51 protein-coding genes (1 of these 51 cut by a window edge) are annotated in these 44,724 nt (G+C 66.3%); 12 read left to right on the top strand and 39 right to left on the bottom strand.

The features are described 5' to 3' along the window. Nucleotides 1–586: 586 nt before the first annotated feature. Nucleotides 587–1,507, bottom strand: a complete 921-nt coding sequence (locus ACFOLC_RS14150) for a LysR family transcriptional regulator (RefSeq protein WP_386759901.1) — start codon at nt 1,505–1,507, stop codon at nt 587–589. A gap of 97 nt (nt 1,508–1,604) precedes the next feature. On the opposite strand from ACFOLC_RS14150, the gene ACFOLC_RS14145 reads away from it, so the two are divergent. From ACFOLC_RS14145 to ACFOLC_RS14130, 4 genes are all read left to right on the top strand, one after another. Next, nucleotides 1,605–2,837 (top strand): MFS transporter, encoded by a 1,233-nt coding sequence (locus ACFOLC_RS14145; RefSeq protein WP_386759900.1) that lies wholly within the window; start codon nt 1,605–1,607, stop codon nt 2,835–2,837. A 66-nt stretch (nt 2,838–2,903) separates the two neighbouring features. Next, the gene (locus ACFOLC_RS14140; protein WP_386759899.1) at nt 2,904–4,166 is read left to right on the top strand and encodes an SGNH/GDSL hydrolase family protein; all 1,263 of its coding nucleotides are present in this window, start codon (nt 2,904–2,906) and stop codon (nt 4,164–4,166) included. Between the two features lie 44 nt (nt 4,167–4,210). After that, on the top strand, nt 4,211–5,242 hold the full coding sequence (locus ACFOLC_RS14135) for an aldo/keto reductase (RefSeq protein WP_386759898.1): 1,032 nt from the start codon (nt 4,211–4,213) through the stop codon (nt 5,240–5,242). A 165-nt stretch (nt 5,243–5,407) separates the two neighbouring features. Further along, nucleotides 5,408–6,430, top strand: a complete 1,023-nt coding sequence (locus ACFOLC_RS14130) for a zinc-binding alcohol dehydrogenase family protein (protein ID WP_386759897.1) — start codon at nt 5,408–5,410, stop codon at nt 6,428–6,430. A 54-nt stretch (nt 6,431–6,484) separates the two neighbouring features. Here the strand turns inward: ACFOLC_RS14130 and ACFOLC_RS14125 are convergent, their stop codons facing one another. Genes ACFOLC_RS14125 through ACFOLC_RS14115 form a run of 3 tightly spaced genes read right to left on the bottom strand, consistent with a single transcriptional unit; the run spans nt 6,485 to nt 11,470 of the window. Next, nucleotides 6,485–9,292, bottom strand: coding sequence for an AAA family ATPase (locus ACFOLC_RS14125; RefSeq protein WP_386759896.1), 2,808 nt, complete (start codon nt 9,290–9,292; stop codon nt 6,485–6,487). Further along, nucleotides 9,285–10,028: a hypothetical protein gene (locus ACFOLC_RS14120; protein WP_386759895.1), complete on the bottom strand. Its 744-nt coding sequence runs from the start codon at nt 10,026–10,028 to the stop codon at nt 9,285–9,287. The genes ACFOLC_RS14125 and ACFOLC_RS14120 overlap by 8 nt, the downstream gene beginning before the upstream one ends. After that, nucleotides 10,025–11,470, bottom strand: a complete 1,446-nt coding sequence (locus tag ACFOLC_RS14115; protein ID WP_386759894.1) for a hypothetical protein — start codon at nt 11,468–11,470, stop codon at nt 10,025–10,027. The genes ACFOLC_RS14120 and ACFOLC_RS14115 overlap by 4 nt, the downstream gene beginning before the upstream one ends. A gap of 183 nt (nt 11,471–11,653) precedes the next feature. Here ACFOLC_RS14115 and ACFOLC_RS14110 point away from each other — a divergent pair, with 183 nt between their 5' ends. The 4 genes from ACFOLC_RS14110 (at nt 11,654) to ACFOLC_RS14095 (ending at nt 16,033) form a co-directional block, all read left to right on the top strand. Beyond that, on the top strand, nt 11,654–12,025 hold the full coding sequence (locus ACFOLC_RS14110) for a hypothetical protein (RefSeq protein ID WP_386759893.1): 372 nt from the start codon (nt 11,654–11,656) through the stop codon (nt 12,023–12,025). A 294-nt stretch (nt 12,026–12,319) separates the two neighbouring features. Further along, nucleotides 12,320–14,434 (top strand): oxidoreductase, encoded by a 2,115-nt coding sequence (locus ACFOLC_RS14105; RefSeq protein ID WP_386759892.1) that lies wholly within the window; start codon nt 12,320–12,322, stop codon nt 14,432–14,434. A 409-nt stretch (nt 14,435–14,843) separates the two neighbouring features. Beyond that, nucleotides 14,844–15,302, top strand: coding sequence for a cell wall hydrolase (locus tag ACFOLC_RS14100; protein WP_386759891.1), 459 nt, complete (start codon nt 14,844–14,846; stop codon nt 15,300–15,302). A 119-nt stretch (nt 15,303–15,421) separates the two neighbouring features. Further along, nucleotides 15,422–16,033 (top strand): glutathione S-transferase N-terminal domain-containing protein, encoded by a 612-nt coding sequence (locus ACFOLC_RS14095; RefSeq protein WP_386759890.1) that lies wholly within the window; start codon nt 15,422–15,424, stop codon nt 16,031–16,033. A gap of 67 nt (nt 16,034–16,100) precedes the next feature. On the opposite strand, the gene ACFOLC_RS14090 is transcribed toward ACFOLC_RS14095, so the two are convergent. From ACFOLC_RS14090 to ACFOLC_RS14060, 7 genes are all read right to left on the bottom strand, one after another. Further along, nucleotides 16,101–16,613, bottom strand: a complete 513-nt coding sequence (locus ACFOLC_RS14090; protein WP_386759889.1) for a hypothetical protein — start codon at nt 16,611–16,613, stop codon at nt 16,101–16,103. A gap of 171 nt (nt 16,614–16,784) precedes the next feature. Then, nucleotides 16,785–17,936: a bifunctional 2-methylcitrate synthase/citrate synthase gene (gene prpC / locus ACFOLC_RS14085; protein WP_386759888.1), complete on the bottom strand. Its 1,152-nt coding sequence runs from the start codon at nt 17,934–17,936 to the stop codon at nt 16,785–16,787. A gap of 259 nt (nt 17,937–18,195) precedes the next feature. Further along, nucleotides 18,196–19,083, bottom strand: a complete 888-nt coding sequence (prpB, locus tag ACFOLC_RS14080; RefSeq protein ID WP_386759887.1) for a methylisocitrate lyase — start codon at nt 19,081–19,083, stop codon at nt 18,196–18,198. A gap of 83 nt (nt 19,084–19,166) precedes the next feature. After that, complete coding sequence (gene prpE, locus ACFOLC_RS14075; RefSeq protein ID WP_386759886.1) at nt 19,167–21,065, bottom strand: propionate--CoA ligase; 1,899 nt, start codon at nt 21,063–21,065, stop codon at nt 19,167–19,169. A gap of 288 nt (nt 21,066–21,353) precedes the next feature. Continuing rightward, the gene (locus ACFOLC_RS14070; protein ID WP_386759885.1) at nt 21,354–22,340 is read right to left on the bottom strand and encodes a malate dehydrogenase; all 987 of its coding nucleotides are present in this window, start codon (nt 22,338–22,340) and stop codon (nt 21,354–21,356) included. A 97-nt stretch (nt 22,341–22,437) separates the two neighbouring features. After that, complete coding sequence (locus ACFOLC_RS14065) at nt 22,438–23,643, bottom strand: pyridoxal phosphate-dependent aminotransferase (RefSeq protein ID WP_386759884.1); 1,206 nt, start codon at nt 23,641–23,643, stop codon at nt 22,438–22,440. Between the two features lie 291 nt (nt 23,644–23,934). Then, entirely contained in the window at nt 23,935–24,432 is a 498-nt protein-coding gene (locus tag ACFOLC_RS14060) for a peptidylprolyl isomerase (RefSeq protein ID WP_386759883.1), read from the bottom strand. A 193-nt stretch (nt 24,433–24,625) separates the two neighbouring features. Here ACFOLC_RS14060 and typA point away from each other — a divergent pair, with 193 nt between their 5' ends. The 4 genes from typA to ACFOLC_RS14040 all read left to right on the top strand — a co-directional run bounded on the left by typA (nt 24,626) and on the right by ACFOLC_RS14040 (nt 29,247). Further along, entirely contained in the window at nt 24,626–26,455 is a 1,830-nt protein-coding gene (gene typA / locus ACFOLC_RS14055) for a translational GTPase TypA (RefSeq protein ID WP_386759882.1), read from the top strand. Between the two features lie 65 nt (nt 26,456–26,520). Further along, on the top strand, nt 26,521–27,072 hold the full coding sequence (locus ACFOLC_RS14050; RefSeq protein WP_386759881.1) for a hypothetical protein: 552 nt from the start codon (nt 26,521–26,523) through the stop codon (nt 27,070–27,072). Nucleotides 27,073–27,074: 2 nt separating this feature from the next. Then, on the top strand, nt 27,075–27,545 hold the full coding sequence (locus ACFOLC_RS14045) for a DUF2127 domain-containing protein (protein ID WP_386759880.1): 471 nt from the start codon (nt 27,075–27,077) through the stop codon (nt 27,543–27,545). A 40-nt stretch (nt 27,546–27,585) separates the two neighbouring features. Beyond that, the gene (locus tag ACFOLC_RS14040) at nt 27,586–29,247 is read left to right on the top strand and encodes an amidase (RefSeq protein WP_386759879.1); all 1,662 of its coding nucleotides are present in this window, start codon (nt 27,586–27,588) and stop codon (nt 29,245–29,247) included. Between the two features lie 61 nt (nt 29,248–29,308). On the opposite strand, the gene ACFOLC_RS14035 is transcribed toward ACFOLC_RS14040, so the two are convergent. The 28 genes from ACFOLC_RS14035 to rplC form a co-directional block, all read right to left on the bottom strand. After that, nucleotides 29,309–30,697, bottom strand: a complete 1,389-nt coding sequence (locus tag ACFOLC_RS14035; protein ID WP_386759878.1) for a class II 3-deoxy-7-phosphoheptulonate synthase — start codon at nt 30,695–30,697, stop codon at nt 29,309–29,311. Nucleotides 30,698–30,786: 89 nt separating this feature from the next. Further along, the gene (locus ACFOLC_RS14030) at nt 30,787–31,287 is read right to left on the bottom strand and encodes a disulfide bond formation protein B (RefSeq protein WP_386759904.1); all 501 of its coding nucleotides are present in this window, start codon (nt 31,285–31,287) and stop codon (nt 30,787–30,789) included. 184 nt (nt 31,288–31,471) lie between these two features. Then, nucleotides 31,472–31,846 carry a 50S ribosomal protein L17 gene (gene rplQ / locus ACFOLC_RS14025; RefSeq protein ID WP_386759877.1) on the bottom strand — a complete coding sequence of 125 codons (375 nt, stop codon included), beginning with the start codon at nt 31,844–31,846 and terminating at the stop codon, nt 31,472–31,474. Between the two features lie 197 nt (nt 31,847–32,043). Further along, the gene (locus ACFOLC_RS14020) at nt 32,044–33,042 is read right to left on the bottom strand and encodes a DNA-directed RNA polymerase subunit alpha (RefSeq protein WP_386759876.1); all 999 of its coding nucleotides are present in this window, start codon (nt 33,040–33,042) and stop codon (nt 32,044–32,046) included. An 18-nt stretch (nt 33,043–33,060) separates the two neighbouring features. After that, the gene (rpsD, locus tag ACFOLC_RS14015; RefSeq protein WP_386759875.1) at nt 33,061–33,690 is read right to left on the bottom strand and encodes a 30S ribosomal protein S4; all 630 of its coding nucleotides are present in this window, start codon (nt 33,688–33,690) and stop codon (nt 33,061–33,063) included. Nucleotides 33,691–33,704: 14 nt separating this feature from the next. Next, entirely contained in the window at nt 33,705–34,097 is a 393-nt protein-coding gene (gene rpsK, locus ACFOLC_RS14010; protein WP_055902370.1) for a 30S ribosomal protein S11, read from the bottom strand. Nucleotides 34,098–34,107: 10 nt separating this feature from the next. Continuing rightward, nucleotides 34,108–34,464 (bottom strand): 30S ribosomal protein S13, encoded by a 357-nt coding sequence (rpsM, locus tag ACFOLC_RS14005; RefSeq protein ID WP_386759874.1) that lies wholly within the window; start codon nt 34,462–34,464, stop codon nt 34,108–34,110. Between the two features lie 317 nt (nt 34,465–34,781). Further along, entirely contained in the window at nt 34,782–36,143 is a 1,362-nt protein-coding gene (gene secY, locus ACFOLC_RS14000) for a preprotein translocase subunit SecY (protein WP_386759873.1), read from the bottom strand. A gap of 7 nt (nt 36,144–36,150) precedes the next feature. Beyond that, nucleotides 36,151–36,588, bottom strand: coding sequence for a 50S ribosomal protein L15 (gene rplO, locus ACFOLC_RS13995; RefSeq protein WP_386759872.1), 438 nt, complete (start codon nt 36,586–36,588; stop codon nt 36,151–36,153). A gap of 6 nt (nt 36,589–36,594) precedes the next feature. Beyond that, nucleotides 36,595–36,795 carry a 50S ribosomal protein L30 gene (gene rpmD / locus ACFOLC_RS13990; protein WP_386759871.1) on the bottom strand — a complete coding sequence of 67 codons (201 nt, stop codon included), beginning with the start codon at nt 36,793–36,795 and terminating at the stop codon, nt 36,595–36,597. Next, nucleotides 36,788–37,324: a 30S ribosomal protein S5 gene (rpsE, locus tag ACFOLC_RS13985; protein ID WP_386759870.1), complete on the bottom strand. Its 537-nt coding sequence runs from the start codon at nt 37,322–37,324 to the stop codon at nt 36,788–36,790. Before rpsE ends, rpmD begins: the two co-directional genes overlap by 8 nt. A 168-nt stretch (nt 37,325–37,492) precedes the next feature. Continuing rightward, a complete protein-coding gene (gene rplR / locus ACFOLC_RS13980) occupies nt 37,493–37,846 on the bottom strand; it encodes a 50S ribosomal protein L18 (RefSeq protein WP_386759869.1) in 354 nt (117 codons plus the stop codon). Between the two features lie 29 nt (nt 37,847–37,875). Then, nucleotides 37,876–38,403, bottom strand: a complete 528-nt coding sequence (gene rplF / locus ACFOLC_RS13975) for a 50S ribosomal protein L6 (protein WP_386759868.1) — start codon at nt 38,401–38,403, stop codon at nt 37,876–37,878. A gap of 13 nt (nt 38,404–38,416) precedes the next feature. Then, nucleotides 38,417–38,815 (bottom strand): 30S ribosomal protein S8, encoded by a 399-nt coding sequence (rpsH, locus tag ACFOLC_RS13970; protein WP_386759867.1) that lies wholly within the window; start codon nt 38,813–38,815, stop codon nt 38,417–38,419. A gap of 127 nt (nt 38,816–38,942) precedes the next feature. Beyond that, nucleotides 38,943–39,248, bottom strand: a complete 306-nt coding sequence (rpsN, locus tag ACFOLC_RS13965; protein ID WP_386759866.1) for a 30S ribosomal protein S14 — start codon at nt 39,246–39,248, stop codon at nt 38,943–38,945. Nucleotides 39,249–39,265: 17 nt separating this feature from the next. Continuing rightward, nucleotides 39,266–39,808, bottom strand: coding sequence for a 50S ribosomal protein L5 (gene rplE, locus ACFOLC_RS13960; protein ID WP_386759865.1), 543 nt, complete (start codon nt 39,806–39,808; stop codon nt 39,266–39,268). 11 nt (nt 39,809–39,819) lie between these two features. Further along, nucleotides 39,820–40,134: a 50S ribosomal protein L24 gene (rplX, locus tag ACFOLC_RS13955; RefSeq protein WP_386759864.1), complete on the bottom strand. Its 315-nt coding sequence runs from the start codon at nt 40,132–40,134 to the stop codon at nt 39,820–39,822. 13 nt (nt 40,135–40,147) lie between these two features. Continuing rightward, nucleotides 40,148–40,516 (bottom strand): 50S ribosomal protein L14, encoded by a 369-nt coding sequence (gene rplN / locus ACFOLC_RS13950; RefSeq protein WP_056136003.1) that lies wholly within the window; start codon nt 40,514–40,516, stop codon nt 40,148–40,150. Between the two features lie 14 nt (nt 40,517–40,530). Continuing rightward, entirely contained in the window at nt 40,531–40,800 is a 270-nt protein-coding gene (rpsQ, locus tag ACFOLC_RS13945) for a 30S ribosomal protein S17 (protein WP_386759863.1), read from the bottom strand. 9 nt (nt 40,801–40,809) lie between these two features. After that, a complete protein-coding gene (gene rpmC / locus ACFOLC_RS13940) occupies nt 40,810–41,010 on the bottom strand; it encodes a 50S ribosomal protein L29 (RefSeq protein ID WP_386759862.1) in 201 nt (66 codons plus the stop codon). Further along, the gene (gene rplP / locus ACFOLC_RS13935; protein ID WP_055902334.1) at nt 41,010–41,423 is read right to left on the bottom strand and encodes a 50S ribosomal protein L16; all 414 of its coding nucleotides are present in this window, start codon (nt 41,421–41,423) and stop codon (nt 41,010–41,012) included. The genes rpmC and rplP overlap by 1 nt, the downstream gene beginning before the upstream one ends. Before the next feature lie 6 nt (nt 41,424–41,429). Beyond that, nucleotides 41,430–42,173 (bottom strand): 30S ribosomal protein S3, encoded by a 744-nt coding sequence (gene rpsC / locus ACFOLC_RS13930; protein WP_386759861.1) that lies wholly within the window; start codon nt 42,171–42,173, stop codon nt 41,430–41,432. A 14-nt stretch (nt 42,174–42,187) separates the two neighbouring features. Further along, entirely contained in the window at nt 42,188–42,523 is a 336-nt protein-coding gene (gene rplV / locus ACFOLC_RS13925; RefSeq protein ID WP_187711365.1) for a 50S ribosomal protein L22, read from the bottom strand. A gap of 10 nt (nt 42,524–42,533) precedes the next feature. Further along, on the bottom strand, nt 42,534–42,803 hold the full coding sequence (gene rpsS, locus ACFOLC_RS13920; RefSeq protein WP_386759860.1) for a 30S ribosomal protein S19: 270 nt from the start codon (nt 42,801–42,803) through the stop codon (nt 42,534–42,536). Nucleotides 42,804–42,809: 6 nt separating this feature from the next. Next, the gene (rplB, locus tag ACFOLC_RS13915; RefSeq protein ID WP_386759859.1) at nt 42,810–43,637 is read right to left on the bottom strand and encodes a 50S ribosomal protein L2; all 828 of its coding nucleotides are present in this window, start codon (nt 43,635–43,637) and stop codon (nt 42,810–42,812) included. Between the two features lie 10 nt (nt 43,638–43,647). Next, nucleotides 43,648–43,944 (bottom strand): 50S ribosomal protein L23, encoded by a 297-nt coding sequence (gene rplW, locus ACFOLC_RS13910; protein WP_386759858.1) that lies wholly within the window; start codon nt 43,942–43,944, stop codon nt 43,648–43,650. Further along, nucleotides 43,941–44,546 (bottom strand): 50S ribosomal protein L4, encoded by a 606-nt coding sequence (gene rplD / locus ACFOLC_RS13905; protein ID WP_386759857.1) that lies wholly within the window; start codon nt 44,544–44,546, stop codon nt 43,941–43,943. Before rplD ends, rplW begins: the two co-directional genes overlap by 4 nt. Nucleotides 44,547–44,558: 12 nt before the next feature. Then, a protein-coding gene (rplC, locus tag ACFOLC_RS13900) for a 50S ribosomal protein L3 (RefSeq protein WP_386759856.1) crosses the window boundary here: on the bottom strand, nt 44,559–44,724 show its 3' portion. It continues 488 nt past the right edge of the window; 166 of the gene's 654 nt are visible here — the last part of the coding sequence; its start codon lies beyond the right edge, outside the window; it ends in the stop codon at nt 44,559–44,561.

The following is a 44,724-nucleotide window of genomic DNA, read 5'->3' as shown; positions in this document are numbered from 1 at the left end:
TGCAGTACGTCGGCACCACGCATCGAAGGTCTCGGGGCAAGCAGAACGGTAATGGGACAAGTCTATGCGGGTGGGAGGTATTTCAGCAGCCTGCTAAGGACGGCGCACATGGGTGAAGACGCGTGCTTGCGAGCCACTGGCTCGCGCGCGTCTGAACGCCCACGCGTCTAGCGTGGGCCGGTCTTTGGCTGCGTAAACAGCCAAAGTGCGCCGTCCCGCAAAAGGGGACTTCCTTCGGTCGCTTTCCGACCGAGCCATGGATGGCGAGTCGGAAAATCCCCGTAGCAGTGAAACCTTAGGCTTGCCTTGTCGAGGACGGCCGTTTCTTTTGGTTACTTTCGACCGAAGGGAGTCCTCTTCGGATCTTTGGGCCAGCAAACAAAAAGTGACCCTACCGCGACAGCGGACGGAAGCATTGGTGGTTGCTCCAATAGCCGCAGAGCCCCGGGTGCTGCGCTTACTCGGGCTACGGGCTTTTGCTTGCTCCCGAACAGCAGCAACCGCAACGTCCCTGGATCCCCGCCTGCGCGGGGATGACGATCAAAGGCAACCGCAACGTCCCTGGATCTTCGACACGACCAAGCAATCACCCGCCGCGCAAACACCGCTCCCACGGCGGATCGGCAAACCGTTCGGCGAGAAAGTCGCTGAAGGCTCGCACCCGCGGCGGCACCAGCCGGCGCTGCGGCATCACCGCGTAGATGCCGCTGTCGGCGATCGGATAGTCCGTCAGCACCTGCTGCAGGCGCCCCTCGCGCAGGTCGTCGCAGACATGCCAGGTCGAATGCATGGCGATGCCGAGCCCGCCGACGGCACTGTCGCGCACCAGCTCGCCGTAGTTGGTTTCCACGCGCCCACGCACGCGCACCGCGATCTCGCCACCATGGCCGTCGCCGAAACGCCACACGTCCTGCCGCCCCTGGCTGCCGACCAGCAGCACGCATTCGTGATCGGCCAGCTCCTGCGGCGTGCGCGGCATGCCGTGGCGACGCAGGTAGTCGGGCGAGGCGCACAGCACGCGGCGATTGGTGGTCAGCTTGCGCGCGACCAGCGACGAGTCGTCGAGCGCGCCGATGCGGATCGCCAGGTCGAAGCCGGAGCTGACCAGGTCCAGCATCTGGTCAGTCAGGTTGATGCTGAGCTTGATGCGCGGATGCAGGGCGAGGAACTCCGGCAGCAGCGGCGACAGGTATTGCCGGCCGAACGAGGCCGAGGCGGTCACCCGCAGCGTGCCGGCGGGGTCGGCGCCGGCCTGGCGCAGGCCGCCGGTCAGCGCCTCCAGGTCCTCGATCAGCACGCGCCCCTGCTCGGCCAGCGCGGCGCCCTCCGGCGTGGCGTGCAGGCGGCGCGTGGTCCGGTGCAACAAACGCACGCCGAGGTCGCGCTCCAACCGCTTCAGGCGCTGGCTGGCGACGGCGACGGACAGGTCGAGGCTGCGCGCGGCGGCGCTGATCGAGCCCAGGTCGAGCACGCGCAGGAACAGGGTGAGGTCACCGATGTGGTCCACGATTATCAACACATCATTGAAACTTATTAGTCATCCTGCCGGTTTTTGAAGAATATGCAACGACCTAGGCTGCGCCCTTCCCCTCACGGAAGCGTTCATGGCCGCCCCCACCCTTTCCGTAACGCCCTCCCGGATGCCCGTCGCGCTGTACGCGCTGACGGCCGGCTCCTTCGGCATCGGCTGCGCCGAGTTCGTGATCATGGGCCTGCTGCTGCAGGTCGCCGCCGACCTGCAGGTGTCGATCGCCGCCGCCGGCATGCTGGTCTCCGGCTACGCGCTGGGGGTGTTCGCCGGCGCACCGGTGCTGACCCTGCTCACCCGGCACATGCCGCGCAAGGCCGTGCTGCTGGCGCTGATGGCGATCTACACCGTCGGCAACGCCGCCTGTGCGCTGGCGCCGGACTACACGACGCTGATGATCGCGCGCGTACTGACCTCGCTGACCCACGGCACGTTCTTCGGCGTCGGCGCCGTGGTCGCCACCGGCCTGGTGGCGGAAGACCGCAAGGCCTCGGCGATCTCGATCATGTTCGCCGGCCTGACCCTGGCGACGCTGCTGGGCATGCCGGCCGGCGCCTGGCTCGGCCTGCACCTGGGCTGGCGTTCGACCTTCTGGGCGATGAGCGTGGTCGGCGTGGTGGCATTGGCGATCATCGCCGCGCTGGTGCCGAGCAGCCGCGACGACAGCGCGCCGGTGCCGCTGCGCGCCGAACTGGCGACCATCGCGCGCCCGCAGGTGCTGCTGGGGCTTCTGATGACGATGCTCGGCTTCGCTGGCGTGTTCGTCGTCATCACCTTCATCCAGCCGCTGCTGACCCAGGTCGCCGGCTTCGCCGACAGCGCGGTCTCACCGATCCTGCTGGTGTTCGGCGGCGGCATGGTGGTCGGCAACCTGCTCGGCGGGCGTCTCGCCGATTCGCGCGCGACACCGGCCCTGCTCGCCACGCTCGCCGCACTGGCGTTGGTGCTCGGCGTGATGACCTTCGTGCTGCGCCACCCGGTCGCCATCGTCGCCTTCCTCGGCGTGCTCGGCGTCGCCGCCTTCGCCACCGTCTCGCCGCTGCAACTGCGTGTGCTGCGCTTCGCGCAAGGGCCGGGCGAGAACCTTGCGTCGAGCTTCAACATCGCCGCCTTCAACCTCGGCAATGCGATCGGTGCCTGGCTGGGCGGCGTCGTGATCGACCGTGGTCCGGGCCTGCCGGCGCTGACCTGGGTGGCGGCGCTGGTGACGGTGTCCGGCCTCGCCGTCGCGCTGTGGAGCGTGCGGCTGGAGAGCGGCGCCAAGCGCAACGCGGCGCTGCCTGCCCACTGCGTACCGGACCAAGCCTGACCCCACCCGACAACACCATGTCATCCCCGCGCGCGGGGGTGACGTTCCAACCCACTGGAGATACACGTGAACGTGACCAATCGGGCATTCGCCCTGCTCGCCTTGCTGGTGATCCTCGCCGGCGCTGCCGCACCCTCCCACGCCGCCACACCCGAACGCCGCACCTGGATCACCACCTGGACCGCCGCCCCGCAACCGTTGTGGAACGGCGACTTCGCCCTGCCGACCAACGTGCCCTACCACCTGTGGAACCAGACCGTGCGCCAGACCGCGCGGGTCAGCCTCGGCGGCGCGCGTGTGCGGGTGCGGTTGTCCAACGAATACGGCGACACGCCGCTGACGATCGGCGCCGCGCACGTCGCGCTGGCCGGCAAGGGCGCGGGCATCGTCACCGCGTCGGATCGCACGCTCACTTTCGGCGGCCAACCGTCGGTGACGATCCCGCCGGGTGCGCCGGTGCTCAGCGATCCGGTGGAACTCGCCGTGGCCGCACTCGGCGAGGTTTCGGTGAGCCTGTATCTGCCATCGCCGACACCGCCGGCGACATTCCACTGGGATGCACGCCAGACCGCCTACATCGGCGCCGGCAACCAGACTGGCGCGGCGACACTGAAGGCCGATGCCACGCTGACCACGCGCGTGTTCCTCAGCGCGATCGAAGTCGAGGCTGCACCTGCCACACGCACCGTCGTCGCGATCGGCGATTCGATCACCGACGGCAACATGGCGACGATGGACGCGAACACCCGCTGGCCGGACGTCCTGAACCAACGCCTGGTCGGCCGCGACATCGCCGTGCTCAACGCCGGCATTTCCGGTGCACGCGTGTTGAGCGACAAGATGGGCGTCAACGCGCTGGCGCGCTTCGACCGCGACGTGCTGGCGCAGCCCGGCATCACCGCCGTGATCGTGCTGATGGGCATCAACGACATCAGCTGGCACGGCACGCCGCTCGCACCCGATGGCGACGCCACGCAGGCTGAAGACCTCATCGTCGGTTACCGGCAGCTGATCGCCCGCGCGCATACACGCAGCGTGCGCATCGTCGGTGCGACGCTGACGCCTTTCGAGGGTGCACTGCAGGACACGCCGATGCGCGGTTACTTCACGGCCGACAAGGAACGCGTGCGCCAGGCGGTCAATGCATGGATCCGAAACAGCGGCGAATTTGACGCGGTGATCGACTTCGACGCGGCCACCCGCGACCCTTCACGGTTGACGCGTTTGCTGCCGGCCTACGACTCCGGCGACCACCTGCATCCGGGCGACGCCGGTTATCGCGCGATGGCCGAGTCGATCGATCTGCGCGCACTGCTGGGCACGCCTTGAGCAACACGCTTCCACCTTCCTTCCCCACACCAGGAATCGCATCAATGGACTACCGCTTTCTCGGCCATTCCGGCTTGCGCGTACCGGCCTTGAGCTTCGGCACCGGCACCTTCGGCGGCAAGGGTGAGCTGTTCGGCGCCTGGGGCAGTACCGATGTCGATGAGGCGCGACGCCTGATCGACATCTGCCTCGACGCCGGACTCAACCTGTTCGACAGCGCCGATGTCTACTCCGGCGGCATGGCCGAAAGCATTCTCGGTGCCGCGATCAAGGGCCGCCGCGACCGGGTGCTGATCTCGACCAAGGCCACCTTCCGCTTCGACGACGGCCCCAACCACGTCGGCTCCTCGCGCTTCCACCTGCTGCGCACCGTCGACGCGCAACTCAAGCGCCTGGGCACCGACTACATCGACCTGTTCCAATTGCATGGCTTCGACGCGAAGACACCGGTCGAGGAAACGCTGTCGACGCTCGACGACCTCGTCCGCGCCGGCAAGATCCGCTACCTCGGCGTGTCCAACTTCTCCGGCTGGCACCTGATGAAGTCGCTGGCGGTGGCCCACCGCTACGGCTGGTCACGCTACGTCGCCCACCAGGCCTATTACTCGCTGATCGGCCGCGACTACGAATGGGAGCTGATGCCGCTCGGCCTCGACCAGGGCGTCGGCGCGGTTGTGTGGAGCCCGCTCGGCTGGGGCCGATTGACCGGCAAGATCCGTCGCGGCCAACCGCGACCGGAGCTGAGCCGTCTGCACAGCGCCACCACGACGCAGAGCGGCCCACCAGTCGACGACGAGTACCTGTACCGCGTCGTCGATGCGCTCGACCGGATTGCCGAGGAAACCGGCAAGACCGTGCCGCAGGTGGCGTTGAACTGGCTGCTGCAACGGCCGACCGTATCGACGGTGGTGATCGGCGCGCGCAACGAGGAGCAGCTGAGGCAGAACCTCGGCGCGGTCGGCTGGAACCTGACGCCGGCGCAGGTTGCGGTGCTCGACGAGGCCAGCGCGGTGACGCCGGTGTATCCGTACTGGCACCAGCGCGGGTTCACGGAGCGTAATCCGGCGCCGGTGTGATGCCGTTGCAAGCCTCTCTCCCGCTTGCGGGAGAGAGGTTGGGTTGAGGGCTCGTCGAGCGGCGCTCGTTCAAACGTTACCGCTTCGCCGAACCCTCATCCGCCCTTCGGGCCCCTTCTCCCGGAGGGAGAAGGAAAAAAGGGTCCATTCACCTTTGGAGTTCACATGAAAGCCGTCGCCCTCACCCGCTACCTCCCCATCGACGACCCGCAATCGCTGGTCGATGTAGAACTGCCCGACCCCGCCACGCCGCAAGGCCACGACCTGCTCGTGCGCGTGGAGGCCGTGTCGGTCAATCCGGTCGACACCAAGGTGCGCTCGCCCAAGCCGCAGGTCGAAGCGCAGCCGAAGGTGCTCGGCTTCGATGCCTCCGGTGTCGTCGAGGCCATTGGCGATGCAGTCACGCGTTTCAAACCCGGCGACCGCGTCTACTACGCCGGCGACATCACCCGCCCCGGCAGCAACGCGCAACTGCAACTGGTCGACGGGCGTGTCGTCGGCCATGCGCCGAAGTCGCTTGATGCGACGCAGGCCGCGGCGTTGCCACTGACGGCGCTGACCGCGTGGGAGCTGCTGTTCCAGCGCATGCCCTGCGACAGCGAATACGGCGGCGCCGGAAAATCATTGCTGGTCATTGCCGGTGCCGGTGGCGTCGGATCGATCGCGATCCAGCTCGCACGGCGCGCCGGCTTCACCGTCATCGCCACGGCTTCGCGCGACGAGAGCGTCCAGTGGTGCAAGGCGATGGGCGCACACCATGTCATCGATCACCGCCAGGCCTTGAAGCCGCAGCTGGCGCAGCTCGGGTTTGAAAGCATCGATGCCGCACTCAACCTGTTCGACACCGACCGTTACTGGGACGCGCTGGGCGAGCTGATCGCACCGCAAGGCCACGTCGGCCTGATCGTCGAACCGGCCGGCGCGCTGAAGATCGGCGACCCATACAAGGCCAAGTGCATCGGCATCCACTGGGAAATGATGTTCGCCCGCGCGCGTTTCAAAACCGACGACATGGGCGAACAGGGCCGCATTCTCGACCGCATCGCGCAATTGATCGATGCCGGCGAACTGCGCGGCACGCAGCACGACACATTGAGTCCGATCAACGCCGCCAACCTGCGCGAGGCGCATCGTCGTCTTGAATCGGGCACGACGATCGGCAAGCTGGTGGTCAGTGGCTGGGAGTGACGACGTGCCCCCCCGCAAGGGAGAGGGGGCGCACGCATTTCCCAGCGACGCTAACTACGCTGCCTGCACGTCCACGCTGCGATCGCGCTTGAGCACCGCCACCGGCTCCGCCCAGGTGTTGTCGGCGCGGCGCTTGCTGGTCGCCAGCACCAGGTCGGACGGCTCGAACACGTTGAGGTTGTGGGTGATCGGCGTGGTCAGGATGTACTGCGCGTCGGTCGAGCGCAGGAAGCGGCCGACCTTCTCGATGTTGAACACGTCCAGGTGCGCAAAAGGCTCGTCGATGAAGACGAAGCCGCCCGGCTGGTCCTCGTCGCGCAGCAGCGCGACCAACAACAGCAGCGACTTCATCACCTGCTGGCCGCCGGAAGCCTCGCCGTCGTCGAGGCCGATCCAGCCCTTGCGGTCGAAGTCGAATCGCACGGTCAGCCCGGCCTGCGCCAACGCGATATCGTCGTTGGCCAGTTCCGGCATCTCGGCGTCCACGCCTATGCCGGCCAGCTCGCCGAGCGCGACCAGGTTTTTCCTGTAGCGACGCACCGTCGCGCGCAACACGTTGATGTAGGCGCCGCGCGCTTCCTCGGTGATGCGCCTGGCGCGTTCGAGATGGGCCTGGCGCTTGCCGATGGTGGACTCCAGTTCGCCGTGGTCGGCAGCGATCTTGTCGCGCAGCGGCACGCAGGCCTCGTTCTCGACGAAACCGCCGCGGGCAACACGCTCGTCGATGCCCTGCAGCTCGTGACGGACGACGACGACGCTGGGGTAATCGCGGCGCGCCGCCTGCAGCACGTCGCTGCTGCGCCAGGCCGGCGGCATCAGCGCGCGCTTCTTTCGGTAGTCGAGCACGCGCTGCGCCAGCGCGGCACGTTCGCCATTGATCTGCTGGCCGTGCTCGCGCAGTTCGCGCGCCAGCGCCTCGATCTGGCCCTGCCGGCGCGCCGCCTCGATGCCTTCGAGCTTGTCGCGCTCGCCGATCTGCTCGACCTCGTCGCGTGCCTGCGTCAGTGCCGCGGCGGCTTGTGCGGCGGATTCGGCCAGTTCCGGCAGGCGCGTGCGCGCGTCGGCGAATTCGCCCGCGCGCGTGACCAGTTCCTGCGCAGCGTCCAGGCCGAGCAGGCGCGACTGGTCGGCATCGACGCGCTGACGCAGCTGCTGCAGTTCGGCCTCGCGGGCGCGGCTGCGTTCGCTGATCGTCGCCTGTTCGACGCGCAGGTCGGTCAGGCGTGACTGACGCGCACCGGTGCCGAAGTGCTGCTGCGCGCCGCCGATGTGGCGGCCGCCGCGATGTTCGCGCAGATAACCTTTCGCCGTGATCCAGTCCTGACCCTTGGGCAGAAGGCTGCCGGCGTCGATATCGGCGACGCGCGCGATGCGGTCGAGCTGGCGCGGCAGCCACGCCGGCGGATCGGCCGAGAACCGCACCACTTCCAGCAGCGAACCCTTGCTCGCTTTTTCCACCGGCGCGCGATCGGCGACGACGAAGTGGCGGTAGCGCATCGATTCGCCCAGCTGCCACGCGGTGCGCGCGTGCTTCGGATGTTCCAGCACGATCAGGTGGCGGTACGGCGCCAGCACCGCTTCGACCGCGACCGCCCACTGCGGGTCGGCGATCTCGACCAGTTCGGTCAGCACGCGGTGTTCGATGCCGTCGCGTTCGAGTGCGGCACGGAAGTCGCGCTCGAACGGCTCGACGATGCGGCCGCCGCTGCTCAGCGCAGCCAGTTGCGTGGCGATCTCATCGCTGCGGCGGCGGTCGTGTTCGGCCTCCAGTTTCAGTTCGGCCTGGCGACGACGCCCGTCCTCGACCGCGCGGCTCAATGCCTCGACGTCGACCGCGCCGGACTGTGCGTGCAGTTCCAGCAACTTGTCGTGGCGCTTGACCAGTTGCTCGGCATCACGGGCCACGTCACGCGCCTGGGTGAAGCCGTCCTCGCATTCGCGGCCACGCACGCGGACGGCGGCAAGTTCGTGTTGCAGCGCCTCGCGCAGCGTCACCGCCTCGGCATCGCGCAGTTGCAACCCCGCCTGCGTGCGCGTGCGTTCGCGCTGGGCGCGGCGCAGGCCGGTCAGGCGCGGACGCGCGCCGTCGATCGCAGCGCGCTGTTCGGCCAGTTCGACCTTGGGCATCACCTCGGCCTGCAGGCGCTGGCGCTGGTTGCGCAGCGTCATGCCTTCCTCGAACGAGCGCACGTCGGCCCTGGCCGATTCCAGCCGCAGGTGCAGGCCGGCCAAATCCTGGCCGAGCTGCTGGATCTCCTTGTCGACGTCGAACTGTTCGGCGCGCGCGCGCTGGTAATCGTCCAGCACCGCTTTATCTTCGAACACGTCGAACACCAGCTGCAGCAGCTCGCGCGGCGACAGCTGGCACAGCTTGTCGGTGGCGCCCTGCTCCAGCGTCAGCACGCGGCAGATGGCGCGCGTGAGGCCGGCACCGGCCAGGCGCACGCGGTAGTCGCGCACGCCCAGCCATTCACCGCCTTGTTCCAGCACTTCCACCGGCACATCGCCGGCGACGATCTGGTAGTCGCGCGACCAGTCGCCGCCGCGCTTGCGGATGCGGCAGGCCAGCGTGACGGCCTCGTCCTTGATCGGGAAGAACGGCCGGCCGCCGCGACGGTCGGGGCGGTTGCTGACGATCGCACGCAGCCAGGCGTAACCCTTGCCGTTATGGCGCAGGTAGGTCTTGTAGTCGCGCGCGGTGTCGTGCTCGTCGATCGCCAGCAGCGTGCGCAGCGCGTCGAGTAGCGTGGTCTTGCCGGAACCGTTGGGGCCGACCACGGTGATGACGGACGCGTCCAGCGGCAACTGGTAACGCTGCCAGTAATCCCAGTGCACGACTTCGAGGCTGCGGAACTCAAACATCGGCTTGCGCCTCCTCGCTGATTTCATTGTCGATACCTTCGTTGCCGACGGTATCGTCGTCGAGGGCGATGCCCTCGCCATCGTCCTCGTTCGCCTCCTTCGCCGCGCGCGCCTGCGCGACGACGAACGACAGCGCGCCGTCCATCACCCGGCTGGCGATGCGCTCGTAATCGAAGGCGAGGTCGAGCAACGGCCCCTCGTGGACACGCTCCTTGCGGCGGACGATGAAGCCGTGCCGCTGCAGCGCACCGAGGCTGAGATTGATGCGGAACTTGCCGCCGAGCTTGTCGCCGTAGTCGGCCAACAGCGTGCGTTCGTTGACCGGCTCGACCATCTCGCTGCCGACCGGAACCGGCTTGAGCTCGGCGAACATCTGCTCCTGGTCCTGCTGGCGCTCGCTCTCCTGGCGGGCGATCTGGCGCTGGCGCTTGGGCAGCACCAGCAGCGCCCACAGCACCACCAGCAACGCCAGCGTGTCGCGGTCGAGCTGCAGGTTGCTCGCCGCCCAGGCGCGGGCACTGCCGAACACGTCGTTCTCCTGCGACTTGGCGATACCGACGGCGACGTGCGCGGCGTAAGGATGTTCGAGCAGGCGCAGGCCGGCGGCGGCGAGGCGGCGGTCGAGATCGTCGCGCAGTTCGGCGTCGACCAGCACCTGGCGCATCGCGATGTCGTCGCGCGGCAGCCAGCGCTCGGCAAGCAGGCGGGCGATCAGGGTGGCGATGGGGTCGGTCATGGGGTTTCCACTGATTCGTCGGACTGCTCGGCGCGCGTGTTCGCCTTGCGCCGTTGCTTCTGTTTCGGCTGTTGTTGTTCGTCATCCCCGCGAAGACGGGGGAATGACGGCGTTGGGGGCTCGACAGCAGCCGCGATGTCGGCATCGACAATCGCATCTTCCTCGCCGTCGCCCACGCCGCCCTTCGGCTCCAACCGCCCGCGACTCATGTACGCCACGCCGCAGCGCTCGACCGGCTCGAATTGCGGCGTCACCCGCCATTGCAGCGGCAGCTGCGCGATCGAGGCGCTGACACCGCTGCGGTTCTCCGCGCCGGGGTCACCGATCAGGCCCAGCAGCGACAGCCGGTACGCACTGACCGCGAAACCGTCCTGCGGCACCCAGTCGGCCAGCGGCGCGGCGGCGTCCAGCGCGGCCAATTGCGCCAGCCATTGCTCGGCGTGGCGATAGTCGTTCTCGGCGACCGGCGCCTGCGTGTCCTGCGGTGCGTCCTGCAGCGGCGGCAGCGACTGGTCCTGCTGCGCCTCGCGTTCGCGCTCGACTAGTTCGTACTCGGCGATGTCCAGCGCGATCGGCGCCAGCGCGAACGCCGGTGCGATGCAGCGCGCCAACACATCGTCGGCCAGCACCGTCAACGCTTCGGCGTCGCAGTCGCGCAGGTAGCGGTTGACGTCGGACGACGACAAACCGCTCGCGCCCAGGTGCACGCGGTGGCGGTCGAGCTGGTTCAGCGCGCGCTGGAACACCGATGCCTGGCGCAGCAGAGCGCTCTGCGCGCGGCCGATCTGCTGGGCGACACGGTGCGTGGCGGCGTCGAGGTCGGCGTCACCGGCAATGGCCTGCACGATGGCCGTGCCCTTCTCGACCCAGCGCCAGACCGACTGCAGCGTCGACGCCGCGCGCTGGATGCGGTGCTCGGAGCCGCTCAGCACGGCCTGGTCGAAGTCCTCGCGCAGCTCGTTCAGGCGCGACAGCAGGTGTTGCAGATCGGCCGAACCGACCCGGCCGGCAGCCTGCCCGGCCGCGAGCTGGGCGGTGACGTAGGCCAGCTCGTCGCCCTCGTGGTTGAACCGCAGCAACAGGCCGATCGCCGACAGCGCCTGGCGCCCTGCCGGGCTGATCCGGTAGCGCTGGCTGGCGCCGTCCCACAGCAGCAGGTCGTTGTCACGCAGGCGGCCGAGCACCGTGTCGAACTTGACCGCGTCGAGGTAGGCGAAGTGCTCGCGCAGCTCCTGCGGGCTCCAGTCCGGCGCCGCGCCGCGCTCACCGATCGCGCGCAGCACCAGCAGCCGCACCATCACGCTCTCCTCGCCGCCGTGGAACAGCGTCGAGAACGCGCGCAGCAGTTCGCGTGCGCTCAGCAGTGGGTGCAGGTCGGGCAGGTCGGCGGCGACGATGCCGTCGCGCAGGTAGTCCTGCAGGGAAAGGGAGGCGTCGTCCATGGCGGACCGGGAACCAGTGGCCGGACATGTTCGGGCAGGCGGTGGCGGGTGACAACTCTTGATCCCGACGCCGACTTGCCCCTTGCCGGTGCCGGCCCGTGTCGACCGATGTCGATTTGGGCCCGACCGGTTCGTCGCTTCCACATGACGCCCAGCCCGGGCGTCACTTTCCGGAGGCACGACATGAAACAGTTCCTGGCGGTCTACATCGGCAGCGAAGAAGCGATGGCGAAGTCGGACTGGGCCAAGCTCGACGAAGCCCAGCAGCGCGAACGCGAGCGCGCCGGCATCGACGCCTGGTGGCAGTGGGTCGACGACCACAAGGCGGTGATCGTCGACGCCGGCAGCCCGGTCGGGCGCACCAAGCGCGCGTCGGCGGCTGGCATCGACGACACCCGCAACGCGCTGTGCGGTTACACGCTGGTGCGGGCGCAGTCGCACGAGGACGCGGCGCGGCTGTTCGCCGACCACCCGCATTTCACCCTCTTCCCCGGCGATTCCATCGAGATCATGGAATGCCTGCCGCTGCCGGAACGGTCGCCGGTGACGACCTGAGGCCGGGCGAACGCAGGCATCACGGCAGGCGCGGGACCGTCGCCCGGTGCTGCCGTGGTGGGCTGCGCCGCAGGCCGGCGCAAAAAAGTGCCTGGCTTGCGGCCGTGCCGCGCGGCTTCAAGGCAACACCGTCAAAGGCCATGCTGATCGAGTCGCTTCTGCTCGACTGGATCGCCCCCCTTCGCGGAGATGACGGGCAAGAGCCGCTTGATGACGGCCGCTTGATGCCAGCCGCGTTTCCCGGCATCGTGCCGCTTCCGTACGCCAGCGTACCTATCCGGACGACAGCACCCGATGACGGCCGCCAGCCCCCTGAGCTTCGATCCCGCCGCCGCTTCGACCCCGCTCACGCCGGCCTCGTCGCCCCCCACCCCGCACCCGCTCTACCCGCACCTGTTCACGCCGCTCGATCTGGGCTTCGTGACCCTGCGCAACCGCGTGCTGATGGGCTCGATGCACACCGGGCTGGAGGACAGGGCCGCCGACTTCCCGAAGCTGGCGGCGTATTTCGCCGAGCGCGCGGCCGGCGGCGTCGGCCTGATCGTCACCGGCGGCTTCTCGCCCAACCTGGCCGGCTGGCTCAAGCCGTTCGGCGGCACGCTGCGCTGGCCATGGGAGGTGCGCCGCCACCGCCAGGTCACGGGTGCGGTGCACGCCCACGACGGCCGCATCTGCCTGCAGATCCTGCACGCCGGCCGCTACGGTTACAGCCCGCTGCAGGTCGCGCCAAGCCGGTTGAAGGCGCCGATCAACCCGTTCACCCCACGTGCGCTGTCGGCCGCCGGCGTCGAGCGGCAGATCCGCGCGTTCGTCCGCACCGCGCAACTGGCTCGCGAGGCCGGCTACGACGGCGTCGAGGTGATGGGCTCGGAGGGCTACCTGCTCAACCAGTTCACCGCGCCGCGTACCAATAAAAGAAGCGATGCCTGGGGCGGTGACGCCGGCAAGCGCATGCGTTTCGCCGTGGAGATCGTGCGCCGCATCCGCGAGGCCTGCGGGCCGGACTTCATCCTCATCTACCGCTTGTCGATGCTCGACCTGGTCGACGACGGCCTGGCCTGGGACGAGGTGGTGCAGCAGGCCCGCGCGGTCGAGGCCGCCGGCGCCACGATCATCAACACCGGCATCGGCTGGCACGAGGCGCGCATCCCGACCGTCGCCACGTCGGTGCCGCGCGCCGCCTTCACCGGCATCACCGCACGCCTGAAGCCATACGTTTCGCTGCCGCTGGTGACCACCAACCGCATCAACATGCCCGACGTCGCCGAGCGCATCCTCGCGAACGGCGAGGCCGACATGGTGTCGATGGCGCGGCCACTGCTGGCCGACCCGCAGTGGGTGAACAAGGCGCGGTCGCAACGCGCGGCCGACATCAACACCTGCATCGCCTGCAACCAGGCCTGCCTGGACCACATTTTCGCGAACAAGACCGCCAGCTGCCTGGTCAACCCGCGCGCCTGCGCCGAGACCGAGCTGAACTACACGCCGACCGCAAGCCCGAAGCGCATCGCCGTGGTCGGCGCCGGCCCGGCCGGCCTGGCCTGCGCCACGGTCGCCGCCGAGCGCGGCCATCGGGTCACCCTGTTCGAGGCCAGTGGCGAGATCGGCGGCCAGTTCAACCTGGCCAAGCGCATCCCCGGCAAGGAGGAGTTCCACGAGACGTTGCGCTACTTCGGCCGGCGGCTGCAGCAGACCGGCGTCGAGCTGCGCCTGGGCACGCTGGCGCAGGCCGACACACTGGCCGGCTTCGACGCGGTCGTGCTGGCCACCGGCATCCGCCCGCGCGAGGTCGACATCCCCGGCATCGATCATCCCAAGGTGGTCAGCTACCTCGACGTGCTGTCCGGTCGCATCCAACCCGGCCGCAAGGTCGCGATCATCGGCGCCGGCGGGATTGGTTTCGATGTTGCGGCGTATTTAGTCGAGCGTGGCCTGGTCGAAGGCGACCACAGCCCCAGCCTCGACGCCGCCCGCTGGCGCGCGCAGTGGGGCGTCGACCTGGCCTACAACGGCAACCGCGGCGGCCTGGCACCGGCCCAGCCGGAACCGCCGCAGCGCAAGGTCTGGCTGCTGCAGCGCAGCCCCGGCAAGCCCGGTGCGCGGCTGGGCAAGACCACCGGCTGGATCCATCGCGCCACGTTGAAAGCCAAGGGCGTGCGGATGCTCGGCGGCGTCGAATATCTGGGTGTCGACGACGCGGGCCTGCACATCCGCGTCGACGGCAGCGCGCAGACCCTGCCGGTCGACCAGGTGGTGATCTGCGCCGGCCAGGAGCCGTTCAAGCCGCTGGCCGCCGAACTGGGGACCGCCGCCACCCCGGTTCACGTCATCGGCGGCGCCGATGTCGCTGCCGAACTGGACGCCAAGCGCGCCATCGCCCAAGGCAGCCGTCTGGCGGCGAGCCTGTGAACCGCGACTGCGGGCCCGTCGCCCCCCTTCCGGGAGGCAGCGAAGGTGTCGACGTACAGCTGACAGCAGGTCGGGCCCAGCACGCGACCTTACAAAAAAATCATTTATATTTAATAACTTAGAGTAAACAAACCAGAAATCCAGCCCGATCCAGACGGCGGCGTCAAGCCCCGGATATTCACGCGGCGTTTATCTTGACGCCGGTACCGTGCGCCAACTTCCAGCCACCCCCTTGGTGGCGACCCACACCGGCCGCGCGGTCTGCGCGATTTCGGTGACGGGGCAAAAGCGCGCCGCAGAGCCGCTGCCCTCCCCAGTACGCCATGCCGGTTCGTCCCGCGGTTGCCGTCTCCTGATGAGACGGACGCTGCAGTGCGGCCCGGCGCAACGGAGCAAGGAGTCCGACAATATGAAACTGGCTTGGATCCTGTGGTTAGCCTCCGTGCTGCCGCCACAAACCGCCGATTCGCTGTGCCTGAGTACCACCGTCTACCTCGAAGCCCGCGACCAGTCCGTGCGCGGCCAGAAGGCGGTGGCGGAGGTCGCCCTGCGCCGCCGCGACAGCGGCCTGTGGGGCAATACGGTCTGTGACGTGGTCACCGCCCGCAAACAGTTCGCGCCGACCCTGGTGTCGCCGGCGACCCGTCTGGGCAATACCGAGGCCTGGGCCGAGGCCGTGACCATCGCGCTCGAGGCCGAGCGCAACTGGGCCCTGCCCGCGGGGCAGCGCAAGGAGATCGTGCCCGGCGCCAGCCATTTCGCCGCGCACGCGATCGCCAGCCCGTCGTGGCGCACCGCCTACCAGGTGGCCACCATCGGCGACCACACCTTTTATAAGGTGCAGTCGCTGAAACCGCGCAAGTCGTAACGCCGGCCCGTCGTAAAGCCCTGGCACGCAACGCTGCATTGCGGCACTGCCGTTGAGGATGACCGGCGGGTCGGCGATAGTCGTCGGCTCGCCATGACCATCCGCCTCCGGAGACCTGCATGAAGCTCTACACCAAGCCCGGTGCGTGCTCGACCGCCGACCACATCGCGTTGCAGTGGACCGGCCAGCCGTTCGAGTTCGAAGTGCTGGACAAGGACACGATGAAGGCGCCGGCGTACCTGGCGATCAACCCGACCGGCGCCGTGCCGGCGATCGTCGATGGCGACTTCGTGCTGACCCAGAACGCGGCGATCATGGGCTACATCGCCGACACCTACCCCGAGGCCGGCCTGACCGGTGACGGCAGCGTGCGCCAGCGCGCCGAGGCGATGCGCTGGCTGGCCTTCGTCAACTCGGACCTGCACCCGGCGTTCAAGCCGGTGTTCGGACCGGCGGCCTATATCCCCGACCCGGACCAGCACACGGCACTGAAGGCCACCGCGCTCAAGCGCCTGCGCAGCCTGTTCGAGATCGCCGACCGGCAACTGGCCGACAAGCAGTGGCTGGCCGGCTTCCGCAGCGTCGCCGACCCCTACCTCTACCTCACCCTGCGCTGGGCGCAGGCGCTCAAGGTCGACCTCGGCGGGCTCGACCACCTCGCCGCATTCAAGCAGCGCATGGAAGCCGATGCCGGCGTGCAGGCTGCGCTGAAGGCCGAAGGCCTGTCCTGAGAGCTTGTCGTAGGGCCGCCTGATCGACCGACGGCCGCGACTTCCGCGGCCGCCCTGCAGCACCGGCCTACCCCTGCGTCGCGGTCTGCAGGCGCCGTTCGAACTCGCGGGCGAAGGCGTCGTCGTGCGCCTTGGTCAGCGCCGCCTTGAGCTCCGGCAACACCCCCTGCAAGCCAGCCACGTCGCTGCAGCGCTCGATCTTGAGCTGCAGGAAATAGCCACGCAGGCCCAGGTGCTCGCGCACCGCCTCGGTCATCATCGTGTACAGCGCGCCATACGCTCCGCCACTCGCAGCATGGTCCGTCTGAGCCGCTTGCGCCGCGGGCGCGGCCGTCGGAATCGTGGCCGCCGCCGCGGCGGCCAACCCGCCCGGCACCGCGACCAGATCCATCGTCCGCAACTGCTCCAGAGCGTCGGCCGGGCCGTGCAGGCCGGCGATCACCTCGCGCAGCTGCGCCACGTTGCGCTGGCCATCGACCAGCAACAGGATCGAGCGCAGCACGGTCGGCAGTTTGCGGGCGCGACTGAGGATCTCGTCGCGTCCCGCCTCGGTCTTGCTTGGCACTTCGTCATCGCGCATGGCTTCCCCCGAACCACCGGCCACGAAAGGCCCGCCGACTATGCCACGGTCGCGGCCTGCGTGCGCAAGCCGGCGATCAAGAGGACCCCAGCCCCATTCGGGGGTATCCGCTCGCTGGATGAAAAAAGGCCGCGCAGAGCGCGGCCTTTCCCATTACGACAACCGGCGCGATCAACGCTTGTCGATCGCCACGTACTCGCGGTCTTCCGGACCGACGTAGTTCGCGCTCGGGCGGATGATCTTGCCGTCCTCGCGCTGTTCGATCACGTGCGCGCTCCAGCCGCTGGTGCGGGCGATGACGAACAGCGGGGTGAACATCGGCGTCGGGATGCCCATCATGTGATAGGCCGACGCCGAGTACCAATCGAGGTTCGGGAACATCTTCTTGCTGTCCATCATCAGGTTCTCGATGCGCTCGGACACATCGAACAGCGTCTGGTTGCCGCCGTCCTTGCACAGCTTGCGCGAGAGCTCCTTGATGATCGGGTTGCGCGGATCGCCGATGGTGTACACCGGGTGGCCGAAGCCGATGATGATCTCCTTGCGCTCCATGCGCGCGCGGATGTCGGCCTCGGCTTCATCGGCCGTGTTGTAACGGCTGATGATGTCCATCGCCACTTCGTTGGCGCCGCCGTGCTTGGGGCCACGCAGCGCGCCGATCGCGCCGGTGATGCACGAATGCAGGTCCGAGCCGGTGCCGGCGATCACGCGCGCGGTAAAAGTCGAGGCGTTGAACTCGTGCTCGGCGTAGAGGATCAGCGACTTGTCGAGCGAATCGGCATGCAACGCGCTCGGCGGTTCGCCGTGCAGCAGGTGCAGGAAGTGCGCGGCAACGGAATCGTCGTCGGTCTCGACGTCGATGCGGCGGCCGTTGCGGGTGAAGTGCCACCAGTACAGCAGCATCGAGCCGAAGCTGGCGATCAGCTTGTCGGCGATGTCGCGCGCTTCCGACGCCGGATGACCTTCGCGTTCGGGCAGCACCGTGCCCAGTACCGAGCAACCGGTGCGCAACACATCCATCGGATGCGCGTTGGCCGGCACCAGTTCCAGCGCTTCGGCGACGATCGCCGGCAGGCCGCGCAGGCGCTTGAGCTTGGCCTTGTAGGCCGTCAGCTGCGAAGTGGCCGGCAGCACGCCGTGCACCAGCAGGTGCGCGACTTCCTCGAACGTCGACCGGGTGGCGAGGTCGTGGATGTCGTAGCCGCGGTAATGCAGGTCATTGCCGCTGCGACCGACGGTGCACAGCGCGGTGTTGCCGGCGGCGGTGCCGCTCAGTGCGACGGATTTCTTCGCCTTGGGCAGGGCGGGTGCGGCATCAGTCATCGGAACTCTCCTGGAATGTGGACCTGGGCGGGAACCTGTCGTGTCCGGTCCCGCCAGGGGCCGTCGTTTTCAGTAGTAACAGTGAAAAACCGGGGGATTAGCCTAGCTGCGACTGGCATGTCGCAGACGACCGTGGCGGGCCAGTATCGCGCTCGCCGCGGTCGCAGGGCGGACGGACGCGCCGGCGGAGGTTGGGACAGGGGGACTCCAGCATCGTGAGGACCTGTACGCTCCGTCGGCCGACTTTTTCAACGCGCCATCATTTCTCGCTGCGGGCAAACAGCGCATCAAGCTTGTCTTCATAGGCGTGATAGCCGAGGAAGTCGTACAGCTGCGCGCGCGTCTGCAGCGTGTCGATGGTGTTTTTCTGCGTGCCTTCGCGGCGCACCGTCTCGTAGAAGCCCAGCGCGGCCTTGTTCATCGCGCGGTAGGCACCGCAGCAGTACAGCGCGATGTCGACGTTGCCGCTGCGCAGCTCGTCGGTGGTGAAGAACGGCGTGGAGCCGAACTCGGTGAGGTTGGCCAGGATCGGCACCTTCACCGCCGCCTTGAAACGCCGATAATCCTCCAGCGTGTTCATCGCCTCGGGGAAGATCATGTCGGCGCCGGCTTCAACGTATCTGCACGCGCGCTCGATCGCCGCGTCGACGCCTTCCGTGGCCGCTGCATCGGTGCGCGCCATGATCACGAAGCCGCTGTCGGTGCGGGCATCGACAGCAGCCTTGACGCGATCGACCATCTCGCCGGTGGGCACCACTTCCTTGCCCGGGCGGTGGCCGCAGCGCTTCTGCCCGACCTGGTCTTCCATGTGCACGGCAGCGACGCCGACGTTGATGAAAGAACGCACGGTGCGGGCAATGTTGAACGCCCCGCCCCAGCCGGTATCGATGTCGACCAGCAGCGGCATCTGGGTGGCGTCGACTATCCGGCGGGCGTCGGTGAGGACGTCCTCCATCGTGCTGATGCCCAGGTCCGGGATGCCCAGCGAGTTGGCGGCCACGCCACCGCCGGAGAGGTAAAGGGCCTTGTAGCCCACACGCTTGGCCATCAGGCCGGCGTAAGCGGTGATGGCACCCATCACCTGCAGCGGGGATTCTTCGGCGACAGCGGCGCGGAAGCGTGCGCCGGCGGAGGGTTGCGAGGTCATGGCATCTCCTGGTTGAAACGCTATTTTAGCGCAGCGGCTCTCCCTCGCTCCGGTCAGACACCGTGCGCAACCGCGCTGCGCGGTCAACCGCCCGAATCGGCACCCCGGTCCAACGCACGCCGGACCTCTTCCAGTGCGCCCGGGTCGTCCAGCGTGGACAGATCGCCGGGGTCGCGGTGCTCGGCCAGCGCCTGGATCGAGCGCCGCAGCAACTTGCCCGAGCGCGTCTTGGGCAGCGCGTTGACCACGTACACGCGCGCCGGCCGCGCTACTCCACCCAGTTGCTCGACAACCCGTCGTTGCATGCTCGCCGCGGCCTCACCGGGCGTCTCGTCGTGCCCGACCTGCTTGAGCGTGGCGAACACCACCGGCACCTGCCCCTTCAACTCGTCGTGCACGCCAATGACCGCCGCTTCGGCGACGCTGGGGTGCGTGGCGCACGACTCCTCGATCTCGCGCGTGCCCAGGCGATGGCCGGCAACGTTGATGACGTCGTCAGTGCGGCCGAGGATGAAGGTGTAGCCGTCCTCGTCGCGGATCGCCCAGTCCAGCGAGCTGTACAGCAGTTCGTTGAAGTGGCTGAAATAACTCGACAGGAAACGCGCGTCGTCGTTCCACACCGTGGTCAGGCAGCCCGGCGGCAGCGGCGGTTCGATCACCAGCACGCCCTTCTCGCCCGCCGCGACGTCCTCGCCGCCGTTGTCGTCGATCACGCGCAGCTTGTAGCCCGGCGTCGGCAGGCCGGGCGAGCCGAACTTGACCGGTTTCATGTCCAGGCCCGGCATCAGCGACAGCACCGGCCAGCCGGTTTCGGTCTGCCAGTAGTTGTCGATGACGGTCTTGCCGATGCCGTCGGTGATCCAGTGTGCGGTCGGCTCGTCGAGCGGCTCACCGGCCAGGAACAACCACTGCAGTTTCGACAGGTCGTGTTTCTTCAGCCACGCCGTATCCTGCTTCTTCAGCACCCGGATGCCGGTGGGCGAGGAAAACATGGTGCGCACGCCGTACTGCTCGCAGATGCGCCACCAGATGCCGGGGTCGGGGTTGGTCGGCAGGCCTTCGTACAGCACCGAGGTCGCACCGGCGATCAGCGGACCGTAGACGTTGTAGCTGTGGCCCACGGCCCAACCGACGTCGGAGGTGGAGAACATCACCTGTCCGGCACGCACGTCGTATATCGACCACATCGACAATGCCATCGCCACCGCATAGCCACCGACATCGCGCTGCACGCCTTTGGGTTTACCGGTGGTGCCGGAGGTGTAGAGCAGGTAGCTGGGCTCGCTGGATTCGAGCCATTCGACGTCGACCATCGCGCCGTCGTGCTGCTCACGCAGCGTCGCGTAATCAACATCGCGTCCTTCGATGACACGGCGATGGGGATCGAGGTCGCGGCTGACGATCAACACATGCGCCGGCGGAGACGTCGCCTCTTCGCATGCCGCATCCACCAGCGGTTTGTACGGGATGACCTTGCCGCCGCGCATGCCGGCATCGGCGCAGATCAGCAGCTTCGGCTGCGCGTCGTCGATGCGCAGCGCCAGGTTGTGCGCGGCAAAGCCACCGAACACGACCGAATGCACGGCACCGATGCGCGCACAAGCCAGCATCGCGTACACCGCCTCGGCCATGTTGGGCATGTAGATCACGACGCGGTCGCCGCGACCGACGCCGAGCGATTTGAGCATCGCTGCGAAGGTGTTCACCTCGCGATGCAGCTCGCGGTAGGTGATCTCGTGGGTGCGCTGGGTTTCGGTCGAGATCGCCACCAGTGCGAGCTGGTCGCCGCGCTCGTCGAGGTGACGGTCGATTGCGTTGAAGCACAGATTGGTTTCGCCGCCGACGAACCACTTGCGGAACGGAGGGTTGGAGTAGTCGAGGATCCGCTGCGGCGGCTTGTGCCAGTGGATCGCCTGCGCCTGCTCGGCCCAGAACACCTCGGGCTGCTCGATCGACTGGCGGTAGAACTCCTCGTAACGCATGAACGCACCTCCCACGATATCCGTCGAGGCTAGTCCCAGGACTGGAAGGAAGCGTTACGACCTTGGTAGCAAGCCCCTCTCCCGCGGGAGAGGGGTTGGGGTGAGGGCAAACAAAGCGGGAGAAACGAAACCAAGGGCGCCTCAATGCACCGCCAGTTTCACCTTGACGCTTCGCCAACCCTCATCCGCCCTGCGGGCACCTTCTCCCGCAGGGAGAAGGGAACAAAAAAAGCGGCCCGAAGGCCGCCTTTTTCATTGCAATCTGGCCGTTATCCGGCCATCCCGCAATCACCCCAGCAGATGCGCCACGCCGGCGCGCTCTTCTTCCAGCTCGGCCAGGGTCTTGTCCATCGCCGCGCGGCTGAACTCGTCGACCGGCAGGCCCTCGACGCGGGTGTACTCGCCGTTGGCCGTGGTCACCGGTACGCCGTACATCACCCCGGTCGGGATGCCGTAGCTGCCGTCTGACGGCACGCCCATCGTCACCCACTTGCCGTTGCTGCCCAGCACCCAGTCACGGATGTGGTCGATGGCGGCATTGGCCGCCGAAGCCGCCGAGGACAGGCCACGTGCCTCGATGATCGCCGCGCCGCGCTTGCCGACCTGCGGGATGAAGGTGTTGGCGTTCCAGTCGGCGTCGTTGATCTTGTCCTTCAACGACGCACCATTGACGGTGGCGAAGCGGTAGTCCGGGTACATGGTCGGGCTGTGGTTGCCCCACACCACCAGCTTCTCGATGTCGGCCACGGCGACGCCGGCCTTGGACGCCAGCTGCGACAGCGCGCGGTTGTGATCCAGGCGCAGCATCGCGGTGAAATTCTTCGCCGGCAGGTCCGGCGCCGACTTCATGGCGATGTAGGCATTGGTGTTGGCCGGGTTGCCGACCACCAGAACCTTGACGTTGCGCGAAGCGACCTTGTTCAGCGCCGCGCCCTGGGCGGTGAAGATCTTGGCGTTCTCCAGCAGCAGGTCCTTGCGCTCCATGCCCGGGCCGCGCGGACGCGCGCCGACCAGCAGGGCGATGTCGGCGTCCTTGAACGCGACTTCGGCGTCGTCGGTACCGACCATGCCGGCCAGCAGCGGGAACGCGCAGTCTTCCAGCTCCATCATCACGCCCTTGAGCGCGGCCTGGGCCTTCTCCATCGGCAGCTCGAGCATCTGCAGGATGACGGGCTGATCCTTGCCGAGCATTTCGCCGGAAGCGATGCGGAACAGCAGCGAGTAACCGATCTGGCCGGCAGCACCGGTAACGGCAACGCGGACGGGGGTCTTCATGGGTAACTCCGTGATTCGTGATTGGTGATTAGTGATTGGAGAAGATCGATCGGCATTCGTGATCCGCTTTCGCGAATCACGAATCACCAATCACCAATCACTGCAGCTCAGCGAAGAACTCCTGGAACCGCTGCAGACCCGGCGCCAGCTGCGGCGTCGGGCAGGTGTAGCTGATGCGCAGCGCACGCGGCTCGCCGAATGCCGAACCCGGCACGCATGCCACGCCCTTGGCTTCCAGCAGCACGTTGCAGAAATCGACGTCGTTGCCGATCTTGGCGCCGGTCGGGCCGTGGGTCTTGCCGAAGGCGACGGAGATGTCCGGGAACACGTAGAACGCACCCTGCGGGCGCGGGCAGACCACGCCCGGGATCGCGTTCATCACGTCCATCACCTGGTCGCGCTTGGCCTGGAACTCGGCGCACTTGGCGATCGGCACGTCCTGCGGGCCCGACAGCGCGGCCACCGCGGCGGCGCTGACGATCTCCGGGATGTTGGTGATGTGGTTGGAGTTCATCGTCACGATCGCCTGCGCGACCGATTCCGGACCAGCCATGAAACCGACGCGCCAACCCGGCATGCCGTAGGTCTTGGACAGCGAGTCGATGAAGATCACGCGCTCGCGCAGCTCAGGACGGGCGTGCACGAAGTTGTGGTAGCCCAGGCCGTCGAACACCATGCGGTTGTAGATGTCGTCGGTGATGATCCAGGTGTCCGGATACTTGGCGACGACGTCGGCCAGCGCGTCGATTTCTTCCTTCGAATAGACCATGCCGGTCGGGTTCGAGGGGTTGTTGAACAAGAACACCCTGGGCTTCTTCGCCAGCGCCGCGTCGAGCTGTGCCGGGGTGAGCTTGTAATCCTGCGAGGCCGGGCACGGCAGCAGATCGATCTGGGCGTTGACGATCTCGGCGATGTCGAGGTAGCTGGTCCAGTACGGCGTCGGGAAGGCGATGGTGTCGCCCTCGTCCAGCAGCGCCTCGGCCAGGTTGTAGATCACGTGTTTCGCGCCGATGCCGGTGGCGACGTTGACGCGGCCGTAGCCGGTCAGGCCGATCTTGGCCATGTGCTCGATGAAGGCATCCAGCAGCGCGTCGCTGCCGCGGTTGCTGCCGTACTGGCCGCTGTCCTTGCTCAGCGCGTCGCGCGCGGCGGCGTAGACATGCTCGCCGGGCAGGAAGTTGGGAACGCCGATCGAGAAGCTGATGATGTCGCGGCCTTCGGCCTTGAGCCGCTTGGCCTTCTCGGCAACCTGCATGATCGCGCTGGGCTTGGCGCGACCGATGCGCCGGGCAAGCTGGGGCATCGCGGGAACCTCTGGAAGTGTCGATGTGGGGGTGGCCGTCGCGGTCTGAATTCAGCCGCAATCGAGCCCCGAAATGGTAGCACGCAGCCCAACCGCGACCGCCGTTCGTTGCCAACGAAAACGCCCGCCCCGGCAAAGCCGGAGCGGGCGTCTAATCCAGCCCCTCCCCTGCGACCTCTCAGCCGCCCAAAGCCCCTTTAGTAAAGGGGCTGCGCGACAGCGCGGGGATTTGGAGGCCTATGACGCGGGGCCCAAAGGTTTGCGTCAGTAACCTTATGGGGGACAACCGGATTACCGGTTGTCCAAGGTCTTGTTCCAGTCGGCGACGCGGTCGGCCTTGGCGGCCAGCACGGCGGCGGTGTCGCCTTCGATCTTCACGGACGTGATCACGTCACCCTGCTTGACGGTGTCGACGATGTCCTGGCCTTCGATGACCCTGCCGAACACGGTGTGCTTGCCGTCCAGCCACGGGCAGGCCACGTGGGTGACGAAGAACTGGCTGCCGTTGGTGCCGGGGCCGGCGTTGGCCATCGACAGCACGCCACGCTCGTGGCTCAGACCGTTGCGGGCCTCGTCCTCGAAGCGGTAACCGGGACCGCCGGTGCCGGTGCCCTGCGGGCAGCCGCCCTGGATCATGAAATCGGCGATCACGCGGTGGAAGTTGAGGCCGTCGTAGAAGCCGCGCTGGGCCAGGTTGACGAAGTTGGCGACGGTCAGCGGCGCCTTGTCGGCGGCGAGTTCGATGCGGATCGGGCCGCGCGAGGTGTCGAAAGTGGCGATCAGGCTCATTAACCGTCTCCAGGGGACGTAATCGGGGAGGAATTCCCGCACTCGACGCCCAGATGGCGGCGGTGCGGGCCGTTCACAAGGATACTCCAGCCGCGCTCTCCGGCCCTCAGGCTGAACAGGCAGCGGTCACCATTGACGGGTATAATGTCCGGCTACCTCCTCGCCTGAGCGCCGGTCTGCCGGCCTTTTCCGCATGTCCATTGAACGCCTGCGCAATATCGCCATCGTCGCCCACGTCGACCATGGCAAGACCACCCTCGTCGATTGCCTGCTCAAGCAGTCCGGCACGTTCAATGAACGCACCGTGCTGGCCGAACGCGTGATGGACAGCAACGACCAGGAAAAGGAACGTGGCATCACGATCCTGTCCAAGAACACCGCCATCACCTGGCAGGGCAACCGCATCAACATCGTCGACACCCCGGGCCACGCCGACTTCGGCGGCGAGGTCGAGCGCGTGCTGTCGATGGTCGACTCGGTGCTGATCCTGGTCGACGCGATGGACGGCCCGATGCCGCAGACCCGCTTCGTGACCCAGAAGGCGTTTGCGATGGGCTTCAAGCCCATAGTCGTAGTCAACAAGATCGATCGCCCGGGCGCGCGTCCGGACTGGGTCATCGACCAGGTGTTCGACCTGTTCGACAAGCTCGGCGCCACCAACGAGCAGCTCGACTTCCCGATCGTCTACGCCTCGGCGCTGCACGGCTACGCCAGCCTCGACGACACCGCGCGCGATGGCGACATGACCCCGCTGTACGAAGCGATCATGAAGCACGTGCCGGCGCCGACGGTCGATCCGGACGGCCCGTTCCAGATGCGCATCAGCCAGCTGGACTACAACAACTTCGTCGGCCTGATCGGCGTCGGCCGCATCCAGCGCGGCAAGGTCCGCACCAACATGCCGGTCAGCGTGGTCGACCGCCATGGCAAGAAGCGCCAGGGCAAGGTCCTGCAGGTGCTCGGCTTCATGGGCCTGGAACGGGTGGAAGTCGCGGAAGCCGAAGCCGGCGACATCGTCGCCATCTCGGGCGTCGCCGACCTCAGCATCTCCGACACCATCTGCGCACTGGACACCCCGGAAGCGCTGCCGGCCCTGACCGTCGACGAGCCGACCATCTCGATGACCTTCCAGGTCAACAATTCGCCGTTCGCCGGGCACAAGGAGCTCAGCGGCGGCAAGTTCCTCACCAGCCGCCAGCTGCGCGAGCGCCTGGAGCGCGAGACCCTGCACAACGTGGCGTTGAAGGTCGAGGAAGGTTCGGACCCGGACAAGTTCCTGGTCTCGGGTCGTGGCGAACTGCACCTGTCGGTGCTGATCGAGAACATGCGCCGCGAAGGCTACGAGCTGGCCGTGTCGCGCCCGGAAGTCATCATCAAGGAAGTCGACGGCCAGCTGATGGAGCCGATCGAGCAACTGGTGGTCGACATCGAGGAGCAGCACCAGGGCGGCGTGATGGAGAAGCTCGGCATCCGCAAGGCCCAGCTGAAGAACATGGAACCCGACGGCAAGGGCCGCGTGCGCCTGGATTACATGATCCCGGCCCGTGGCCTGATCGGCTTCCAGAACGAGTTCCGCACCCTGACCCAGGGCTCGGGACTGCTGTTCCACGTGTTCGACCATTACGGCCCGAAGGAAGTCGGCGCGATCGCCAAGCGCATCAACGGCGTGATGATCGCCAACGCCCCGGGCGCCACCCCGGCCTACTCGCTCGGCCCGCTGGAAGAGCGCGGCAAGCTGTTCGCCGCCGAAGGCGACAACGTCTACGAAGGCCAGCTGATCGGCATCCATTCGAAGGACAACGACCTGACGGTCAACGCCATCAAGACCAAGCCGCTGACCAACATGCGCGCCTCGGGCAAGGATGACGCCATCAAGCTGACCCCGGCGATCAAGTACTCGCTGGAGCAGGCGCTGGACTTCATCGAGGACGACGAGCTGGTCGAAGTCACGCCGAAGGAAATCCGTCTGCGCAAGAAGTTCCTCACAGAGAGCGACCGCAAGCGCGCCTCGCGCGCGGCCTGAATCAAGAGTCACGGATGAGGCGTGCGCAGAGGCCCTCTGCGCGCGCCTGACGAGTCAAATCGCGCATGGATACGCACGACCTGATCTGGTGGATTGCCGGACTGGTGCCGGGATTGCTCCTCGGCTGGAGACTGCGGGCACGCCAGCGGGCAACGGCACCACCGTCCGTGCCCGTTGCCCCAACGTCCCCCTCGCCCCCTGTATCGCAACCGCAATCGACGCCACCCGTCCCCGTTGTGGCCGATCCGCCCGCTCCGGCGCCGCAAGCGGAGGTGGTGCTCGAGGCAACGCCAGCGATCGAGCCGCCGCCTGAAGCGCGCGCCGAGTCATCGAGCACATCGCCCTCCGCCTGGTCGAGCGAGATCCAGGCGCTGTTCGACCAGGGGGATACGGTCGAGGCGATCATGCAGATCCGCTCGACCCTGGGCGGCCCGGTTGCACGCAAAGCCGCGCGCGAGCACCTGCGCTCGGGCACCTTCCGCTTGCCGGTGGACGTGCGCAAACTCGTCGACGACGGCAGGAAACTCGACGCGATCCGCCGACTCTGTGACCAGACCCACATGGACATGACGATCGCGCAGGACCTGATCGAAAAATACGCTGCGCGGACCCGCTGACGATGACCGCGGACACCCCCTACGACCCGCGCCCGCATGCCCATCCGGGCCTGCATGCCATTGCCCTGTTCGAGGCCGCCAAGGGCCTGCTGGCATTGCTTGCCGCCAGTGGCCTGGAACTGCTTGGGCCGGCACCGCTGGTGCGCTGGCTGCAGGAACTGACCAGCCGCTTCCAGCTCGATCCCGACCACGGTGCGCTGGCCTGGCTGTCGCAGACCATCAACCCCGATTCGGTGCATCTGGCCGCTGCGGCCGTGCTGGCCTACGGCCTGCTGCGTCTGCTCGAAGCCTGGGGGCTGTGGCGCGCCAAGGCCTGGGCGTCGTGGCTGGGCTGCATCAGCGCGGCGGTCTACCTGCCACTGGATGTCTACGCGCTGTTCCGCCATCCGGGCTGGCTGTCGACGATCGTGCTGATCGTCAACTTGATCGTGGTCGCAGTGCTGGCACGCGACCTTGTGAAGCGCCGCCGCTGATCGCTATGCTCCGGACGCCATCCGCGACCGGGGAATCGCCATGCGCTCACTGTTGTTGCCGGCGATGCTGCTGGCCTTGCTGCCGTCCTGCCAGCGCAATGCGCCGCCGGCACCCGCTGCCACTTCGAGCGCGCGCGTCGCACCGCCATCTGCGGCCCAACGCGCGGACGGTTTTGCTTTCGCTGAAACCGGCATCACCGAGCTGCAGGCGCGCATGGGCCGTGGCGAACTCAGCAGCCGCGCCCTGACCCAGGCCTACTTCGATCGCATCGCCGCCATCGACGACGCCGGGCCGCGCCTCAATGCGGTGATCGAAACCAATGCCGACGCGCTCAAGGAAGCCGACGCGCGCGACGCCGAACGCAAGGCCGGGCGCGTGCGCGGGCCGCTGCACGGCGTGCCGCTGCTGCTCAAGGACAACATCGACGCCACGCCGATGGTCAATTCGGCCGGCTCGCTCGCCCTGGCCGCGCACCGGCCCAAAACCGATGCCTTCCTGGTCGCACGCCTGCGCGAAGCCGGCGCGGTGATCCTGGGCAAGACCAACCTCAGCGAGTGGGCCAATTTCCGCTCATCGCGCTCGGCCTCGGGCTGGAGCGCGCGTGGCGGCCAGACCCGCAATCCTTACGCACTGGACCGTTCACCGTGCGGATCCAGCTCCGGCACGGGCAGCGCGATCGCCGCCAGCCTGGCCGCGGCCGGCATCGGCACCGAAACCGACGGCAGCATCATCTGTCCCTCGTCGGTGACGGGCCTGGTCGGCATCAAGCCGACGGTCGGCCTGGTCAGTCGCAACGGCATCATCCCGATCTCGCACAGCCAGGACACCGCCGGCCCGATGGCACGCAGCGTCGCCGATGCGGCGGTGCTGCTGTCGGCGATCGTCGGGCGCGACGAAAGCGATGCGGCCACTGCCGAAAGCAGCGGCCGGGCCCTGTTCGACTACCACGCCCGCCTCGACCCGCAGGCGCTCAAGGGCGCGCGCATCGGCGTGCTGCGCAAGGCGATGGGCTTCCACCCCGCCGCCGACGCCGCGTTCGAGCGCAGCCTGGCGGCCATGCGCGGGGCCGGCGCGGAACTGCTCGACGTCGAGATCGCCAGCGCCGGGCAATGGAACGATCCGGAATTCCAAATGCTGCTGTACGAGTTCAAATCCGGTGTCGAGAACTACCTGGCCAGGAGCCAGGCGCCGGTGCAGACCTTGGCCGGGCTGATCGACTTCAATCGCCGCCACGCCGGCGAAGAGCTGGTGTTCTTCGGCCAGGAGCTGTTCGAGCAGGCACAGGCCAAGGGCTCGCTCGACGAGGCCGCCTACATCGAGGCCCGCAACAAGGCGCGCCGACTGGCCGGCGCCGAAGGCATCGAGGCCACGCTCAAGGCCCAGCAACTCGATGCCCTGGTCGCCCCGGCCACCGCGCCGGCCTGGCCGATCGATCCGATCCATGGCGACCACTTCCTCGGAGAAGGCTACGGTGTGGCCGCGGTCGCCGGCACGCCCAGCGTGACCGTGCCGATGGGCGAGCACTTCGGCCTGCCGATGGGCATCGTGTTCATGGGCACGGCCTGGAGCGAGCCGCGTCTGATCCAGCTGGCTTACGCCTTCGAGCAGAAGACGCATGCGCGCAAGCCGCCGCAGTTCCTGGCAACAGTGGATCTCGAACCTAAGAAAGCCGCACCACCCGCCAAGCCGGCCTCACCCTGACCACCCGAAACAACGAAGGCCGGCAATGCCGGCCTTCGTTTTACTTGCCACATCGAGTTGATCAGGCAGGCGCGGCGATCTGCGCCTGCTTGCGCACGATCAGCATCGCGATCTCCAGCGCCTGCTCGTAGTTCAGGCGCGGATCGACCGTCGACTTGTAGGCGCGCTCCAGATCGCTCTCGGTCAGCTCGCGTGCGCCGCCGAGGCACTCGGTCACGTCCTCGCCAGTCAGCTCTAGGTGCGCGCCGCCCAGACGCGTACCGGCCGCGGCGTGCAGTTCGAACGCCTGCTCCAGCTCGCTGCGGATGTTGCGGAAGCGACGGGTCTTGTAGCCGTTGCTGGTGCTCTCGGTGTTGCCATGCATCGGGTCGCACACCCACAGCACGCGGCGACCGTCGCGGCGCACCGCCTCCAGCAACGGCGGCAGTTTGTCGGCGATGCCGGTCGCGCCCATGCGGTGGATGAAGGTCAACCGGCCCGGTTCGTCCTCGGGGTTGAGCAGGTCGATCGTGCGCAGCAGTTGGTCCGGCGTGACCGACGGGCCCACTTTCAGCGCGATCGGGTTTCGGATGCCGCGGAAGTACTCCGCGTGTGCGCCATCGACCGCGGCCGTGCGCATGCCGATCCACGGGTAATGCGTGCTGAGGTTGAACCAACCCCAATGGCGCGGCACCTGTCGCGTCAACGACTCCTCGTACGGCAGCAGCAAGGCCTCGTGCGAGGTGTAGAAGTCGACGCGGTTGAGGTTGTGCACCTCGCTGCCGGACAATGTCTCCATGAAGCGCACCGCGTCGCCGATCGCGTTGACCATGCGGCGGTATTCGTCGGCCAACGGTGAATGACCGACCCAGCTCAGGTTCCAGTATTCGGGGTGATGCAGGTCGGCGAAGCCGCCGTCGATCAGCGCACGGACAAAATTCATCGTCATCGCCGAGCGCGCGTGCGCCTTGATCATGCGGCGCGGGTCCGGCGCGCGCGCCGCGGCGGTGAACTCGGGGGCATTGACCACGTCACCGCGGTAGCTCGGCAGGGTGACATCGCCGATGGTCTCGGTGTCGGCCGAGCGCGGCTTGGCGTACTGACCGGCAAAACGGCCGACACGCACCACCGGTTTGCGCAGGCCGTGCACCAGCACCAGGCTCATCTGCAACAGCACCTTGAGGCGGTTGGAGATCACGTCCGAGCTGCAGGCATCGAAGCTTTCGGCGCAATCACCGCCCTGCAACAGGAAGCGCTTGCCTTCCTGCGCTTCGGCCAGTTGCTGCTTGAGCGCCAGGATCTCCCACGAGGTCACCAGCGGCGGCAACGCACGCAATTCGCTCAGCGCCGACTCCAGTGCCGACTCGTCCGGATACGTCGGCAACTGCATCGCGGGACGGTCGCGCCAGGACAACGGCGACCAGTCGGTGGGCAGGTTCACGGCACGGAGATTGCGATCGGGCGTAGGCATGGCGGGAGCGATTGCTGCAATGCGGCGAATCATCATCGGCGCTCGCACGCCGGGCTGCAACCGTTACAGCGGCAACCGTGGCGGCGGGTTCAGCGGCGCCGGAATGCGGCGTAGCCGGCCCACAGCGCCAGCAGCACGAACCAGACCAGGCTCCAGGCCGGCATCGCCAGGCCGAGGAAGCTCCAGTCGACGTTGGCGCACTCGCCCGAGCCGGTCATGACCTTGCGGATCACACCGCTGATCGGCATCGCGTCGAGCATGTAGTCCAAGCCCGGGCCACACGACGGCACCTGGTCCGGTGGCAGGTGCTGAAGACGCACATGGTTGCCGGCGACGGCGATGCCGGCGACCGCCGCCAGCAGTGCCAGCACACCGTAGCCACGCCGCCCCGCCTGACCCTTGGGCGCATGCAGGGCGCCGACCAGGAACACCAGGCCAAGCACGCAGAACGCCACGCGCTGGAAGATGCACAGCGGACACGGCTCCAGGCCATCGTGCAGCTGCAGGTAGAACGCGTAGGCCAGAAGGCCGGCGCAGGCGATGAAGCCCAGGAGGTACTGGGTGCGGAACGAGCCGCGCAGGATCGAGATGGTCATGTCGTCAGCTTACGTACTCGTCGGAGAGCTGAACAGCTGACCGCGCTGGCCGCTGGAAGTTCGCTCGCTGTTACCACGCCCCCGGATTTGACACAGCAAAAAGCCCCGGCGCAAGCGCCAGGGCTTCTGCGTCGGCTGATGGCATCGCTGCCATCGGCCTGCGGCAAACCGCTGCGGATTACTCCGTGGCGGCTTCCGGACGGTCAACCAGCTCGACGTAGGCCATCGGCGCATTGTCGCCAGCGCGGAAACCGCACTTGAGGATGCGCAGGTAGCCGCCCGGGCGGGCCTGGTAACGCGGGCCGAGGGTGGTGAACAGCGTGCCCACGGCTTCCTTGTCGCGCAGGCGCGAGAAGGCGAGGCGGCGGTTGGCGACGCCGTCGACCTTGGCCAGGGTGATGAGCGGCTCGGCAACGCGGCGCAGCTCCTTGGCCTTGGGCAGGGTGGTACGGATGAGGCCGTGCTTGATCAGCGAGGCGGCCATATTGGTGAACATGGCGTCGCGATGGGCACTGGTGCGGCTGAACTTACGGCCGGCTTTCTTGTGGCGCATGACTGGGATTCCTGGTGAATGTTGAACCGTTGAACTTCGCTGTCGCCATCCAGGCGTTGGAGCATTGGACTGCGGGTGGTCCGAACCGACCCTCCGTGGCCGGCAAACCGCAGGCCTTCAGGCCCGTCGGTGTTGGTCTTGCAGGAACCGCAGGCCGCACCCGAAGGCGCGGCCTGCGTAAATCTAAAGCGCGAGGCTCAGCCCATCATGCCGTGCGAGGCGATGCCCGCCGGCGGCCAGTTCTCGAGCTTCATGCCAAGGGACAGACCGCGCTGTGCGAGGACTTCCTTGATCTCGGTGAGCGACTTCTTGCCGAGGTTCGGCGTCTTGAGCAGCTCGACTTCGGTCTTCTGGATCAGATCGCCGACGTAGTAGATGCTCTCGGCCTTGAGGCAGTTGGCCGAACGCACGGTCAGCTCGAGGTCGTCGATCGGACGCAGCAGGATCGGGTCGATTCCACTGGTGGCCGGCTTCGCCGCACCGCGGTCGCGGTGGGTGAAGTCACCGAACACCGACAGCTGGTCACTGAGGATGTCGGCGGCGGTGCGCACGGCTTCCTCGGCGTCGATCGTGCCGTTGGTCTCGATGTCGAGGACGAGCTTGTCGAGGTCGGTGCGCTGTTCGACGCGGGCGGCCTCGACGGCGTAGGCGACGCGGCGGACCGGCGAGAACGACGCGTCCAGCATCAGGCGACCGATGGCGCGGGTCTCCTCGTCCGGACGGCGACGCGCAGCAGCCGGCTGGTAGCCGAAGCCGCGCTCGATCTTCAGACGCATGTTGAGCGCGGTGTCCTTGGTCAGGTGCGCGATCACGTGCTCCGGATTGAGGATCTCGACGTTGTGGTCGGTCTTGATGTCACCGGCGGTGACGATGCCGGGGCCCTGCTTGGACAGCGACAGCGTCGAGGATTCACCGGTGTGCATGCGGATGGCGACGTCCTTGAGGTTCAGCAGAACCTCGAGCACGTCCTCTTCCAGACCTTCGACCGTGGTGTACTCGTGCAGCACGCCATCGATCTCGACTTCCGTGATTGCGAAGCCCGGGATCGACGACAGCAGCACGCGGCGCAGCGCATTGCCGAGCGTATGGCCATAGCCACGCTCCAGCGGCTCGATCACGACCTTGGCACGGTTGCCCGTGAGGCGTTCGATCTGGGGGCCGCGCGGACGCAGCACCTGGTTTGCGGTAACCGTCATGTTCTGGCGTCTCCTGGATTACTTCGAGTACAGCTCGACGATCAGCGCTTCGTTGATGTCAGCCGGCAGGTCAGCACGATCCGGAACAGCCTTGAACACGCCGCTGAACTTCTTGCTGTCGACTTCAACCCACGACGGCGAGAGGTCCATCTGCGTGGCCACGGTCAGGGATTCCTGCACGCGGAGCTGCTTCTGGGCGCGTTCGGCCAACGCGATCGCGTCGCCGGCCTTGACCTGGTACGACGGCAGATTGACCGGCTTGCCGTTGACCGTGACACCGCGGTGCGAAACCAGCTGGCGCGCGGCCGGGCGGGTCACTGCGAAGCCCATGCGGTAGACGACGTTGTCAAGACGGGTCTCGAGGAGCTGCAGCAGGTTTTCACCCGTGTTGCCCTTCTTGGTCGAGGCCTTCTTGTAGTAGTTGCGGAACTGGCGCTCCAGCAGACCGTAGATACGCTTGACCTTCTGCTTCTCGCGCAGCTGGGTGGCGTAATCGGACAGCTTGCCCTTGCGGGCGGTGGGGCCATGCTGGCCGGGCTTCTGCTCGAGTTTGCACTTCGAGTCCAGCGCACGGGCGGACGACTTCAGGCCGAGGTCGGCGCCTTCGCGACGGGCGAGCTTACAGGTGGGACCAATATAACGAGCCATTTTTCTTCAGCTCCTCAGACGCGACGCTTCTTCGGCGGACGGCACCCGTTGTGCGGGATTGGCGTCACGTCGATGATGTTCATGATCTTGTAACCGACGTTGTTCAACGAACGAACGGCGGACTCACGACCCGGACCCGGGCCCTTGATGCGCACTTCCAGCGACTTCACGCCGTAGTCGAGCGCAGCACGGCCGGCCTTTTCGGCAGCCACCTGGGCGGCGAACGGGGTCGACTTGCGCGAGCCGCGGAAACCCGCGCCACCCGAAGTCGCCCACGACAGCGCGTTGCCCTGGCGGTCGGTGATCGTGATGATGGTGTTGTTGAAAGAAGCGTGGACGTGGGCGATACCGTCGGTGACGACCCGCTTGATCTTCTTCTTGGTTTTGGCAGCAGCCGGCTTAGCCATGATCTATTCCTTACTTCCGGATGGCTTTGCGCGGACCCTTGCGGGTACGGGCATTGGTACGCGTGCGCTGGCCGCGCAGCGGCAGGCCGCGACGGTGACGCAGGCCGCGGTAGCAGGCCAAGTCCATCAAACGCTTGATGGCGATGCCGATCTCGCGACGCAGGTCGCCTTCGACAACGAACTTGCCGACTTCGGCGCGCAGGCGCTCGACTTCCGGCTCGGACAGGTCACGGATCTTGGTCGACGAATTCACGCCGGCCGAATCGCAGACCTTCTTCGAACGAGTACGGCCGATGCCGTAGATGCTTTGCAGCCCGACCCAGACGTGCTTCTGGGCAGGCAAGTTGACGCCCGCAATACGCGCCATAACGCGATCTCCAACTGATTGGCGGCCAGGACGGATAATCCCGGCAGAGTGAACTGGAAAGTTTAACAAAGTCTCGGGTTAATAGGAAGCCCTGCCGTACCCTAAGGCACGGCAGAACCCGGCATGGGGAGTGTGCCCATGCTCCGGCGACGAACCCGGACTGCCTAGGTAGACGCGGCGAACCGCCCTACCCGGCACCGCGCGCTACTCTGGCACGCGGATCGGTCCTGGCTCACTCACGCGCGAGACGCCGCGTGAGCCGCCCATCGTGTCGTCAAGCCGCCGGAGATACCCGCGGGAGACGTTGGAATTGCATCTTACCCGCGCGACAGACCGCGCGAGCCGCCTTTCAAGTTCGCTTTCTTCAGCAGGCTTTCGTACTGATGCGACATCAGGTGAGCCTGGATCTGGGCGATGAAGTCCATGACCACCACCACCACGATCAACAGTGAGGTGCCACCGAAGTAGAACGAGGTGCCCATCTGGGTACGCATGACTTCCGGCAACAGGCAGACCAGCACCAGGTAGACCGCACCGGCCGCGGTGAGGCGGGTCAGCACGCCATCGACGTAATCGGCGGTGGCCTTGCCCGGACGGATGCCCGGAATCAGCGCGCCCGACTTCTTGAGATTGTCGGCCGTTTCCTGCGAGTTGAACACCAGCGCCGTGTAGAAGAACGCGAAACCGGTGATCAGCGCCGCATACAGGATCATGTGCAACGGCTCACCCGGGTTCAACCACTGGCTGACGCGCTGCAGCCACGAACCCGAATTGCCCTGGCTGAACCAGGTCGCCGCCGTCGCCGGGAACATCACGATGCTCGAGGCAAAGATGGCCGGGATCACACCCGCCATGTTGAGCTTGAGCGGCAGGAACGACGACTGGTTCATGTAGGCGTTGCGGCCGCCCTGGCGCCGGGCGTAGTTCACCGTGATGCGGCGCTGGCCGCGCTCGACGAACACCACCAGGTAGGTGAAGCCCAGCACGATGGCCACCACCGCGATCGCGGTCAGCGCGCTCATGTCGCCATTGCGAATCTGCTCGAACATGCCAATCACGGCCGCCGGCAGGCCCGCGACGATGCCGGCGAAGATGATCAGGGAAACGCCGTTGCCGATGCCGCGCTCGGTGACCTGCTCACCGATCCACATCAGGAACATCGTACCGGCAGTCAATGCGATCACCGCGGTCAGGATGAAGCCTGGACCGGGGTTGTAGACCACCTCGATGCCCTGGCTGGCGCCGCCGGCCTGCAGGGCCGTGGCGATACCCCAGGCCTGGAACACTGCCAGCGGAATCGCCCCCATGCGCGACCACTGGTTGATCTTGCGCCGGCCCGACTCGCCTTCCTTCTGGATGGCCTTCAGGCTAGGCACGATCTGCACCAGCAACTGCACGATGATCGACGCCGAGATATACGGCATCACGTTCAGCGCAAACAGACTGAAGCGATGCAGGGCACCACCCGAGAACATGTTGAACATGTCCACGATGGTGCCCTTCTGCGTCTCCATCAACTGGAGCATCGCTTCCGGATTGACGCCCGGCACCGGGATGTAGCAACCGATGCGGTAGACGATCAAGGCACCGACGACGAACAGCAGGCGCTGGCGCAACTCGGTGAACTTACCGAGTCCGCCACCGATTCCGGCAACCGCGTTGCTACCGCTGCGCGCCATCTAGTGCTTACTCCTCGACCTTGCCGCCAGCCGCTTCGATAGCGGCCTTGGCGCCGGCCGTGGCCAGCACGCCCTTGAGCACGAACTTCTTGCTCAGCTCGCCCTTCTTCACGATCTTGGCCTGCTTGGCGGTGCTCGGCACCAGCTTGGCAGCCTTGAGCGCGGCGAAATCGATCTCGCCGGCTTCCAGCTTGTCCAGTTGGTACAGCAGCACTTCGGCCGTGTCCTTGGACAGCTTGGAGCGGAAGCCGATCTTCGGCAGACGACGCTGCATCGGCATCTGGCCGCCTTCAAAGCCCGGCTTGATCTTGCCCTTGCCCGAGCGCGCGAACGAACCCTTGTGGCCGCGACCTGCGGTCTTGCCGAGGCCGGAACCGATACCGCGACCGACGCGCTTGCGATCTGCGCGGGCGCCGTCGGCGGGCTGGAGAGTGTTAAGACGCATGATTGATTACTCCTCGACTCGGACGAGGTAGTGGAGCTGATTGATCAGGCCGCGCACCTGCGGGCTGTCCTTCAGTTCACGCACGTCGTTGAGCTTGTTCAGGCCCAGCGCACGCACCGACAGGCGGTGACGCGACTGGGTGCCACGCAGACCCTTGACCAGGCGCACCTTGACGGTGCCGCCATTGACGGCTTCGTTCTTAGCCATGGATCAGGTCCTCCACCTTCTTGCCACGCTTCGCGGCGATCTTGGCCGGCGAATGCATGTCGGTCAGGCCCTTCAGGGTGGCACGGACCAGGTTGATCGGGTTACGCGAACCGGTGGCCTTGGCCAGCACGTTCTTGACGCCGACCGCTTCCAGCACGGCGCGCATCGCGCCGCCGGCGATCACGCCGGTACCTTCCGACGCCGGCTGCATGAACACATGCGCTGCACCGTGACCCGACTTGACGGCGTGCCACAGGGTGCCGTTGTTCAGGTCGACGTTGTTCATGCTCTTGCGGGCGTACTCCATCGACTTCTGGATTGCGACCGGCACTTCACGCGCCTTGCCGTAGCCGAAGCCGACCTTGCCGTTGCCGTCACCCACCACCGTCAGTGCGGTGAAGGTGAACTGGCGGCCGCCCTTGACGGTCTTGCTGACGCGGTTGACCGCGATCAGCTTTTCGATCATGCCGTCGTCGATCTCTTCGCGGTTGCGGTCGCGACCCCGCGGTGCACGTTGCTCTTCAGCCATTTCGGTATCTCGTTGATTAAAGGGATTTGCGGCGTCGCCGCTTATGATTGTGATATGCCTCGGATGCCGCACGAATGACGGGAACCCATCATTGCGCCCGACGCAGCCCGCGTCGGCAGGTGAAGCTGTGCGTACAAGGCGTGGGGGCGAATCCCCACGCCTTCAAGCTTAGAACTGCAGACCGCCTTCGCGGGCTGCGTCGGCGAGCGCCTTGATGCGACCGTGGTAACGGTAGCCCGAGCGGTCGAAAGCGACCTTCTCGATGCCCGCCGCCTTGGCACGCTCGGCGATCATGCGACCGACCTTGACGGCGGCATCGGCATTCTTGCCGTTCTTCAGGCCGTCCTTGACGTCGGCCTGCACGGTCGAGGCGGCGGCCAGGACCTTGGAGCCGTCGGCAGTGAAGACCTGGGCGTACAGGTGCTGACCGGTGCGCAGCACCGTCAGACGCGGCACGCCGAGTTCGCGGATGTGCGCACGGGTCGACTTGGCGCGGCGCAGGCGAGCGATGTTCTTGTTCATGGTTCTTATCCTCGAAAGCTGAAGACGGCTTACGCCTTCTTGGCTTCCTTGCGAATGATGACTTCACCGGCGTACTTCACACCCTTGCCCTTGTAGGGCTCCGGCGGACGGAAGCCACGGATCTTGGCGGCGACTTCACCGACGCGCTGCTTGTCCGCGCCCTGGACCAGGATCTCGGTCTGGGTCGGGGTGGCGATGGTGATGCCTTCCGGCGCCTGGAACAGCACCGGGTGCGAGAAACCCAGCGACAGGTTCAGGTCCTTGCCCTGCATGGCGGCACGGTAACCGACGCCAACCAGCTCGAGCTTGCGCTCGAAACCTTCGGACACGCCCTTCACCATGTTGGCGAGGATCGCGCGCAGGGTACCGGTCAGCGGGATCAACGCGGCGTCTTCGGTCGAGAACACGGCATGGCCGTCTTCGACCTTGAGCGCGATGGCGGCCGGCTTGGCGATCGACAGCGTGCCCTTCGGGCCCTTGGTGCTGATCGAATCGGCCTGGATGTTCAGCTCGACGCCCTTCGGCAGGGCAACCGGCTTCTTGGCAACTCGGGACATGGTTATTCCTCCCTTAGGCCACGAAGCACAGGACTTCACCGCCGACGCCCTGCTGGCGCGCCTGCGCATCGGTCATGATGCCTTTCGAGGTGGAGATGATGGCGACGCCGAGGCCGCCGAGGACCTTGGGCAGTTCGTCCTTGCCACGGTACTGACGCAGACCCGAGCGGGAGTAGCGCTGGAGGCGCTCGATCACCGGCTTGCCTTCGTAGTACTTCAGCGAGATTTCGAGTTCGGACTTGCCCGGACCGACTTCGGTCACGCGCGAATCCAGGATGTAGCCCTCGTCCTTCAGCACGGCAGCGATGGCCACCTTGATCTTGGACGACGGCATCTTCACCGTCTGCTTCCGAACCGCGGCGGCATTCTTGATGCGCACCAGCATGTCGGCAATGGGATCAGTCATGCTCATGAAAAGTCACCTATGAGTAGCACCGATATCCGCGGAATTGCGAATTCAGTTGTAACGTCGCGACCGGGGTCGCAACGCTTGGAACGTCGACAGCCGGCAAGTCTAGCAGACTTGCCGGCTGTCTTGCTTACCAGCTGGCCTTGCGCAGACCGGGAACGTCACCGTTCATCGTGGCCTTGCGCAGCATGTTGCGGCCCAGGCCAAACTTGCGGTACACGCCACGCGGACGGCCCGACAGCTCGCAGCGGTTGCGCTGGCGGCTCGGCGAGGAGTCGCGCGGCAGCTTCTGCAGCTTGACCACGGCATCCAGCTTGTCTTCGTACGACGCGGTGAGGCTGGAGACGATCTTCTTCAGCTCCTCGCGCTTGCCGGCATGCTTCTTCGCCAGCTTGGCCCGCTTGATCTCGCGGTTGACCATGGAGGTCTTAGCCATTGTTCAGTCCTCGAGACTCAGTTACGGAACGGGAAGCGGAACGCTTCGAGCAGCGCCTTGGCTTCGGCATCGGTCTTCGCGGTCGTGGTGATCGCGATGTCCATGCCGCGCAGGGCGTCGACCTGGTCGAAGTCGATTTCCGGGAAGATGATCTGTTCCTTCACGCCCATGTTGTAGTTGCCACGGCCGTCGAACGAACGACCCGACACGCCGCGGAAGTCACGCACGCGCGGCAGCGAGATGTTGACCAGGCGATCCAGGAACTCAAACATCTTGGCGCGACGCAGCGTCACCTTGCAGCCGATCGGCCAACCGTCGCGGATCTTGAACGAAGCCACCGACACGCGGGACTTGGTCACGATCGGCTTCTGGCCGGCGATCTTGGTCATGTCGGCGACGGCATTTTCCAGGATCTTCTTGTTGGTGGCAGCCTCGCCCACGCCCATGTTGAGCGTGATCTTGACGAGACGCGGCACTTCCATCGGGTTCGAGTAACCGAACTTCGCGGTCAGCGCCGGGACGACTTCTTTCTTGTAGAACTCTTCGAGCCGGGTGGTCATTTCAGCATTCCTCAGGCGTCAACCGCCTCACCGCTGGAGCGGAACACACGCAGTTTGCGTCCATCCTCCAGCACCTTGAAAGCAACGCGCTCACCCTTGCCAGTGGCCGGGTTGAACAGCATCACGTTGGAAATGTGGATCGGCGCTTCGCGCTCGACCACGCCGCCCGGCTGGCCAGCCTGCGGGTTCGGCTTGGTGTGGCGCTTGACGATGTTGATGTTCGACACGACGACTTTCTCGCCGAGTACGCGCACCACGTCGCCCTTCTTGCCCTTGTCCTTGCCGGCGGTGACGATCACCTGATCGCCCTTGCGGATACGGTTCATATTATTCCTCCGCTCAGAGCACTTCAGGAGCGAGCGAGACGATCTTCATGAACTTCTCGGTACGCAGTTCGCGGGTCACAGGCCCGAAAATGCGGGTACCGATCGGTTCCTGCTTGTTGTTCAGGAGCACGGCGGCATTGCCGTCGAAGCGGATCAGCGAGCCGTCCGGGCGACGAACGCCCTTGCGGGTGCGGACCACGACGGCGTCATAGACGTCGCCCTTCTTGACCTTGCCACGCGGGATCGCGTCCTTCACGGTGACCTTGATGATGTCGCCGATGCCGGCGTAACGGCGTTTGGAGCCGCCGAGCACCTTAATGCACATCACTTCCTTGGCACCGGAATTGTCGGCCACGTCGAGGTAGCTTTGCATCTGGATCATGGTTCAGCCTCCTCTTATTCGGCCACGCGGCTGACGATCTCAACCACGCTCCAGTTCTTGGTCTTGGACATCGGGGCAATCTCCTTCACGCGCACGACATCGCCTTCCTTGCAGGCGTTGTCGGCATCGTGGGCGTGGAGCTTGGTCGAGCGGCGGATGTACTTGCCGTACAGCGCGTGCTTGACCTGGCGCTCGACGAGCACGGTGACGGTCTTGTCCATCTTGTTGCTGACGACCCGGCCTTCAACCGTGCGCAGCGCCTTCTCTGTATTGTTGTCGGTCATGGCGGATCCTTACTTCTGCGGGCCAGCAGCTTGCTGGCTCAGCAGAGTGTTGACACGAGCGATCTCGCGCTTGACGCGGCGAGCCTCATGGGTCTTGGCGAGCTGGCCGGTGGCCTTCTGCATGCGCAGAGCGAAGCTCTCCTTGTGCAGTTCGACCAGGTGGGCCTTCAGCTCGTTAGCCGACTTTTCGCGCAGCTGCTTGAGTTCCATTAGCGCACCGTCCGGGTAACGAAAGTGGTGGTCACCGAGAGCTTGGCGGCGGCCAGGCGGAACGCTTCACGCGCCACGTCCTCTGCCACGCCTTCGATCTCGTAAATCATGCGACCGGGCTGGATCTGGGCGACCCAGTACTCGACGTTGCCCTTACCGGAGCCCATTCGGACTTCGATCGGCTTCTTGGTGATCGGCTTGTCGGGGAACACGCGGATCCACATCTTGCCGCCACGTTTGACGTAACGGCTGATGGAACGACGTGCTGCCTCGATCTGGCGCGCGGTCAGCTGACCGTGCGCCGTCGCCTTAAGGCCGTATTCGCCGAAGCTGACGGCATTGCCGTTCCAGCTCAGGCCTTCATTGCGGCCCTTGTGTACCTTGCGGTACTTGGTTCGCTTGGGTTGCAACATGGTCGATTACCTCTGCTCGCGGGCGCCACGGCCCGGACGGTCGCTGCGATCACCGCGGTCACCACGGTCACCGCGATCGCTACGCGGCGTGTCGTCCTGCTTTTCCTGGCCAACCTGGGAGAAGTCGAAGACCTCGCCCTTGTAGACCCATACCTTGATGCCGATGATGCCGTAGGTCGTCTTGGCTTCAGCGAAGCCGTAGTCGATGTCGGCACGCAGCGTGTGCAGCGGCACGCGACCTTCGCGGTACCACTCCGAACGCGCGATCTCGGCGCCGTTGAGACGACCGGCGACGTTGACCTTGATGCCCAGGGCACCCAAGCGCATCGCGTTGCCGACCGCACGCTTCATTGCACGGCGGAACATGATGCGACGCTCAAGCTGCTGAGCGATCGACTCGGCCACCAGCTGCGCATCGAGCTCCGGCTTGCGGACCTCGGTCACGTTGATGTGCGCCGGGACGCCCATCATCTGGCTGACTTCCTTACGCAGCTTCTCGATGTCCTCGCCGCGCTTGCCGATCACCACGCCCGGACGGGCGGTGTGAATCGTGACGCGGGCGTTGTTGGCCGGGCGCTCGATGAAGATCTTCGAGATACCGGCCTGCGCCAGCTTCTTGCGAAGCATGTCGCGGACCTTGAGGTCAGCCGCCAGGAATTCGGCGTACTGCTTCTTGTTGGCAAACCACTTGGAATTCCAGTCCTTGGCAATGCCCAGGCGGATGCCGGTCGGATGAACTTTATGACCCATTGTCTGACTCCGCCTTACTTGCCCGCGCCCACAACCACAGTGATGTGGCTGGTGCGCTTGAGGATGCGGGTGCCGCGGCCTTTCGCACGAGCCATGAAGCGCTTCAGTGCGGGACCTTCGTCCACCATGATGGTCTTGACGCGCAGCTCGTCAACGTCGGCGCCCTGATTGTTCTCGGCGTTTGCGATGGCGGACTCCACGACCTTGCGGATCAGTGCAGCTGCCTTCTTGTCCGAGAACTTGAGCAGGTTGACGGCGCGTTCGGCGGACAGACCGCGCACCTGGTCGGCGACCAGGCGGGCCTTCTGCGGGGAGATGCGCGCGGTGCGCAGGATGGCTTTCGCTTCCATGGTCATCTCCTTACTTGCCCGACTTCTTGTCGCCGCCGTGACCCTTGAAGGTACGGGTCAGGGCGAACTCGCCAAGCTTGTGGCCAACCATGTTCTCGTTGACCAGCACCGGGATGTGGTTCTTGCCGTTGTGGATGGCGATGGTGAAACCCACCATCTCCGGCAGCACCATCGAACGACGCGACCAGGTCTTGATCGGCCTCTTGTTGTTGCCCGCGGTCTCCACCTTCTTCATCAGGTGGTGGTCGACGAACGGACCCTTTTTCAGTGAACGTGCCATGGCCGATTAGCTCCTGCGATCGCGAACGATGAACTGCTGCGTACGCTTGTTCTTACGCGTCTTGTAACCCTTGGTCGGCACGCCCCACGGCGTGACCGGATGCGGGTTGCCCTGGCCAGCCTTGGCCTCACCACCGCCGTGCGGGTGATCGACCGGGTTCATGGCCGCACCGCGGACGGTCGGCTTGATGCCGCGCCAGCGCTTGGCACCGGCCTTGCCGAGCTTCTCGAGGCTGTGCTCGTCGTTGCCGACTTCGCCGATGGTGGCCGAGCAGTCGACCGGCACCTTGCGCATCTCGCCGGAGCGAAGACGCAGCGTGGCGTAGCCCTGCTCGCGCGCAACCAGGTACACGCTGGCACCGGCGGCACGGGCGATCTGGGCGCCCTTGCCCGGCTTCATCTCGACGCAATGCACCGTCGAACCGACCGGGATGTTGCTCAGCGGCAGCGCATTGCCGACGCGGATCGGGGCGTCACGGCCGGCGATCACCTGGTCGCCATCCTTCAGGCCCTTCGGCGCGATGATGTAACGACGCTCACCGTCGACGTAGCACAGCAGCGCGATGTGCGCGGTGCGGTTGGGATCGTACTCGATGCGCTCGACGCGCGCCGGAATGCCGACCTTGTCACGCTTGAAGTCGATGATGCGGTAATGCTGCTTGTGACCACCACCGATGTGACGGGTGGTGATGCGGCCGTGGTGGTTACGGCCACCGGACTTGCCCTGCTTCTCGACCAACGCCGCGTGCGGCGCGCCCTTGTGCAGGCCCGGGGTCACCACGCGGACGGCCGAACGGCGGCCGGGGGAGGTGGGCTTGAAAGTCATCAATGCCATGGGTCTTTCCTCAGGCCTTGGCCATCACGTCGATCGACTGGCCAGCGGCCAGCTTCACGTACGCCTTGCGCCAGTCGGCGCGACGGCCCATGCGGAACTTGAAGGCCTTGTTCTTGCCCTTCACGTTGACCACATTCACCGCCTCGACCTTGACGTCGAACAGCTTTTCCACGGCGACTTTGATGTCGGCCTTGGTAGCGTCCGTCGCGACTTCGAAGACGTATTGGTTGGAAACTTCCTGCAGACGAGCGGTCTTTTCGGACACGCGCGGCGCGCGGATGATGCTGTAGAGCTTGGCGTCGTTCATGCCAGCCACTCCTCGATCTTCTTGACCGCATCGGCGGTGACCACGACCGAATCGGCGCCAACCAGCGCGACCGGATCCAGGCCCTGCACGTCACGGACTTCAACGTACGGAAGGTTGCGCGCCGAGAGGTACAGGTTCTCGGTGGCATCTTCAGTGACGATCAGCGGACGACGGCCGACTTCCAGGCTCTTGAGCTTGGACACAAGGCCCGAGGTCTTCGGCGCGTCGATGTCGAACGACTCCACGACCATGATGCGGCCCTGGCGGTTCAGCTCGGACAGGATCGCGGCGATCGCGGCGCGGTACATCTTGCGGTTGACCTTCTGCGCGAAGCTGCGCGGCTTGGCCGCGAAGGTCACGCCGCCGCCGACGAAGATCGGAGCCGTCAGCGCGCCATGACGCGCACCGCCGCCCTTCTGCTTCTTCGACTTCTTGGTTGTACCGTTGACTTCCGAACGCGTCTTCTGCGCCTTGGTACCGGCACGACCCGCGTTGCGGTATGCAACGACCACCTGGTGGACCAGGTCTTCGCTGAATTCGCGGCCGAAGATCGCGTCGGAAACCGACAGCGTCTTGCTGCTATTGGTGATGGCGAGTTCCATCGTCATCTCTCCTTAAACCTTGCTCGACGGACGTACGATCACGTCGCCGCCCGGAGCACCCGGCACTGCGCCCTTGATCGCGATCAGGCCACGCTCTGCGTCGACCTTGACCACTTCCAAGCGCTGCGTGCTCTGCTGCACCGCACCCATGTGACCGGACATCTTCTTGCCCGGAAAC

Source organism: Lysobacter cavernae (assembly GCF_042648505.1).
Taxonomy (GTDB): domain Bacteria; phylum Pseudomonadota; class Gammaproteobacteria; order Xanthomonadales; family Xanthomonadaceae; genus Lysobacter_L; species Lysobacter_L cavernae.
This window is presented reverse-complemented; position numbering and strand designations above follow the sequence as displayed.

Coding starts and splice junctions, on each gene's coding strand:
- ACFOLC_RS14115 (WP_386759894.1), bottom strand. CDS start 11,470: ATGGACGACGCCTCCCTTTCCCTGCAGGACTACCTGCGCGACGGCATC.
- rpsK (WP_055902370.1), bottom strand. CDS start 34,097: ATGGCTAAGCCGGCTGCTGCCAAAACCAAGAAGAAGATCAAGCGGGTC.
- rplO (WP_386759872.1), bottom strand. CDS start 36,588: ATGCGTCTTAACACTCTCCAGCCCGCCGACGGCGCCCGCGCAGATCGC.
- typA (WP_386759882.1), top strand. CDS start 24,626: ATGTCCATTGAACGCCTGCGCAATATCGCCATCGTCGCCCACGTCGAC.
- rpsH (WP_386759867.1), bottom strand. CDS start 38,815: ATGAGCATGACTGATCCCATTGCCGACATGCTGGTGCGCATCAAGAAT.
- ACFOLC_RS14060 (WP_386759883.1), bottom strand. CDS start 24,432: ATGAGCCTGATCGCCACTTTCGACACCTCGCGCGGCCCGATCCGCATC.
- prpE (WP_386759886.1), bottom strand. CDS start 21,065: ATGCGTTACGAGGAGTTCTACCGCCAGTCGATCGAGCAGCCCGAGGTG.
- ACFOLC_RS14100 (WP_386759891.1), top strand. CDS start 14,844: ATGAAACTGGCTTGGATCCTGTGGTTAGCCTCCGTGCTGCCGCCACAA.
- rplW (WP_386759858.1), bottom strand. CDS start 43,944: ATGAACGACGCCAAGCTCTACAGCATCATCCGCGCGCCGCGCGTGTCC.
- rpsN (WP_386759866.1), bottom strand. CDS start 39,248: ATGGCTAAGACCTCCATGGTCAACCGCGAGATCAAGCGGGCCAAGCTG.
- ACFOLC_RS14035 (WP_386759878.1), bottom strand. CDS start 30,697: ATGCCTACGCCCGATCGCAATCTCCGTGCCGTGAACCTGCCCACCGAC.
- rplF (WP_386759868.1), bottom strand. CDS start 38,403: ATGTCCCGAGTTGCCAAGAAGCCGGTTGCCCTGCCGAAGGGCGTCGAG.
- rplP (WP_055902334.1), bottom strand. CDS start 41,423: ATGTTGCAACCCAAGCGAACCAAGTACCGCAAGGTACACAAGGGCCGC.
- ACFOLC_RS14065 (WP_386759884.1), bottom strand. CDS start 23,643: ATGCCCCAGCTTGCCCGGCGCATCGGTCGCGCCAAGCCCAGCGCGATC.
- secY (WP_386759873.1), bottom strand. CDS start 36,143: ATGGCGCGCAGCGGTAGCAACGCGGTTGCCGGAATCGGTGGCGGACTC.
- rplV (WP_187711365.1), bottom strand. CDS start 42,523: ATGGAAGCGAAAGCCATCCTGCGCACCGCGCGCATCTCCCCGCAGAAG.
- rplB (WP_386759859.1), bottom strand. CDS start 43,637: ATGGCATTGATGACTTTCAAGCCCACCTCCCCCGGCCGCCGTTCGGCC.
- ACFOLC_RS14110 (WP_386759893.1), top strand. CDS start 11,654: ATGAAACAGTTCCTGGCGGTCTACATCGGCAGCGAAGAAGCGATGGCG.
- ACFOLC_RS14125 (WP_386759896.1), bottom strand. CDS start 9,292: ATGTTTGAGTTCCGCAGCCTCGAAGTCGTGCACTGGGATTACTGGCAG.
- ACFOLC_RS14095 (WP_386759890.1), top strand. CDS start 15,422: ATGAAGCTCTACACCAAGCCCGGTGCGTGCTCGACCGCCGACCACATC.
- rplN (WP_056136003.1), bottom strand. CDS start 40,516: ATGATCCAGATGCAAAGCTACCTCGACGTGGCCGACAATTCCGGTGCC.
- ACFOLC_RS14070 (WP_386759885.1), bottom strand. CDS start 22,340: ATGAAGACCCCCGTCCGCGTTGCCGTTACCGGTGCTGCCGGCCAGATC.
- prpC (WP_386759888.1), bottom strand. CDS start 17,936: ATGACTGATGCCGCACCCGCCCTGCCCAAGGCGAAGAAATCCGTCGCA.
- rpsM (WP_386759874.1), bottom strand. CDS start 34,464: ATGGCGCGTATTGCGGGCGTCAACTTGCCTGCCCAGAAGCACGTCTGG.
- rpsS (WP_386759860.1), bottom strand. CDS start 42,803: ATGGCACGTTCACTGAAAAAGGGTCCGTTCGTCGACCACCACCTGATG.
- rplR (WP_386759869.1), bottom strand. CDS start 37,846: ATGAACAAGAACATCGCTCGCCTGCGCCGCGCCAAGTCGACCCGTGCG.
- ACFOLC_RS14090 (WP_386759889.1), bottom strand. CDS start 16,613: ATGCGCGATGACGAAGTGCCAAGCAAGACCGAGGCGGGACGCGACGAG.
- rplQ (WP_386759877.1), bottom strand. CDS start 31,846: ATGCGCCACAAGAAAGCCGGCCGTAAGTTCAGCCGCACCAGTGCCCAT.
- rpsC (WP_386759861.1), bottom strand. CDS start 42,173: ATGGGTCATAAAGTTCATCCGACCGGCATCCGCCTGGGCATTGCCAAG.
- rplE (WP_386759865.1), bottom strand. CDS start 39,808: ATGACCACCCGGCTCGAAGAGTTCTACAAGAAAGAAGTCGTCCCGGCG.
- rpsE (WP_386759870.1), bottom strand. CDS start 37,324: ATGGCTGAAGAGCAACGTGCACCGCGGGGTCGCGACCGCAACCGCGAA.
- ACFOLC_RS14045 (WP_386759880.1), top strand. CDS start 27,075: ATGACCGCGGACACCCCCTACGACCCGCGCCCGCATGCCCATCCGGGC.
- prpB (WP_386759887.1), bottom strand. CDS start 19,083: ATGACCTCGCAACCCTCCGCCGGCGCACGCTTCCGCGCCGCTGTCGCC.
- rplD (WP_386759857.1), bottom strand. CDS start 44,546: ATGGAACTCGCCATCACCAATAGCAGCAAGACGCTGTCGGTTTCCGAC.
- ACFOLC_RS14105 (WP_386759892.1), top strand. CDS start 12,320: ATGACGGCCGCCAGCCCCCTGAGCTTCGATCCCGCCGCCGCTTCGACC.
- ACFOLC_RS14040 (WP_386759879.1), top strand. CDS start 27,586: ATGCGCTCACTGTTGTTGCCGGCGATGCTGCTGGCCTTGCTGCCGTCC.
- ACFOLC_RS14145 (WP_386759900.1), top strand. CDS start 1,605: ATGGCCGCCCCCACCCTTTCCGTAACGCCCTCCCGGATGCCCGTCGCG.
- ACFOLC_RS14135 (WP_386759898.1), top strand. CDS start 4,211: ATGGACTACCGCTTTCTCGGCCATTCCGGCTTGCGCGTACCGGCCTTG.
- rpsQ (WP_386759863.1), bottom strand. CDS start 40,800: ATGACCGACAACAATACAGAGAAGGCGCTGCGCACGGTTGAAGGCCGG.
- rpmD (WP_386759871.1), bottom strand. CDS start 36,795: ATGGCTAAGAACGAAGCCGTCAATGGCGGCACCGTCAAGGTGCGCCTG.
- rpsD (WP_386759875.1), bottom strand. CDS start 33,690: ATGGCTCGTTATATTGGTCCCACCTGTAAGCTCGCCCGTCGCGAAGGC.
- rplX (WP_386759864.1), bottom strand. CDS start 40,134: ATGAACCGTATCCGCAAGGGCGATCAGGTGATCGTCACCGCCGGCAAG.
- rpmC (WP_386759862.1), bottom strand. CDS start 41,010: ATGGAACTCAAGCAGCTGCGCGAAAAGTCGGCTAACGAGCTGAAGGCC.
- ACFOLC_RS14120 (WP_386759895.1), bottom strand. CDS start 10,028: ATGACCGACCCCATCGCCACCCTGATCGCCCGCCTGCTTGCCGAGCGC.
- ACFOLC_RS14130 (WP_386759897.1), top strand. CDS start 5,408: ATGAAAGCCGTCGCCCTCACCCGCTACCTCCCCATCGACGACCCGCAA.
- ACFOLC_RS14020 (WP_386759876.1), bottom strand. CDS start 33,042: ATGACGGTTACCGCAAACCAGGTGCTGCGTCCGCGCGGCCCCCAGATC.
- ACFOLC_RS14050 (WP_386759881.1), top strand. CDS start 26,521: ATGGATACGCACGACCTGATCTGGTGGATTGCCGGACTGGTGCCGGGA.